The sequence below is a fragment of the Pedobacter cryoconitis genome, assembly GCF_003259615.1.
Classification (GTDB): domain Bacteria; phylum Bacteroidota; class Bacteroidia; order Sphingobacteriales; family Sphingobacteriaceae; genus Pedobacter; species Pedobacter cryoconitis.
The window spans coordinates 1-45,647 of record NZ_QLLR01000040.1 but is presented as its reverse complement, the minus strand read 5'-3'; the positions used below and the strand labels follow the sequence as shown (position 1 = coordinate 45,647).

Sequence of the window (45,647 nt, the reverse complement as noted above, 5' to 3'; positions counted from 1 at the left end):
CTGGATGACTTTGGATTGAAGGCTTTGAATAATGATGCCAGGATTGCCGTGCTGGATATCCTGGAGGATAGATACGGGAATGGGGCTACAATCATTACTTCACAGCTTCCGGTGGATACATGGTATGCTTTTATTGATGAACCAACATTGGCCGACGCAATTATGGACAGGCTGTCAGCTTCTGCGCACAGAATAGCCCTTACGGGAAAATCTTTACGAAATAAAAAAAATCATTAAGTTTGAAAAATACCACTCTTGTTTAGTGGGTATAATGCATAGTTAGTGTATTTTATGCCGCTCAAAGAAGTGGTGTACTTTGCCGTGGAACACTGGTGTACTTTGTTCGGAATATCCACTTCTAAATTAATAGGATACCACCTGTTAAATTAATAAGAGCGTACCTGTTAAGTTTAGTAGGAAACCACCTGTTTCAAATGATGCTCTAAATGTTGCACGTAATCATCAAATAAGAAAGCTAGGGTTACGCTTTGTTCGCCCCCGGTAAGACATTCTCTGTGTAACGCTGCTTCTGGTATCAATTTAATCAATGCTAAAATCTGTTTATTGTAGGCTGTCCAGAAGGAAATGACCTGCTCGCGATCAATCTGCTGGTAATAACTAAAGATATTGCAGTTATTCTGATCATAGGTGATTTTAGGAATGTCTTCAAACTGAGCCCTTACAAAACGCTGATGATTTGCCGCAGCACTATCAATAAGATGACCAATGATTTCTTTTTTACTCCATTGAGCAGCAGCAGGCTTTAAGGAAAATATATGATCGTCAATCTCATTCAAAAGCGGAGGTATTGTATTACATAGATATTGGAGCCTTTGAATGGATTGTACGATCATATATATTTTCTTGTTTTAATTTCCAGGGGTATCTTTCTGTGCCCCTTTTATTTTTATTCTTTTTGCGCTTTTAAGGCTATTATTCAGCATCCACTCAATCTGACCATTAACGCTACGAAATTCATCAGCAGCCCATTTCTCTATAGCCTTCATCGTTTCTGAATCTATCCTTAACGCAAATGATTTTTTTTCTGACATATTTATTGATTTAATGTCCCGGTATTGATAACGGGTTTTGTCTCGCTATCACCACAAAGGACAACCATTAAATTACTGACCATAGTTGCTTTTCTGTCATTATCAAACTCAATTATTTTCTTGTCAGCCAAGAGTTTAAGTGCACTTTCAACCATCCCAACAGCGCCTTCCACGATTTTATGGCGTGCTGCAACTACAGCAGAAGCCTGTTGTCTTCTCAGCATAGAATGTGCAATTTCAGGAGCATAAGCAAGGTAGCCGATCCTTGATTCTATAACTTCTATCCCTGCAATGTCCAGTCTTTCTGCTAATTCTTTTTCCAGCGCAATATTTACATCATCAAAATTTGTACTTAAAGTAATAGTAGCTGTTTCGTCTTCGAAATGATCATAAGGAAAAGAGCCTGCAAGTTTCCTGACTGCTGAATCTGTTTGTATTTTGATAAACGTAGTATAATTGTCTACTTCAAAAGCTACTTTAAAAGTATCTTTTACTCTCCAGACCAGGATTACACTGATCAGGATCGGGTTTCCCATTTTATCATTTACTTTGATTTTTTCACTTTCAAAGTTTCTGGCACGCAGCGAATAAGAAAACCTGGTATACAATGGATTAATCCAGAACATTCCATTATGTTTAATGCTTCCTTTATACTTTCCAAACAGCAGCAGTACTTTCGAACTATTTGGGCTGACAATGATTAAACCTTTAGCCAGAATAATAAATATAGGGATACAGGCGATAATCAGAACAATTTGCTGGTCACTTACCGCATAAGCCAGTAAGCCCGCAGTAAGCGCTAAAAGGAAGATAACAAGGTAACCATTAAAGGGCGTAACAATCTTTTCTGCTTTCATATGTATAGTATTTAAATGATATTAAAATGATATTATAAATCTAAGTATTAACTTCCCATAATTCCAAATATTCTGATGGCTATTTATATCAAAATCAGTTTGTTGTTTATGCTAATTATTCCAATCCTGTTTTTTGATTACTTTTAAATCGTCCAGTGCATTGATTGCAATATTAACCCCGGCCTTCTTGAAATCTTCCTTTTTATCTTCGGTCTGTATACAGTTAGCAAAATAATAAACATTATCATTTGTGGTGATGTAACCTACATACCAGGAAACATAGAGATTTCCCTGCTTACCATTTCCGGTTTTAGCTCTGATCGTAAAGTCTTTTGTGGTTTTGACGATCATAATGTTTTTCACTATATCCATTGAACGTGCGGAGAAGGAAAGTTTACTTTGCTGTAAATCTTTAATAAAATCTATCTGCTGAGCAGGAGTGATGCGCAAACCTCCCCATAACCAGAATCCATCTATCCCGCCGGCAATATCACCATTGCCATAATTTGCTTTTTTCAGCCAGAACTTCATTTTCTCTTCACCTACGCGTTTAGCCAGTTCCTGGTAGAACCAGACTGTTGAGTTCTTAAACGCATTTCTCATATCTGTATCTGCATTCCAGGCGGCTACAGGCCGTTCCTTTTGGTCCCATTTGGATACTGTATTTTCATCTTTAACCGCACCTGTTTCCAGGGCAATCAGCGAATTGCAAATTTTAAATGTTGATGCAGGGGTAAAGGGGGTATTTTTCTGTTCTTGATTGTAATAAGTGTATTTATCATTTTTCTGATCATACAGGATAAAAGAACCTTGTACATGGTATTCTTCGTAGAATTTCTTAAGGTCATCCCCGGAATTTTTTTTAGGATCAGATTGAAAGGAAACCAGTCCAAATGTTGCCAATAGCAGCAGCAATATGTGTTTGTGCATTTTAATAAAGAAAAATTAAGCGTTAAAGTCCATTACATTATCCAAACCTCTTTTTAAACCGGTAAAAGTACCGACTTTACGGATGGCTAATAAAGCACCCTGAACGTATGGTTTTGCACTGGCCCCGGCTTCATGTTTGATAGTTAGTTTTTCATCTTCCATTCCAAAAATAGTTTCCAGCGCAATCACAAATCCAGGCAGCCTGACCGAATGTACCTGCATTCCGTTAATATTTGCCCCTCTTGTTTCTTTAATCCCTTTGGTATCAGCAATTGGAATGGTTTTATGCGCTTCTCTGACCTTTGATAACTTGTTTGCGAGCTCTAATGTACTTCCACTTGGCGAATCAATTTTGCGATCACTTGCATAATCAATAATTTCCCAGTTCGGCATATACTTCGCGGCCATTTCAGCGAACTTGTTTAACAGTACAACACTGATTGCGAAATTTCCAACTGCAAGTACAGCTCGTTTATTTTGATCGGCAATACTACTGATCTCCTCATAATCTGAATCTGAAAGTCCTGAGGTACCGACCACAACGTTCACTCCCTGAGCAAGAGCAGTAATTACCTGGTGTTTCGCAATAGCTGGCTTTGTATAATCTACTAAAACATCGCAGGGAATAGCTAAAGCCTCTTCTATAGTTCCGAAAACCGGAATGTCTGGCGTATGGGATAGGCTTAGTAAATCATTCAGCGCCTTACCTGCATTTTTACGGGAAACCGCTGAAACCAATTCCAGATCTTCCGTTAAAACAATTCCTTTGCAAAGCTCCGATCCGGCCCAGCCAGTAGCTCCTGCAACACATACACGTATTTTTTTCTTTGTCGTCATATGTTTTTATTTTAAATGATAAATGGACGTAATAAAATCAATTAATAGGGAAAATTAACTTACGCTAAGCTACTTGATTTTTTCACGAAGAGCGTGATATTTAAGTCAAAAATATGTTAGCTTTGATTTTAAAGCCATATCAATTACATGAAGAAAATTACGCTGCTAATCTTTGCATTGCTGTTCTCAACCTTGTCATTTTCACAAGATATTATTAAACTGTTTAACCGCTCAACAGATTTTTTTGAGCTGATGAACCAGAAGAAATTCACTGAAGCACAGGCGTATTTCGATCCGGGTGTCTCGGCAAATATTTCTGCTGCAGATCTGCAGAAACTTTGGGATGTTTTTAATGAGAAACTAGGGAAGTTTGAATCGGCAAGCGGTGTTGAAAGTAAAGTTAATGGCGATTTTTTTATTGTTATTGTGGATGGGAAGTTTGCCAATACCACACAAAGTTTCAGACTTATTTATAATAAAGCCGGGAATATGATCGGTTTTACTCCTGCACCCATTAAATCGGAAGCAAAATACCTGAATCCTGCGTATGCAGATACCACCTTATATACAGAAAAAGAAATTTATGTGAAGACTCCCGGGCATAGCCTGGTTGGGGTATTAACTACACCAAAAAATACAAAAAACTTTCCAATTGTAGTCCTTGTGCATGGTTCGGGGCCTGGGGATATGGACGAAACAGTAGGTCCAAACAAGCCTTTCAAAGATCTTGCTGCTGGTTTTGCCGCTAAAGGAATAGCCAGTATACGGTATGTAAAAAGAACAAGGATTTATAGTGGTGAATTTGGAGGTGCCTTTACTGTGAAAGAAGAAGTTACTGATGATGCGGTTGCAGCTGTAGCTTTGGCTGCGACTGTCCCTGATATTGATAAAAAACAAATTTACCTGATGGGACATAGCCTTGGAGGGATGTTAGCTCCAAAAATAGCTGCCCTGACACCTGAATTGAGCGGATTAATATTAGCTGCTGCCCCGGCAAGAAGTTTTACTGATGTAATCGTTGAACAGGAGAAAGATGTATTTGCTGCAGCAAAAGATACTACAAAGGCTACACAATTGAAGTTTGCTGAGCTCAATAAAGAACTGGAAAGAACCAGGCTGGTTGCTTTAGGCAACATGAAAGCAGACTCTGCAATTTTAGGTTTGCCAGTGTCTTACTGGATTGATCTGAATAAATATAATCAGGTAGAGACTGCAAAAAAAATAAACAAACAGCGTATACTAATTGTACAAGGAGGGAACGATTTCCAGGTTTCAACCCGTGATTATGAATTGTGGGATGCTGCATTAAATAAAAAGAAGAATGTAACCTTGAAGTTATATCCTGATTTGAACCATTTATTGAGTTCTCAGGTAGAAAAAGGGGACACGCGTCAATATGCTGTGGCATCAAGCGTATCTGAAACATTAATAAATGACCTTGTGGCCTGGATAAAATTGAATAGTAAAAAATAACCACATTGATGACGAAATTTAAAGCACTGCTTTTTGATTTAGACGGTACACTTGTAGATTCAGAACATTTTCATTACCAGGTATGGAACGAAATACTGGCAGAATCTGATGTTCAGCTTGAATATTCTGATTTCCTTAAAAACTTTGCAGGCATCCCTTTACCGGGAAATGCTAAAAGGTTAAAAGAATTATATGAGATAGCATCTCCTTTAGAGATATTGATTACAAAAAAAGAGAAGTTAACTAATGAACGCTTAATCACGAGTACGATTGAACTGATGCCTTATGTAGAGGAGACTATGGAATTCTTTTTAACAAAAGGTGTCGCTATGGCGCTTGTTACAGCGAGTAAGCGGCCTGATGTAGACGAATTGTTCAGGAAAAATGGACTTGGAAAATATTTTAAACTGTTAGTGACCAGGAGTGATGTAATGAAAAGTAAACCTGATCCTGAGTCGTATAATCTTGCTGTTCAGAGAATTGGTTTTCCTAAAAATGAATGCCTGGTATTTGAAGATACTGTAAACGGTTTGCTGGCTGCTAAAAATGCTGATTTAACTTGTTTTGCTATTCAGGGCGATGAAGAAAGTCATGAGAAGCTTGCGGGTGCTGACCGGATATTTAAAGATTTCAGAGAAGCCAGAGCTTATATTACAGCAAATGAACTGATCTGATCCTGGATTAAGGAGCCAGATAATGCGCTGTAATTAAATCAAGGAGATCTTCATTGATTCCAGTGCCATTATCAGCCTTCCACTTGTTTTCTTTAGTCATTTTGATTTCGAAATTTTCATGGTCATCGATAGAAACAATATGATTTGTTTCTTCACCATCGGTTACTGAATGTACCGATACGGGAACGGGTTTACCTTCAAAACTAACTTCAAACTTGGTTACTTTATAACTCATTAAGCAAAGATATAAAAATGTGCGCACGCTATACCCTTACTAAAGCCCAAAAGGAATTATTAGTCCGTTATCAGGTTAAATTTCCTGCTGATTACAAAGCCAATTATAACCTTGCGCCTACACAAAAAGGATTGGTGATTACTGCCGATGAACCTGATACTGCGCAGCTCATGCACTTCGGACTGGTTCCATACTGGGCTCAAAGTACGAAACTTGATTTTTCTACATTGAATGCCCGTAGTGAAGAAATCATGAGTAAGAAAACGTTCGCCCCGCTGATTACGCATCGTAAAACCTGTTTGGTGCTGGCAGATGGCTTTTATGAATGGGATAAAAAAACCGGAGAAACTCTGCCTTACCGTTTTGTGTTGAAAGACAGAGATTTATTTGCTTTTGCAGGGCTTTGGAGTCAATGGAAAGATCAGTTTTCTGGAGAGGTCTACCGCTCTTTTACTATTATGACTACTCAGGCTAATGAAACCGTTGGTAAAGTCCATGCCCCTAAATTCAGGATGCCGGTTATATTAAGCAGGGAAGAAGAGGCCCTGTGGCTGAGTAAAGATCTGGGAACTCCTGATTTGCTGAATTTATGTAAAGCCTATCCGGACGAGTTGATGGATTGCTACAGAGTCGATAAAGCTGTAAATGCAACCATGGTCAAAGGGGTTATTAATAACAGGCCGGAACTGATGCAGGCGATCAATTGATAGTTATAAAAGTCGGTTGATCATTATAAAAGTCAGTTGATAGAAGTATAAACGAAAACGTTTATACTTCTATACTATATTTTCTAACCTTTTTTTGCGTTGTTTTCCAGGTAAACTGTTAAAACACTTTTCAAGTATAATTCTGGCTTAGGCATCGTAATAATTGTTCCAGGTTCTTTATCCTGTGACTGTTTGATGTAATTTGCTTTGATCTTTCCCCAGTCTTTTGAATAAAGCTGGATGAAAGTTTCTACAAACTGCTCATCCGTGTAGTCTTTTGGAAGCTTACTTAGCACAACTTCTATTTTCTCTTCTTTTCTATGTAATACTGCCATAATGAATTTTAAATCTCTGCAAAGCTATGGAACTAAAAGTGATTTACGTAAACTTTTCTGAGTTCTGATTGTTTTAATCTTGTTAATCCTTATAGGATCATTCCTAAAAGAAATTAAATCATTGCCTTATGGTAGATCAACTCAGAGCGCAAGGCTTGCAGGATTTCTTTATTCAGTGTTTGCAAGACCTGTATATAGCGGAAAAGAAACTGATTAATTGTGCTGCTGCACTATCTATAGCTGCATTTACTGAAGAACTGCAACGCGCATTACTCGCACAATCGGAAGAGGCCGGCCTGCATACTCAGCGGCTGGACATGGTATTTGATATGATGAATCAGCAACCAGGTGAAGGTAAATGCAATATTATTGAAATTCTAAGTGATAAGGCAGCTTCTATAGTGAAAACAGTAGAAACCGGAACAGCATTGAGAGACGCAGCAATAATTTATGCTGTTCAGCTGATTGCGCATTATAAAATAGCAAGTTATGGAAGCTTAATCTCCTTGCTCGCGGAACTGGATTATCCTAAAGCTAAAATGATCCTGAAAGAATGTCTGGATGAGGAGAAGGCCGCTGATGCTTACCTGACGAAAATTGCAGTGGATTTTATCAATCCTGCAGCGCAAAGTGAATCTGCATAATCGATTTACTATAAATCACCAAAGTTTTCTTTCGTAAGCTTATCAAGTACTCTATCTGCTAAAGCATGATACTTATCACGCCAGTAGTCTCTTTCCTTTTCCATGTCTTCGAATGAGATAATTTCTTTAGCATCGCTTGCTTTAGCTGCTTTCTCCTCAGGGTATTCCTCAGAGAAATCATGTTTAAGTGCTTTTCCGTATCTTAAAATTATTTTATAGGGTAATTTATCTTCTTTAATATGATTATAAAAGGTGCTTCTGTCATATCCGGCAGCTTTAGCTACTGCCGTTATAGTCATTCCGGAATTACGGACAGTGCTATCTAATAGTTGACCTTTATGGTTCTTAATATGCTCCTTTTTCACTAAAAACAAGGTAAACCAATAATGTTTAAGAATATTCTACATTTTATTAGTATAATTCTACAATTATGTAGATATTAGTGTATATAATGTAGAATTGTACTTTAATCTGTATAATTAATCTACATATTTGTTTACTTATTTAAAATTAGACTATGCGATAGAATATAGATTGATACAATTTTATAATTTTGCAGTTCTTCACATTGATATGAAGGACTGCTTGACGAGCCTCGTAACAGAAATCTGGTAAATTTCATACAATACCCTACGAGATAAGTCAAGCAGCCTGAGCCTATAAATATAGGGTCGGTTGCTTGCTTAAGTTTATTGTAGGGTATATTTTGCAAAAAATATATAGGTTTACCAGAACCTCTGTTACATTAAACGGGCAAGTAGCCGACCCTGTTCTTTTTTCAGATTTTGTCTATTTGCAACCGTAGCTCCGTATAAACACGAATACCTTGATTAAGAAAATGGTATGTGCGGCTGGTAAATTTCTCCTGGTTCAACGCGTAAAGCTGGCCGCCATACCTTTTCTATTCTTTTTTATTTCTTAATTAAAACGCGCTTATGAATAATTATTCAGGATCTAAAACAGTGAAATGGGACATCCATCTTCCAGAAAAGGTTTTCCATATTAAAGGAACAGTAACAGTTTCCAATGAACTTACCTTACCCCTTAAAACTACCAGGAGGTTATGGGTAAATCATTTAGAAGTATTTCCGGAAACGGCAACTGCACTTCGTTCATTCTATGATTGCAGCTTTGAATGGGGAGAGCTCGGACAAAATGCCTCTTATACCGCAGCATTGTCAATTTGTATAGCTATTTTTAACAGTGAACGGTTAGCTGAAAACCTGTTTATCTGTTTCAAAGAAGAGTTTGTTGATAATTTCCCTGATGGCAACTTTGAACTGGTCCTCGAAGTGACCAGGTTTTTAAATAAATATAACTTTAGGCTGCATCCTCATTTATACAGCCGCTTTTGTTTTTCTGCAATCACCAATTCCAGGGAAATTCTGTTGTATAAAGACCCTGAAACCGGATTAATCACAACCGATCTTGCGGAGAACTATGCCTTGCACAGAGAATATATGCCTGATGTAAAAGTCAAAGCACTGAATGAACGAAAACAAAGACTTTTATTCAGGCTATTTGCGAAGGAAAATTACATTATCAGTGGTTATGAGTTTCCCGAAGTGATGCGCAGGGTAGAAGATATGATGGCCAGATTTTACTGGAGATCTGTAGAAAAGATTATTACCAGGAAGATAACAGAGCACTATGAGGATTAAATTATGATTTATCCCTCATCCAGTTCAAGGTATACTCCAAACCTTTTTGTACATCATATAAAGGAGCGTAACCCAGGTCTTCTTTGATCCTGTTTATATTGGCCAGTGAATCATGAATATCTCCTGCCCTGGATGGACCGTAAGTCTGTCCGGGGTCAGTGCCATGGAGCCGCTTTATACTCGTCCACAGCTGATTTAAGGAAATACGCTCGCTGTAGGCAACATTGTAAATGGCATGTGGGATGTCACCAGTAAACAGCATCGCTTTGATGTTCGCCTGTACTACATTTTCAATAAAAGTAAAATCCCTGGTCTGGCTGCCATCCCCGTTAATCACAGGTGCAGTACCAGTTAAAACGGCTTTCATCAACAGTGGAATCACTGCGGCATAAGCACCTTCGGGATCTTGATTTGGCCCGAAAACATTAAAATATCTTAAACCAACACTATCTGTTTCATAAGTTTTTCTAAAAACGTCCGCATACAGTTCGTTGACTAATTTAGTGACTGCATAAGGAGAAAGGGGGGCCCCGATACGGTCTTCTGTTTTAGGTAATTCCTTGCTGTCCCCATAAGTAGAAGAAGAAGCGGCATAAATCATTCTGCCCACCTTTTGCTCTTTAACTGCCATCAGCATGTTTAAAAAGCCTTCTATATTCACCTGGCTGGTCGTTATAGGGTCTTGAATAGAGCGCGGTACAGAACCCAGTGCCGCTTGGTGGGAAACATAATCAATTCCTTCGCAGGCCGATAAACAGGTCGCAGGATCACGAATATCACCCTTTATAAATTCAAAAGCGGGATTCGATTCAAACTCCTGCAGGTTCTTCAAGAATCCGGTTGATAAATTATCCAGCACACGGACTTTTCCGGCACCGTATTTCAATAGATATTTCACCAGATTTGAGCCAATAAAACCAGCACCGCCAGTAATCAGGAAAGCTGACTGACTGAGATCCTGTTGATGGTACGGGGTAGTATAGAGTTGATTGTTAAAGTCTTCCATGAGTAAGTTCTGCAGGTAACATGCCTTTTATATCATATACAACAGTATTTTCTTTACAAAGTTGTCTGACATCAAGTTCTTCAAATTCAGTATGGGCAACCGCAGCAATTACCGCATCAAACTGGCGATCCGTAATCGCTTCATTCTGACAAGTAATGCCGTACTCCTGGTAAACATGTACAGGATCTGCCCAGGGATCAAGAATACACACATTCACATGGTATTCCTTTAAGCGGGTAACAATATCTATTACTCTTGTATTGCGTACATCCGGGCAATTCTCTTTGAAAGTGAAACCCAGGATCAGCACTTCGCTGCCGGTAACCTGTATTTGTTTGCGGACCATTAATTTAATGACTTCATCGGCAATATATTGTCCCATGCCATCATTCAAACGTCTGCCGGCCAGGATGATTTCCGGATGATAACCAGCTTCCTGCGCCTTTTGGGCCAGGTAATAAGGGTCTACACCAATACAATGCCCGCCTACAAGACCCGGTTTGAAATTCAGAAAATTCCATTTAGTACCCGCGGCTTCCAATATGTCGAGCGTATTCAGGCCGATCAGGTTAAATATCTTCGCCAGTTCATTGACAAAGGCAATATTAATATCGCGCTGTGCATTTTCGATTACTTTGGCTGCTTCCGCAACTTTAATGCTCGGGGCCCTGTAAGTACCCGCTGTAATAATTTTACGGTACAATTCATCTACCCGGTCAGCTGCTTCCGGCGAGGAACCAGAAGTAATTTTTAAAATCTGGGTCAGTGTATGTTCTTTATCTCCGGGATTAATCCTTTCGGGAGAATAACCACAATAGAAATCAACATTGAACTTAAGCCCCGAAATCCGTTCCAGTACAGGCGCGCATTCATCTTCGGTAACCCCGGGATAAACGGTCGACTCATAAATTACTATATCTCCCTTTTTTAAAAAGCGGCCAACCGTCTCACTTGCTTTATATAAAGCAGATAAATCAGGATGATTAAACTTATCAATAGGAGTAGGTACGGTAATGATATAAATACGGGCATCCTTCAAATCATTGCTATCACTGCTGAAGGCTAAATTTGGCTTGATGGCAAGCAGTTGGTCCTCAGTAATTTCCAGCGTGCTGTCGTGTCCTGTATGGAGTTCTTCTATGCGTTTTTGTTTAGTATCGAAGCCTGTCACTTTGAAATACCGGGCAAAAGCTACTGCCAGCGGTAAACCAACGTAACCCAGGCCAATAACAGCTATAGGTGTGTCTTTGTCAATCCTTGTCATCTATAATCTTCTATTTTGCTTGTTTTTCAACAAACAGGGCGCAATTTATTGAAATAAAACTGAATCTTAAGCATTAATAAAGCGGTCAAAGCTCAGATCATAAAGAATTATAATTAGATGCAAATTAAGAAATGGTTTCTTAGTAGATTTGATTAAACTAACTGATAACAGATGAATAATTTAAAACTCTCTTTGGGTGTACCCCTCATCGCTGGCTCCCTGCTGGCTTTGGCGGCATTTCACTCCTTTCATTCCACTGGTGATCCTAAGTCGGGAATTGTCCTTGAAAATATGGATAAACAAGTTCGTCCGGGAAATAACTTCATGGAATATGTGAATGGGACCTGGATTAAAAAAACTGAAATTCCTGCAGATAAACCAGCTGCAAGTGTAAGTTCCCTGATCAACGATAAAGCTCAGGAAGATGTCAAAGAAATTATAGAAAAGGCAGCATCCGGAAAATTTGCCGATGGTTCTGAAGAACAGAAAATAGGTGACCTTTATGGCTCCTATATGAATATGACTGCAAGAGACGCAGTTGGGGTAAAACCTTTGGCTGCTGATTTCAAAAAGATTGATGGCATTAAAAACCAAAAAGAACTGGCAGCTTATTTTGCTTATGCAAATAAAATAGGAAACATGGCACCATTCAGTGTCGCTGTTACAGAAGATTTTAAAAATCCTAAAAACTATATGCTGCTAACCTGGCAAGGTGGATTGGGCCTTCCGGACAGAGAATATTACTTCACGGATAACGCTAAATCTAAAGAGATCAGAACTAAGTATGTGGCGCATATTGAGAAAATGCTGACACTTGCAGGAGTTACTGAAGCTAAACCAAAAGCGTCAGAGATTATGGCTTTGGAAACTTTGATGGCTTCTAAACAAATGAAGAAAGAAGAAACCAGGAATATGGCTGGTTTATATAACAAATACGCAGTGAGTCAGCTGAATACCTTAATGCCTGATTTTGACTGGAAGGGTATGCTCACTGAAGCAGGCGTGAAAAATCCTGACAGTATTGTCGTTGCACAGGTCGCTTATACCAAAGACCTGAATGCGATTATTAAGGATACACCTCTTTCTATCTGGAAAACTTACCTGAAATGGAGCCTGGTTAAAGGTGGTGCTACTGCTTTAAACTCCGCGCTTGATGAAGAGAATTTCAGCTTCAACGGAACGATCTTGAATGGGGTGCCAAAACAACGTCCGCAATGGCGCAGAGGTGTTGGTATTGTCAATAGCTCATTAGGAGAAATGGTAGGTAAATTATATGTAGAGAAACATTTCTCTCCTGAAGCTAAAGCGCGTATGCTGGTTTTGGTTGGTAACCTGCTTAAAGCTTATGAAACCAGTATCAAGGAATTAGACTGGATGAGTCCTGAAACTAAAGTTGAGGCACTTAAAAAGATCAGTAAGTTTACCCCTAAAATCGGTTACCCTGATAAATGGAGAGATTATTCAAGCCTGAAAATCGTTAAAAATGACCTTTATGGAAACCTTACCCGTTCTACAGCCTTTGAATACAACAGGATGATGAAAAAACTGGGAACTCCGGTTGACCGTACAGAGTGGGGGATGACTCCTCAGACAGTAAATGCGTATTATAACCCGCCGCTGAATGAAATCGTATTCCCGGCAGCTATTCTGCAGCCACCATTTTTTGATATGAACGCTGAGGATGCTGTAAACTATGGCGGTATCGGCGCGGTTATCGGTCATGAAATTGGTCATGGATTTGATGATCAGGGCAGTACTTTTGACGGAGACGGCGTGATGCGTGATTGGTGGACCAAGAACGATTTAAGTGAATTTAAGAAAAGAACGAATGCTTTGGTAGCACAATACAGTGGCTTTAAAGTATTGAGTGATCTGAATGTAAATGGTGAATTTACTTTAGGAGAGAATATCGGAGATCTTGGCGGATTAACGATTGCCCTTAAAGCTTACCATGCTAGTTTGAACGGCAAAACTGCTCCGGTTCTGGATGGCTTTAATGGCGATCAGCGTGTTTTTATTGGATGGGGACAGGTTTGGTTAAACAAATCAAGAGAACAAGCTTTAAGAAAACAAGTAGGTACAGACCCGCATTCTCCTGCCAGGTTCCGTGTAAATGGAATTGTAAGGAACATTCCTGAGTTTTATACTGCATTTAATGTAAAACCTGGAGACTCCTTATACCTTGCACCAGATAAAAGAGTTAAAATATGGTAAACAGGTTTATTGCTTAGAAACCAAAAAGCCGCTGCTCCATCAGGAAACAGCGGCTTTTTCTAGTTAGATCCGGCCTGTTGGCTAAACCCGGTTGAAATTAGTTTTTAACGAATTCAGTATTTGCGTTCAGTGTAATTTCATCGCTTAACATTGCATTTGGATATTTTGAACCTAAAGCGAAATCAGCTCTTTTGATTGTTCCTGTTACTTTGAAACCAGCAGTAGCTTTTTTAGACATTGGGTTAGTAGTTACACCTCTTAAAGTTGCATCTAAAGTAACTGGTTTAGTTACACCATGTAATGATAATAAACCGCTTACTTTGAATTTGTTACCAGCTAATTTTTTAACTGAAGTACTTTTGAAAGTTAATTTAGGGAATTTCTCAGCATCAAAGAAATCAGCAGTTTTCAAGTGTCCGTCTCTTTTTTCATCTTCTGTATTTACTGAATTAATATCAGCACTTAAAGTCACAACTGCATCAGAGAAATCGTCTTTTGAAGCTGTAATTGTTGATTCAAAGTTCTTAAATGAACCTTCAACATCAGTGATCATTAAGTGAGTAACAACGAATCCTAATTTTGAATGCGCTTTATCTGCAGTCCAGGTATTAGGCCCGACAGGTTTAAAAGCAAATAGTGCAGCTGATGCCGCTAATAATAATACAACTAATTTTTTCATGTCTGTAATTTTTTATACGACAAATATGGTATTATTAAATTGTTGTTGTATTGATGTATGGTAAGAAAAATGTCAGGAGTAAAAAATATTAAACGATTAAAGGTCTTACAGTCTTAAAATAGGTAGTTGACTACATGTTTTCGGGTGTTTATACTGGTGTTTAATTGAATAATCCTGTTAGATTTGAGGTTATTAATCTCTCTCTAAATAATACGAAATTATTTGTAGATATGGCTCCGAAAAATTTACTTTGCTTTTCACACCTTCGATGGGATTTTCTATTACAGCGGCCTCAACAATTGTTATTGCGATTTGCTGAGGATACCAATATTTACTACGTTGAAAACCCCGTTTTTGATGCAAATGAGGAGCCTTACTTTTCTTTTGGAACCAGATCAGAAACTTTATGGAAGATGGTTCCGCATCTAAGACCAGGGCTCACTTCCAGCCAGATCATCAGGTGTATGAGGCAATTAATAGATGCGTTTCTGGAAAAAGCTAATCTTGAAGATTGGACATTCTGGTATTATACTGCTGCTGCATTATCCTTTACCAAAAAATATAAACCAGGATTAACCGTATACGATTGCATGGATGAAGTCTCTATGTTCAGACGTTGTCCTGAAGATATGGGGATGCTGGAGAAGAAATTAGTAGAAAAGGCCGATCTTATCTTTACACAAGGTTATACGCTCACGACCAGCAAAAAGGTGTTTCATCCCCATGTTCATCCATTCCCTTTTACATGTTCGTTAAAGGCTACTGTTCAAAACTTATCGTGGAATGACACCTTTACCGGCATGTCCCGTTTGATCAGAGAGGCATCGGCAGGGAAAAAGAGCAGGCTCAAATCCTTCAAAACTAAAACATACACAGGTCAGGCATTCAACATCTTTTAGCAGGACTTTCTTAGGTTATCAGTCCCTTTATTCCTTAATTGTTCTATATGTCAATATTCATAATAATAACGATTTAGCTCTTAATTTAGTTGGGATTGTTTAATTATTTATCTTTTAAAATATTTTTGTAACCAGAAACTACCAACTTAATTTTAACTTTATAAGCTCTATGAATTGAAATAATGACCCTACAAGCATCCAGATCCAAAAAAACAGAACACACTAATACCTCTTTCCCTATTATAGGTATAGGAGGATCAGCGGGATCTTTTCATGCCTTTGAAAAGTTCTTTTTACACGTGCCAGTCAAAAGCGGGATGGCATTTGTAATCATTATGCACCTTGATAATTCGCATCATATTAACGTGGCCGCTATGCTGCAGCCAGTGTCTGCTATGCCTATTGCTGAGGCAACAGATGGTATGTTGATTGAGCCTGACTGTATTTACGTGATCCCGCCAGGAAAAGATATGGGTATACACAACGGACGGCTTTTATTAATGGAAGCTTCCCGTTATAAAGGGGCCCATATGTCTATTGATTATTTTCTGCAAAGCCTGGCCCAGGACCAATGGGGGAATGCAGTTTCCATTATCTTTTCTGGTATGGGCGCTGATGGAGAAACCGGGGTCAGAATGATCAAGGAAAAACTGGGAATGGCGATGGTACAGGATCCTGCTACAGCAGAATATCCGAGTATGCCTAATGCAGCTATCAAATCGAATATGGCAGATTTTATACTTTCTCCGGAAGATATGCCGAAAAAATTGATTCAATATCTTAATCATCCAGTATTGGCTGAACCTGGTGCTATTGAAGATGCTTACCTGAATAATACGAACCAAACACATCTGCAAAAGATATTAATGCTTTTGAGATCACATACCGGTCATGACTTTACCCTCTATAAAAAGAATACTATTGTCAGAAGAATTGAAAGGCGCATCGCGATCAATCAATTACATGATTATATTGAATATATCAATTACCTTCGGGAAAATACAAACGAAATAGTGTTGTTGTTCAATGAGTTATTGATTGGAGTGACTAAGTTTTTCAGAGATCAGCAGGCATTTGATATTCTGAAGGAAAAACTATATCCCTATTTAATCACTAAAGATGAAAATGATCCTATCCGTATCTGGGTAGCGGGCTGTTCTACAGGGGAGGAAGCTTATTCCATTGCCATATTACTCATCGAATTTTTGGAACAGGTTAAATCAGAACGAAGACCAAGATTGCAAATCTTTGCGACTGACCTTGATCCCAATGCCATTGACCACGCCCGCTCAGGAAATTATTTCTCTAATATCTCTTCAGAAGTGTCTCCGGAAAGACTGGAACGCTTTTTTATTAAAGTGAACGACGGTTATATTGTTAAAAAAGAGGTGCGTGAAATGATTGTATTTGCACAACATAACCTGATTAAAGACGCTCCATTTACCCGTCTAGACCTGTTATGCTGTCGTAACGTCATGATTTACCTGACTACAGAATTACAGAAAAAGATTATTCCTGTTTTTCATTACTCTTTGAATCCTAAGGGATTGTTATTTCTGGGGCCAGCAGAATCTGTAGGAACCTTTCAGGACAGCTTTACCAATCTGGATACAAAATGGAAGCTTTTTCAGCGTAAAGAAGGAGCATCATTAGGCAATATGCTTGATTTCCCTTTTCATGTGGCCAGTCAGCACAATAAAAATGTAAAAATGCATCTTCCTACAAAAAACTTAAAGAACCCTTTGGTAGAGACTTTTCATAAAATATTATTGGAAAGTTTTACCCCTACTTCTCTATTGTTAAACGAGCGTGGTGATATTCTGTACATCAATGGAAAAACAGCAAAATTTATGCAGATTAATTCTGGAGAAGCTGTATTTAATATCCATAGACTGGCCAGAGAAGAACTTAAATACGCCTTAGGTAATGCACTTCATCAGGCATGGGAGCAAAAGAGTAAAGTAGAAGTTTCTGATCTGAAAATCAAAGACGGTGACCAGGTTTACCTGGTAGCCTTTAAGATTGATTATATGACAGAAATACCTATACAGGATTTACTGCTGGTTACTTTTTATGACCTGGGCTTAATTAAAAAGAGGAAAACTTCAAAAGGAATAAATATAGGTTCTGCCAAAGCAGGAGAGGTCGAAGAGCTGGAAAAAGAGCTGATTTATACCAAGCAGCAATTGCATAGTACCATTGAGCAAATGGAAACCTCTATGGAAGAACTGAAGTCTGCAAACGAAGAATTGCAAAGTACGAATGAAGAACTTCAAAGTACCAATGAGGAGGCATTAACTACAAAAGAGGAAATGCAGTCCTTAAACGAAGAACTGATGACTATTAACCTTCAGTATCAGAATAAAGCAGAGGAACTGACCCAGCTGAATAATGATATGAAAAACCTGCTGGACAATACTGAAATCGGGACTATATTTCTAGACAATCAGCTGAATATTGTTCGTTTTACGCCACAGGTCACTAAATTGTTTAATGTTATACCGAGTGATGTTGGCAGATCTATTACGCATATTGTTTCTAATTTTGACTATCCTTCTTTAGAAGATTCTATTAAAGAGGTCATTGAAAAACTTGCGGGTAAAGAACTGGAAGTAACCACCAAGAAAGATGAATGGTATAATCTGCGGATTATGCCTTACCGTACTATGGACAATTTTATTAGCGGTGCAGTCGTTACTTTTACTAAAATTACACCTGTTAAAGCAATGGAAAGCAGGCTGTTGTCGTTAATGGCCTATGTAAAAGGAACTGTTAACCTGGTACCTGATGCAGCAGTTATTCTGGACAAAGACAGAAAAGTACTGACTGCTAATGATTTGTTTTTACAACAATTTAACTTCAAAGAAGAAGAAATTACAGAACAATCCTTCATGGAGATTGTTCACAACAAATGGAAAACTGAAAAGCTTGACACTTTGCTATTGCAAACAGGTCCTGCTGATGTGTTTATACAGCATACCTTTCAGGGAGCAGGGCTTAAAGATGTTTTTGTAAAAACTCAGCCTGTAAATAAGGTTGAAGAGGGGATAGGTTTAGTATCATTAATAACTTTTAGAAATCAAAACAGTGGATAGAAGTCAAAGTTCAGCGAGAGAAAATAATACATTATTAATTGGCCGTTTATCAGAAAAACTGAAGTATAAAAATGAGAATTTTTCTTCAAAGATAAGTCTGACCCTTGACGATGTTAATGTTTTGCTCAATGAACTTCAGGTATACCAGCTGGAGCTGGAAATGCAAAATGATGAACTGAAAACTTCTTATCTGACGCTCGACAGGGAGCGGGCTAAATTTGTAGGCTTATTTGACCTGGCACCCGTAGGTTATTTTATCCTGGATTATCTGGGTATTGTTGAAGAAGCAAACCAGAACGGTGTAGACCTGCTTAGTATAGCCAGGCAAACCATTCTTCATCAAAGATTTCAGAGTTTTATTTCGCCTCAGTCCTGGGAGGATTTTTATAATTTCCTTCACAGGATGCAATACAATGACACCAAACAAACCGCAGAAATTAAACTGAAATTACCCGGTGATCAGGTGATATATACCCGCATGGAAGGACGGGCAATTTCAAGCATCATTATTACAGATATTAAATATTATATTACTGTGATTGATGTTACAGAAAGCCGTAATGCTCAACACGTTTTAAAAGAGACTAAAGAACGGCTGGAAATGACACTCAGGGCTTCTGCAACCGGAACCTGGACTATATGCGGTGAAACCAGTTCTGTGTTTCTGGACCCGCACAGCTTTAATATTATGGGCATTAAAAGCTGGGCCTTTAACGGGACGATTCCGGGGTTGATTGCATTAGTTCATCCCGATGATCAGCAACAGGTGAGTGATCAGCTTCTGGGCACTATAAATGGCGTGAAAGATATAGACCTGGAATTCAGGATCATCACAGATGATGACGACTTCAAATATATTGCTGCCAAGGGGCATGAAATTAAAATGCAGGAAGAATCCAGCTATTTTGCTGGTATATTAACAGACATTACAGAAAGGAAGAGATTAGAGCGCGAAGCGGAATTGTTGAAAAATGATCAGCAAAAGCTGATTCTTTCCGCAACACTCACTGCACAGGAAAAAGAGCGGAATATCATCAGCAGTGCGCTGCATGACAGCGTTTGTCAGCTGCTTTATGGAATTAAGTTAAATCTGGAAAGTGTAGAAAGGAAAAATTACCTGAAAGGCGAATTTAAGAATGTAAATGCCTTACTGGATCAGGTAATTAAAGAGACGAGACAAATTTCTTACGAACTCACACCCACTGTACTTAAAGATTTTGGCTTTGTTGCAGGAATTAAAGAAATGGCGCAGCGTACCAGTACAGACCATTTTCAAATTGATACTTATATTGATAGTGCAGCAGATTTTCTTTCCAAAGATGTGCAGCTTTATATTTTCAGGATGATACAGGAACTGATCAATAACTGTATCAAACATGCAAAAGCAACTAAAGCAGAGATTAAGGTCCGTTTACATTTTAACCGGGTTTCTATTAGTGTTGCAGACAATGGTATAGGTTTTAACCACTGTGCAGAACAGGCTGGTCATATCGGGTCAGGTTTAAGCGGAATTAAAAACAGAGTATATCTGTTAAACGGGCAGGTTAAATTTCATAATTCCAAACAAGGTATGGTAGTTACGATTACATTTGATAACACAGCTGAGCTTTCAGTGTAATATGCAATTCAATGAATATGAAAGCAGAAGCAATAAAAAATATCATTACGATCGGTACTTCGGCAGGCGGCTTTTCTGCCATTGCAAAATTGGTAGCAAGCTTTAAACAGGATCTTGATGCAGCGGTATTTATCGTGATTCATTTGTCGGGTAATTCAAATTCAGAAATAGTTTTAAAGGGGATTCAGAAACATACCCAGTTAAAATGCAGGGTGGCCGAAGATCAGCAGGAAATACAAAACAGAACAATTTATCTGGCCAAAGCAGATCATCACCTGTTGTTAACCAAAGGCAGAATTCTTGTGACCAAAGGTGCCTTTGAAAATCACTGGCGACCAGCTATAGATGTACTTTTCAGGTCTGCAGCTGCTGCCTATGGAAGTTGTGTAACAGGAATTATTTTAACAGGACTATTGGATGATGGCGTATCGGGAATGTTTGCGATAAAAAGGAGCGGAGGGTTGTGTATTGTTCAGGACCCTGCAGAAGCTGAATTTCCAGATATGCCAAACAGTGTATTAAATGCGATGGAAGTCGATTACAAAGTAGCTGTAAATGAGATCGGACATATTTTAACAGATAGATTTTCTCATACAGTCTGTGTGAAAAAAGAAGTCCCTGCAGACGTGAAACTCGAAGCAGAGATTACCAGGAGAATGACCACAAGTATGAAAGATTTGACTAAATTGGGTGAATTCAGCCACCTGACTTGTCCGGAATGTGGTGGTACAATGGTTAAAATAGCTAATGATGCGGTACCACGTTACCGCTGTTATACAGGACATTCATTTACAGAGCGAATTTTTGAAGATCAACAATTAAAGGGCATAGAAGATTCAGTCTGGGTAGCGATAAGAATGATGGAAGAGCGAAAAAACCTGTTGATGAATATGAGCAGGCCTGATCCGGCTGACCGGAATTCACGTGCCCATGCCATCTGAAATGAAAGAGCTGAAGGGATTCAGCTGCATATTGACAGGCTCAGGAAGATGTTGGTGGATTTGGGAAAATTGCCAGAAACAGAGGAATAGGGCAATTGGAACATAAGAAGCAATTGGAGAATAAGAGATTGTTTGGACTATAAAGAAAACTAAAGAACATTTATGTTAAGCTTAATATTAGCAGAAGATCATAACATTGTACGCAACGGGATTCGTATGCTGCTGGAAGCTGACAAGGAAATCAGTATTGCCGGAGAGGCTACGAATGGTCTGGAAGTACTGGAGATCATCAGCAGCGGTGTTAAAGTGGACATCGTACTTGCGGATATTAACATGCCTGAAATGGACGGGATAGCCTTAATTAAAGAGCTGAAAATAAAGAGCCCGGCTACGCAGATCGTTATGCTTTCTATGCTGGATAATGAGAAATATGTTTCTCAGGCCTTTTCTGAAGGTGCATCAGGCTATCTGCTTAAAAGTGTGAGTGCTGATGAGCTTATATTTTCCCTGAAGCATGTGCATGCCGGAGGTCGGTATTTATGTGCTGAATTAGCTATGCGTTTATTGAATAAATCAATTTATACCTTACCATTAAACCGGATCAATGATAATGTAGAATATTCTATGCGGGAAATTGAGATTCTGGATCTGATTGCCGAAGGGTTGACAAATAATGAAATGTCTGCCAAACTGTTTATCAGTAAACGTACTATAGAAGGGCACAGGCAAAGCCTGATAGAGAAAACCGGGGCAAAAAATACTGCCGCTCTGATTAGATATGCTGTACTAAGCGGGATTATTCAATAGGTTTTATGGGATTAATCAAGAGATTTTGATTAATCAATAGCTTATATAAAAAGCCCAGCAATTTATACGCTAGTTTCTGGGTTTCAAAATTAACCTGTGCTTTTCCCTGCTGGTCAAAATAAAACATGCCCTTTTCTGAAAGATTCTGAACTTCTTTATTTTCAAGACTGATCTGGAAAGGGTATTTTCCTGACTGATCCTGAATTGCTGATATAAATGAAATGGTTCCGGAAATACTAAAAACTTCCTCATTTCTTGCTACACTGATCACTACTTTGTTTCCAATTGCTAACCTGGAAATATTACGTTTATCGGCCGATGCTGTGCAATATACCTCACCTTTACTCTTAATATCCGGCATGATATAAAAAAGTGTATCGTTTTTGCTCACATAGGTTTTGCTTCTGAATTCAATCTTATTGGGCAGATAATAACCAGATTCCTTAGCATATACAGCTGTTTCTTTTTGTTCCGATAAATCATAGATGCTAAACAGAAAAGTATTTGCGGAAATCACATCATTAGTATCAAACACATCTTTTTTGATAATACCATTGTAAGGGCTGATTACAGGGACAATTTTGTGTTGTGTATGAAACTGAGCGTTAAAAGACAGGCTATCCTGGTAAGGGATCATAAGTGCAGCCAGGGCAATCAACAGTAAGGAGCCGCATGTTACCACCACATCCCAGTTTAAAAACCATTTCCATGGTTTGCCGGCTGTACTATTGTCTGTCTTTTTCGGATTCATCAATTTGCCATTTCAGTTAAGCCAGCCAGCATAGAAAACAAGCCAGAGAGCTAGACCTCCCTGACTTGTTCTTTTCATAGGTAGAAAAGTTATATTTTAATCAAATTATTGATATAGTCCGGTATCCTGAAATAATTTGGGTTAAAACAAGTATTTAGAAGGTGAAAGTAATTTTTAAGAGGGTTAAAAAAATCTTAAATCAATTATTTAATCAGCACTTTATATAGTACATTCATTTTCTGAATACCGACCTGTGACTAATTTAAATTAACCGATGAATATAACCTGCTATATTGTTGACGATGAGTATCATGTAATTAGTACTTTGAGAGAGTATATTAGTGAAGTCCCTTATCTTGAACTGGTTGGATTTAACAGTAATCCTGAAAAAGGACTGGTTGAAGTGAACAGGCTTGCACCAGATCTGGTTTTTCTGGACATTAATATGCCGATGCTTGACGGGATGGACTTTTGCCAGCTGATTACTACATCAACTAAAGTCGTATTTGTAAGCGGTTACCGGGATTATGCTTTTGACGCATTCAGCCATAATGCAGTGGATTATTTATTAAAGCCTGTATCCCACAAACGGTTTATGCAGGCTATTCATAAAGTGATCAGTTTTGTACCTATGCTGAGCGGGAAACCATCAGTTCAGCATATACCATCAGAAGTCTCTTACATTTACATTAAGCATGGCGTTAAAGGGAGGCTGATCAAGATAGAATTTGATGATATTTATTATGTAGAATCAAATGATAACCAGGTAGTTTTTAACCTGGAAAAAGAAAACTACATTGCCTATGTCCCTTTAAAAAATGTCCTTCCGCAACTACCAGAAACCAGTTTTCTGCGTATCCATAAATCTTTTGTAGTGAACCATAAAAAGATTAGCCATATCGAAGGAAATATGGTCATCCTAAAAAATAAAACTATACTGCAACTGGGCAATACCTATAAAGATTCCTTCTTTAAATACGTGGGTTTAAGTGTCTTAAAGACGAATAAATAAATCTTATTTTTTATATCCCTGCTGTATTTCTACTGAATTCATTATCAGTCGATTGCATACTATTTTCATTTTAATTTGTAATTAGTCTAAATAACTACTTATACTTGCAGAGTTATTTAAAATAATTCTAAATAGGTTTTTGAATGAGAATTGGTTACCTCCTTGTTATAATATTTATATATACTGCAACTTCTTATGCGCAGAACAAAACTGCTGTTAGTCAGCAGAAAAAAGAAACTGTCGGTCATAACCTGAAAGAAGTAGTGGTTACTGGTGAGTATCAGCCTCAATCCTTAAAAAATTCTGTTTACAGAACGCGTATAATTAACGCAGAGCGGATACGTCTTAAAGCGGCAACCAGTATTCAGCAGGTTTTAAATACTGAACTCGGATTCAGGTTTACCAGTGATCCTGCTTTGGGTGTCAGTGACGTGCAAATGATGGGAATGAGTGGACGCAATATCAAAATCCTGCTGGATGGTGTGCCTGTGATCGATAGAAATGACGAACGTGAAAGCTTAAACCAAATTGATATTAATACAGTAGAACGGATTGAAATTGTTGAAGGCCCGCTTTCAGTTTCCTACGGTTCTGATGCGCTGGTAGGGGTCATCAATATAATTACTAAAAAACCAGGTAAAGAAACGCTGCACATTAATGCAAGAATACAAGAAGAAACTGCCGGAAACGAATATTCCCCATTTGGTAAATCAGGATCTCACATGCAGCATGTTGGGGGAGAATGGCAAAATAAAGGATGGAGTGTCCTTGCGGGGCTTACACGTGATGATTTCAACGGATTTAATGTGCCGGGATCGCTAACCACCACTACCGAGGTTGCTTTAGACCGAAACCGCTGGAAGCCAAAATTAAAATGGATGGCCAATGGAAGACTGGGTTATCAGCATGCTAATTTTAATATCTGGTACAGGCTGAACTATCTGGACGAAAGTATTGATAGCAGAGGCGGTTATATTGTGAATGCGAATAAAGCAATCAACCAGGTATTTACGGTTAAACGTTATATCCATCAATTACAAAGTGATTACCGTTTCAACGAAAAGTTATCATTGAGTGGTTCTGTAGCCTATAATATTTTGAATCGTGCCACAAAAACCACTGAACATGATTATGCTACAGGTACGGATCAGCTGACCACGGGTCAGGGGCAACAGGATTTAGCGAAATTAAGTTCTGGTGCTTTCAGGACTACATTAGTTTATAAAATGTCAGCTCAGGTTTCTTTTCAACCGGGTATAGAAATCAACACCGATCATGCAGAAGGAGCAAGAATTAAAGGTGAACCGACTATTAACGATTACGCATTTTTCGTCTCTTCAGAACTTCGTGTAATCAATGGAGTAACGATTCGTCCGGGGCTAAGATTTATTAAAAACTCTGTTTATGATGCGCCGCCGGTTATTCCATCGCTGAATACTAAAATAGTTTTAACCGATAAACTTGATTTACGTTTAGGTTACGCTACAGGTTTCCGTGCCCCGGCACTTCGTGAGCTCTATTTTGACTTCATAGATGCGAATCATACTATTCTGGGGAATTTGAACTTAAAAGCTGAGCAATCAAACAGCCTGAATGCTTCTCTTTCTTTAGCTACAGTTGAACAAGAGGGGGTTAACGTGAAAACGGTGCTGAGTGGATATTATAACTACATTAAAAACAGAATTGATTACCTGACCTCAGAAACTGATCCTACGCTTTCTGAGCTGGTGAATCTTGCAAAATATAAGACCACAGGTGGTACTTTGGAAAATACTTTAGCGTGGAAACACTTACAGGTATCACTAGGGTTAGGTATGATTGGTACTTATAACCAATACAGTGCAGATTCAAAAACATACGGAGAATCACCAGCATTTGTCTGGTCACCAGAAATTAATACCAGTCTTACTTACAGCCTGCCTCAATATGGTGCAACGGTTAACTTATCAGCCAAATTTAATGGGACAAGGAGACAATATGAAACTTTTACCGGGGACAATGGGCAGGGTATCAGATTGACAAAAATCGGCTCTTCAACTATTGCAGACCTCATGATTACAAAAAAACTGTTTAAATCATTCGCGCTGAATGCAGGTGTAAATAACCTGTTCAATATCACTACACTCAGTAATTCTTCTTTAGGTACCGCAGGTGCGCATGGTACAGGAGGGCAGTCTATCCCTACTAGCTATGGCCGCTCTTATGTAGTCGGGCTAAGCTTTAACTGGACAAAAAATTAAATAATTTATTAACAAACCAGAACATACACAACATGAAAAAAATTACTCCATTCATCACTTTACTTTGCCTGGCAACTGCCTTCACAGCCTGCAAAAAAGATAGTGACCCAATTATTGTAACTCCTGCCTCTTCAGGAAGCACATTGACTTTAAATGGGCTGATTGGCTCTGAAGCAGGTTCAGCAGCCGGAAACAGTGTTTTCGTTGACTTTAGTACCGATAAACAAACTGCTGTAGCCCGTACTTCATGGGACCTTGGATTTTATTCAGGTGATGATTTTAAAGTAATCCTGAACCATTCTGTAGGTGCAACTGCCATTGCATTAGCTAAAACTGATTTAAACCTGGTTACTGAAGCGGATACTACAGCATTAGCAATCTCAGGTGATTTGAACCTGGGTCAGGGTGCAGGTGGTTTTGGTTATATCGATCCTGTTGATGGGGACGCTGCAACTTATTTAGCTGGTACAGTGATTAAAACAATTTCAGCGACCGATGCAGACAATAAAGTTTATATCGTAAATCGTGGTGGTACTACGGGATGGCAAAAAATCCGTGTAATCCGTGCAGGCGCTGGTTATACTTTGCAATATGCTAAAATCACTGATAAAACTTTCAAGACGCTGAATGTTGCTAAAGACGGGGCTTTCAACTTTAAATATGTATCCTTCAAAACAGGGGTAACAGAGGTAGAGCCGGCAAAAGCAAACTGGGATATTCAGTGGACATTGGCGACTTATAAAGCAAATGCAACTACACCCTATACTTTCTCTGATTTCGTACTGATCAATTTTGTGGGTGGGGTAACTGCGGCAGAAGTGATTGTAGCAGATAGCAAAGTAACTTTTGCAGATTTCGCAGAAGCTAACTTAACAGGAAAAGTATTTGTGGGTAAAAGAGAAGTTATCGCTGGTAACTGGAGAATTACTTCAGGTACGCCAGTAGGGGTGAAAACAGATCGTTTCTACCTGGTTAAAGATGGCGCAGGTAATATCTATAAATTGAAATTTGTGAGCTTCCATGAAAAGGATGCAGGAGTTCGCGGTAAATCAGTAATCGAATACAAACTGGTTAAAAAGGCATAAACTTGGTTAGTTTAGGTTGCGAAGGCGGGCTTTCATGGATATGAAAGCCGCCTTTAGTTAGTTAAACCTCAAATCATTATTCAAATAAAAATTATGAACCCGACATGATTAAAATAATCATTAAACCCACAGGGCAATAATTATTTTAATCATCAAAGGCTACATCTAACAAAAACTTAAAATAAATAAACAGATGAAACTTACTTTAATAGCAGCGGCGATGGCAGCCCTTAGTTTGGGAGCCTGCAATGCGAACAAACAAGAAGCTGCGGCAGGTTTTGCTGACAGTATTAAAATTGTATCCCTCAGCGGATCAATCAGCGAAGTATTAGCTGGTGCAGGTTTAGAAAAGAATATTGCGGGTACAGATATTACCAGTAACTATCCGGAAGGCCTGAAAGCAAAACCAAAGGTAGGACATAACAAGAATATCAATGCCGAAGGGATTTTGGCCTTACAGCCCGGCCTGGTTATCGGGATTAAAAAAGACTTTAGCCCGGCACTGGAAGCACAATTTAAAACAGCAGGTGTGAAACTTTTATTAGTAGATCAGGAGTTTTCTGTTAAAGGAACAAAAGACCTGATCCATACCCTGACAGATAGCCTGCATGTGAAAACCAAAGGCGATTCACTGATCAAAGTATTAGATCAGGATCTGGCAAAAGTTAAGCCTGCTGCCAGTAAACCAAAAGTGTTATTCATTTACGCACGTGGTACAGGAACAATGATGGTTGGCGGTACAGGTACGCAGGTGGAGAAAGCAATTGTTCTGGCAGGCGGTCAGAATGCAGTGACCGAATTTGCGGATTACAAGCCTTTAACAGCTGAGGCTTTAGTGAAAGCTAATCCAGATGTGATCTTGCTTTTTGATTCAGGTTTGAAAAGTTTAGGCGGAGCAGAAGGGGTGTCAAAAATTCAGGGGATTAAAGAAACGAATGCGGGTAAAAACAAGAAAATTATCAGTATGGACGGTGAACTGTTAGGCAGCTTTGGGCCGCGTTTAGGCGTTGCAATTCAAGAACTAGCTACTAAAATCAATTGAGTAAAAAGATAAAATTAATTCTGTTATTGCTGCTGATCTTATTATTGGTGGTCGTAGTTATCTCCTCCTGTGTAGGGGCGGTAGCAATTACGGTACCTGAGTTTTTATCTATCATAGCCAATAAAACCGGGATTTCCCAGACTATGGGTTTTAAACCACAGCAGGCAGCGGTACTAATGAATATAAGATTACCAAGGGTGGTTTTAGGAGTGTTAATTGGCGCGGGGCTTGGTATATCGGGAGCAGCAATACAAGGCCTGTTCAGGAACCCACTTGCAGAACCCGGATTAATAGGTATTTCAGCTGGTGCTACCTTATGCGCTGTATTAGTTATTGTATTAGAAGTCGGTTTTTTTACTAAACTGGGTGGTGTAATCGGTTTTTATGCCATTTCTCTGGCTGCTTTTACCGGTGCTTGTGTAACCACATTTATCGTTTACCGGATGTCTACCAGGCATGGTAAAACGGAGATTACGACCCTGTTATTATCTGGTATTGCCATTAATTCCCTGGCACTCGGATTTGTTGGATTGTTGACTTATATGGCGACAAATGAGCAGTTACCAGTCATTACTTTCTGGAGTTTGGGAAGTCTGGGCGGAGCAAGCTGGGAAACAGTAAGCGGACTTTTACCATTTATCATGATACCCGTAGTGATTCTTCCATTTTTAGCGAAGTCACTCAATGCGTTAACCCTGGGGGATGCGCAAGCATTCCATATGGGAATTAACGTAGTCAATATGAAAAGAATCATTATTGTATTGGCGACGATGGCGGTGGGTGCGTCTGTTGCAGTTGCAGGAGTTATCGGGTTTATCGGGCTAATTATCCCACATATTCTGAGGATGACTTTTACTGCCGATAACCGGCTGGTTGTTCCGGGATCGGCGATTCTGGGTGCAGCTTTGTTAACCGCTGCCGATATGGTTGCCAGAACGATTGTTGCGCCTGCAGAACTGCCTATTGGTATTTTAACTGCATTGATCGGAACCCCTGTATTTATGTATATCATCGTTACCGAACGCAATAAAAATAAATTATAAGCTATGATCCAGGTAAAAAATATCACTTATCAGATTGGGAAGAAGGAATTAATAAAAGAACTGAGTTTTGACGTGAAATCCGGGGAGTTATTAGCTGTTCTTGGTGCTAATGGCGCAGGAAAAAGTACTTTAATGAAGCTGTTGTGCAGAGAGATTTCACCAAATTATGGAGATATTATGCTTGGCGGGCAGTACTTGAAGAAATATAGTTTACCTGAACTGGCCAGACGACGCGCTGTACTTTCTCAACAAAATACGATCTCCATTTCTTTTATTGTAAATGAACTGGTCATGATGGGCAGGTACCCTCATTTTGAACATCAGCCGGGCCCGAAAGACTACGAAATCGTCAGACAGGTGATGGAGGAAACAGGTATTACGCATCTTTCAGCGAGGGATTACAATACCCTCTCAGGAGGTGAACAGCAAAGAGTTCAGCTTTCGCGTGTATTGGCACAAATCTACGATTGTCCGGATGCCTGTTTGTTTTTAGATGAACCCACGAATGGTCTGGATCTGCTTTATCAGCAGCAAGTTATGGAGCTTGCCCGCCGGCTTGCAGACCGTGGCTATTGTGTGATCTGTATTCTGCATGATATTAATTTTGCCTCTCGTTTCGCTGATAAAATATTGATGCTGAAGAACGGGCGGAGCGTAGCGCTTGGAACACCGCTGGAAGTAATTAATTGCGAAAATATACATGAAACCTTTAATATTAACGTTAAGTTAATGGCTTGTGAGGGATATAATTGTCCGCTGGTTATTCCGGCAACTATACAAACATAAAATTTATAACAATGGAAAAAGTAATAGAATTAAAGAGTCAATGGGAGACTTTCAAAGCAGAAAACCCTAAAGTACGTATAAGAGATGCCGCTAAAAAATTAGCCACTACAGAAGCTGAATTATTAGCGACTTCCATCGGTGGAGCGGTTACCCGTTTAACCAATGCTTTCCAGGACATTCTGAAAGCAGTAGAGTCACTGGGTAAAGTAATGGCTTTGACCCGTAACGACTATTGCGTTCATGAACGTAAAGGGATTTATAAAAATGTCTCATTTTCTGGCCCTATGGGGCTTTTGGTAAACCCTGATATTGATTTAAGGTTATTTATGATGCAATGGTCTTCTGCTTTCGCAGTGGATGAGAATGGCAGAAAAAGCTTGCAGTTTTTTGGTAAAGACGGCGCAGCGATTCATAAAATCTACCTGGTAGAAACAAGTGATGTACAGGCCTATGATGCTTTAGTGGCCGCATTTACTGCGCCCGATCAGCAGGAAGCTCTTTTGATCAATACAGATAAAAAGGTTGTGGTGGAAAAACCAGACTCAGAAATTGAGGTGGCAGCTTTTCAAGAAACCTGGCTTGGCTTACAAGATACACATGATTTCCATGGTATGTTAAGGAAATTCGGTGTCACCAGAACACAAGGATTGCGTTTGGCTCCAGAAGGCCATGCAGTGCTTATTACTAAAGAATCTTTGAAAGCGGTGATAGAAAAAGCTTCAGAGACCGATTTGGAAATCATGGTATTTACCGGAAGTGCAGGTTGTATCCAGATCCATACAGGTCTGGTGAAAAATCTATTGCAGACCGGCCCGTGGTTTAATGTTTTAGATCCTGATTTTAATATGCACTTGCGTGAAGACGCAATTGATAAAGTATGGTTAGTTAAAAAACCTACTTCAGATGGTATTGTAACCAGCATTGAAGTCTTTGATGAGGCTGGTGAGATTATCGTTCAGTTTTTCGGTAAACGTAAGCCAGGTATTCCTGAGAACGAGCATTGGAGGCTGATGGTGAATGAAGTAGCCGTTATTTCTTAGTTTTTGTTGCTATTAATTAAGTTTATACCAGTAAGCCCGGCCGTTATGGCCGGGCTTTTCTGATTTGCGGCCTTCTGTTTTTTTTCCTAGTTTTAGCAGCAGCTAACGCCACTCCATTAGCAGATGAAACCTTAAAAATTATTATTTAATCCTTATATTTTGGACAAGCAATCAATTGATAAAAAAGATCTTGAAAAACAGCTCGCAGCCAAAGCAGCCGTTAAATTTATTCAGCAAAATGATATTGTTGGATTAGGTACTGGTTCTACCGCTTTTTTTGCGATTCAGGAAATAGCCCTGTTATTGAAAAACGGGCTGAAAATCAAAGGTGTACCCACTTCTGAGCATACCGCGGCAATGGCATTATCCTTAGGAATTGAATTACTGCCGATGGAAGAAGTTAAATCAATTGATATTACTATAGATGGAGCAGATGAATTTGATACGCAGTTAAATTTAGTCAAAGGGGGCGGAGGTGCGTTATTCAGAGAGAAAATCGTAGCATCACTCACTAAAAATGAAATTATTATTGCCGATTCAGGTAAACTGGTCACTCAGCTGGGAAAATTCAAAGTTCCTATTGAAGTGGTACCACTGGCACTTAATTATGTGGTACAGCAGCTTGGCAAATTAAATGGTAAAGGAGAGGTCCGGATGAAAGATAACTCACCGTTTATTACAGATAATCATAATATCATTGTAGATGCAGACTTCGGACTGATCAGTGATCCTGCTGCTTTATCAGAAAGCTTAAACAGGATAGAAGGAATTCTGGCACATGGCTTATTTGTGCAGCTCACGTCAAAGATTATCATGGGAAAAGGAACAGAAACTATTATATATGCTGGAAATTAATTTTAATCCCTTTCCAGTGTTGGAATCGGAGCGTTTAGTACTCAGAAAAATTACTGATGCGGATGTTGATGAAGTATTTGCCATCAGATCGGATGCGCAGACGATGAAATATATTCCCCGCCCGCTGGCAAAAACGAAAGAAGATGCACTGGAGCATATCAATGTAGTTAATAAAGCTGTTGAAGATAATGTAGCTATCAACTGGGGAATTTCATTTAAGGATGATCCTAAGCTGTTAGGCATGATTTGCCTGATCAGAATGCAGCCAGAAAACTACCGGACAGAAACCGGGTATATTCTTCATCCTGATTATCACCGGAAAGGAATTATCAGTGAAGCATTTGCTACAGTGATTGACTATGCCTTTAATGTGCTTAAATTTCACTCACTTGAAGCTGTAATTGACCCTGATAACCTGGCTTCTGAACAGCTATTGATTAAACATAATTTTGTGAAAGAAGGGCATTTTAAGGAAAATTGTTTTTATGAAGGCAAGTTTCTGGACTCGGTTATTTATTCGCGGATTAATCGGTAGAAGATTTCTTCGCCAAACTGATTTTACGGCCTTGTTATGGAGCAGATCTGGTATATTACTGCAACACAACCTCTGCAAAACCCAGTCACAAACTCCATACTGCTCCTTCTATTATTATGATATAAATCGTATATTTGTATCATATTCATGATACTATGGTAAATCTCGAATGGTACCGCACCTTTAAAGCTATTTATGAAACCGGCACTTTGACCGGGGCGGCAGAAGCGCTTTTTGTTTCTCAGCCGGGGGTAAGTCTGCACCTGAGTTCTTTAGAGTCTTATGTAGGCTATAAACTTTTTGACAGAACCTCCAGAAAGATGGTTCCTACAGAAAGGGGTAAAGTGATGTATAACTTTGTACTGGAAGCCTTATTGAAATTAGAAGAAGCTGAAAAACACTTTCACCGGAGTACTGAAAAGGAAAAACCGACGCTAAGCTTGGGGATGTGTTTTGAAACCTTTCAACTGATGCTTGAACCTTATTTATCAAGTTTATCCTTTAATGTGATTGTTAAATTCGGGGATTATCCGCAAATGCTGAACGATCTGGACAACGGAATTCTCGACATGGTCATTACTCCCCATATGGATAATACCATGAAAAACATCGCCTATAAGGCATTCTCAAAAGAACGGATTGTATTGGTAGGGGGATCGAAAAATGACCTGACAGATTTTGAGCTGATGCGTCAGGACGGAAACCTGAAAGGTATGCAGGAGTGGCTGAAACATCAAACCTGGTATGGCACTTCTGGTGATATGGAACATCTGATGAGGTTCTGGCATTTCAATTTTAATAAAAGGCTGGATTTTAAACCTAATTATATTGTCCCGAATATGAGCTCTATTGTGCGCTGTATTAAAGGAATGAAAGGATTTGCAGTAGTACCAGACTTTTTATGCCGTCATGAAATACTGGATGGCAGCGTTAAGTTAGTGTGGGAAGGCAATAAAGTCATGGAAAACACCCTTCATTTCGCTATGCGGAAAAAAACAATCTATGCTGCGGAAATTAAAACGATCCAGGATATTTTTGAAAAGGAGATGGTTCCGCTGGAATATGAAATATGAACAGGGACATTTGCCCCATTTTTGAATTTATTTCCGGAATTGCAGCATAAAAACCTACCTTTGTCTCCAAGAAATCACCTTGTAAGTGATTCGGCACCATTAATTCATTAAATTCACATATAAATCATAGTTGTAGATGATTAACATTACACTTCCGGATGGCTCAGTACGTCCATATGAAAAGGGGACAAGTGCCCACCAGATTGCTTTATCAATATCTGAAGGTCTTGCCCGTAACGTTTTAGCAGCCGAAGTTAACGGCGAAGTCTGGGATTCTTCCAGACCTATTGAAAAAGATTCAGCAGTTAAATTATTAACCTGGAATGATACCGCTGGTAAAGCTACCTTCTGGCACTCTTCTGCCCACATTATGGCTGAAGCACTGGAAGCGTTATATCCGGGTACTAAATTCGGTATCGGCCCTGCTATTGAAACAGGTTTCTATTATGATGTTGATTTTGGAGATCAGGAATTTTCTTCAGATCACTTTAAAGCAATAGAAACCAAATTCATGGAACTGGCCAAACAAAAAGAAGTTTTTGTAAGGGAAAATGTTTCCAAAGCAGATGCAGTTGCCTATTTCACTGAAAAAGGTGATGAGTATAAATTAGACCTTATACAGGGACTGGAAGATGGTAAGATCACTTTTTATAAACAAGGTGAATTTACTGATTTATGCCGTGGCCCGCATCTTCCGAATACAGGATTTATCAAAGCAGTAAAGTTAACAAACGTTGCTGGTGCGTACTGGAGAGGTGATGAGACTAAAAAACAGTTAACCCGTATTTATGGTGTTACTTTCCCTAAAGCAAGTGAATTAACAGAATACCTGTTGATGATCGAGGAAGCTAAAAGACGCGACCACAGGAAATTAGGAAAAGAACTTGAACTATTTGCTTTCTCTGAGAAAGTAGGGATGGGCTTACCGTTATGGTTACCTAAAGGAGCAGCTTTGCGCGAACGTTTAGTGAACTTCTTAACCAAAGCACAGGGAAAAGCAGGATACGAACAAGTAATTACGCCGCATATCGGTCATAAAAATCTGTATGTAACTTCAGGTCACTGGGATAAATATGGTGCCGATTCTTTTCAGGGGATTAAAACACCTCAGGAAGGGGAGGAGTTCATGTTAAAACCAATGAACTGCCCGCATCACTGTGAAATATATAAAGTTAAACCACGGTCTTATAAAGACCTTCCACTGCGTTTAGCAGAATTCGGAACAGTTTACCGTTACGAGCAAAGCGGTGAGTTACATGGCTTAACAAGGGTTCGCGGGTTTACTCAGGATGATGCACACTTATTCTGTCGTCCGGACCAGGTGAAAGACGAGTTCATGAAGGTGATTGACCTGGTATTGTATGTATTTAAATCTTTAGGATTTGAAAGTTACACTGCACAGATTTCCTTAAGGGATCCGGAAAATAAGTCAAAGTATATCGGTACTGATGAAAACTGGAAACTTGCTGAAGATGCAATTATCGAAGCTTCGGCAGAGAAAGGTTTGAATACAGTAATTGAATATGGTGAAGCTGCATTTTACGGACCGAAACTGGATTTCATGGTGAAAGATGCGCTAGGTAGAAAATGGCAGTTAGGAACTATCCAGGTAGATTATAATTTACCGGAAAGATTTGAACTGGAATATACTGGCAGCGACAACCTGAAACACAGACCGGTAATGATCCATCGTGCCCCATTCGGTTCCCTGGAACGTTTTATAGCAGTTTTGATTGAACATTGTGCAGGAAATTTCCCATTATGGCTTTCTCCTGAGCAATTTATAATCCTTCCTATTTCAGAAAAGTATGAAGAATATGCCAAAAAAGTTTCAGATGAACTAAATAATTCCGATATTCGCGGTTTGATTGACTTTCGCGATGAGAAAATCGGAAGGAAAATCAGGGACGCTGAGGTGAAAAAAACTCCTTATATGCTGATTATCGGGGAAAAGGAAATGGCAGAAGGAAAATTATCAGTAAGGAAGCACGGAGAAGGAGATTTAGGAGAAATGACTATCCAGGCGTTCAGCGAATTATTAATTAAAGAAATAACAGTTTAAACAGTATATAAATTTGGCATTAGGCAGACCAGGATTTAATAGGGGACCACGTCCTCCTTTTAAGAAAAAAGAAGCAGAACATAATATTAATCAGTTTATCAGAGCCCAGGAGGTTAGATTAGCTGGCGATAATGTTGAACCGGGGATTTATCCTTTGGCAAAAGCTTTAGCCCTTGCCGATGAACTGGAGTTGGACCTGGTAGAAATATCACCAAACGCAGTTCCACCGGTTTGTAGAATAATCGATTACAGCAAGTTTGTTTACGAACAAAAGAAAAAGCAGAAAGAGATTAAGGCGAATGCTAAACAAACCATCATTAAGGAGATCCGTTTCGGACCTAACACTAATGATCATGATTTTCAGTTCAAACTGAAACATGCAGTTAGTTTCCTTGAGAATGGGGAGAAAGTTAGAGCATATGTGCATTTCAAAGGTAGGGCGATCGTTTACAAAGAGCAGGGAGAGATCTTATTGCTTAAGTTCGCACAAGCTTTGGAAGATATAGGAAAGGTTGAACTTTTACCTAAGTTAGAAGGTAAACGTATGTTCCTTACCCTTGCTCCAAAAGTTGCAAAAAAATAAATAAATTACATAAATAAGAACAGGTTATGCCAAAAATGAAAACCAATTCCAGTGCTAAAAAGCGTTTTTCGCTTACTGGAACCGGTAAAATCGCAAGAAAAAACGCATACAAAAGTCACATTTTAACAAAAATGTCTACTAAACGTAAGCGTAATTTGGGTCACACCTCAATGGTGTCAGCTGCTGATATGGGCAACGTTAAGCGTATGCTTGCTATCGGTAAATAATTAGAATTTTAAACCAGGTACCCGGTAGTAAGTTTGCTGAAATACGCAACACCGTTTATCAAAAAACAACAACACTATGCCACGTTCGGTAAACGCAGTAGCTTCGAGAAGAAGACGGAAAAAAGTCCTTAATATGGCCAAAGGCTATTGGGGATCAAGAAGTAAAGTATTCACTGTAGCAAAAAATACGGTTGAGAAAGGTTTGCAATACGCATACCGTGACCGTAAAGTTAAGAAAAGAGAATTCCGCGGTTTGTGGATTCAACGTATTAACGCTGGTGCGCGTCAATATGGAATTTCTTACTCTCAATTCATTGGTAAATTAGCGGCTAAAAACATTGGTTTAAACCGTAAGGTTTTAGCTGATTTAGCTATGAATCATCCAGAAGCTTTCAAAGCAGTAATTGATACAGTTAAATAGAAATATATAACATCAACGAAAAAGGGGGTAGCAATTTGCTACCCCTTTTTTTTGTCTTAAATTTTATATGCCGCTCCCTATTGTACAAGGATCTACGGTTTGGTTAACTGGTTGTGAACTCTCTTTTGTGACTGTCTGCCACGCAATCATTTGCAATTGGGTCGCTATTGAACCTGGTATGCCTAAACTGTTAGCAGCTTTTTCCTGTGCACCAAGGGTACGTACATCAACTCCTGTAATCTGCTGAAACAGCACAAGGCCGCTCAGGTAAGCACCATAAGTATTAGGGTGATGGTAATCAGGTTTACTGATCTGAGGATCATTCACCTTGTTCAGGCCATACCATAAAATTGGGAGATTTGAATTACCCAGATAAGGATCTGCATTGGCTATCTTTGCTGCCCACGCATTCACCCATGCCTCACCAACAGGAGCAACACCTGCAATGTTTCCATCGTGACTGGCGGCGCTGTAATAAGCGTTGTGATTCGCATTAGCCAGTGTAGTAAGGTTGGCGGTATAGTTTGCGCTGAAGCCTGAAGCATTAGGGTTTCCCCCGCTCATGGTTTCAGCAAGATCTGCCGATGGCCATGGCTCATAGAGATATACTTTGGCTGCCGATGATGCGCCGTGAACAGCTTTTTCGATGGTTTGTACACTTGAACAGAAATTAGCAGGATTACTAATATCACTATTGGTTAACGAGTAGGGAATAGGTTTTACACTGATTTCCTGCAATACTACAGCATTCCATTTTGCTTGTGCGATTACATCAGGGGCAGCCGCATAATTTTTCGCCAGACTGGTTGCGGAAATAGCCTCGATATGGACATCGTAGTTTAAGCCTGACTCATAAGCAAACTCAGCAAAAATTCCGGGAATACCTCCCCATGGCCCATTTTCCAGTTCTTGTCTTGCTCCGGTCTGGCCAAAGTTTTCATCCACAACAAGCATTGAGCCGCTGGCCGCATTTGCAAGGCCTCCAGAATTATATTGACGTACCGGCGCATATCTTCCGTGAGTAAAGCTATCTCCTACAAACAGGATTCTTTGTAGATTGGTGTTGTTAGGTGCGGCATTGGACACCGTGTTGGGCTGCATAACAGCATTGCTGTCTTTGGTACAACTGTAAGTTAATGCGGAAATACCAACCAGCATCCCTGCTATTAAAATCTGGCGCTTTTTGTTTTGTGTTTTCATGATCATGTTTCTGAATTGATCAGCTGTTTAGCTATATATTTCACAAATGAACAATACATTATCGTCAGTATTGCAACAACTCCAGACAATTGAAACAGCGATGACAAGTGGATTAAATTGACATTAATTCAGTAGCTATATCGTATTATATATTATGGAATCCACAAAAAAAGCCCCCGGATCTTATGAGTTCCGGAGGCTTGTAGAATAGGTGTGATCCTATATCTTAATCTTGTAATCTATTCTTGTACTTTATCCGCAGGTCTAGATCCTTTGTGATGGTCTTTTTTGTCTTGCATCCTGGCTTTCTTTGCTGTGCGCAGATCATCCAGTTTTTTCTTCTGATCAGCAGTTAAAACCTGGTCGATTTTAGCATCTGTTTCTTTTTTAGAAGTCATGTGCTGATCTCTCTTCGCTTTTCTGTCTGCACTGGTTTGTTTATGCCATGCTTCAGTTTGTTTGTACTTGTCAAGCTCTACTGCATAAATCTTTTGTTTCTGATCGGCAGTCAATGTGAGTTCTTTCTCCAGTTTAGCAGTACTTTTTTCTGCTCTTTGTTCCGCAGTCATTTTCTGCTTACCTGTACTTTGCGCAAACGTGGCAGTTAATCCAGCGAATACTATGGCTAATGTTAAAACGATTGTTTTCATTTGTATGTGGTTTTAAAGCATAGAGTGAAAAACAGCGAAAGGGTTTAAAAGCGATTTAGTTTTTATTCATCTGGGAGATTGACTTCTGCATCTGGGACATCATATTGGTCAGGGTTTCCATCGTTGGTTCAGGGGTTGCATCAGGCAGTGTAGAGCTGATGTAAGCCTTTGCTTTCCAGATCTCCAGTATATCTTCAGCAGGAACATTATAAGGGTCGTACAGCTTGTTATCAGAAACCAGTTTCAATTCCTTGTTCTCTTTGAAGCGGTTTCCTGCACGTTTATAAACTACTCCTTCATTTTTGCTGACGATTACATAGGTTTCACCTGTTTTTACGTCATTCCAGTTATCCATGTACTCGCCAATGATAATACTGCCTGGCTGAATGGGCAGCATAGAGTCTCCGACAATTTCAAAAGCTCTGAAAGTGCCTTGCTTTAATGACGGCAGGGGCAGCTGGAATTTAGGCAGGTCTTTGATGTATTCAGGGTCGGAAAAGCCGTTCAGGTAACCCGCACTTGCTTTTACAGGGACCATTTCTATGTTTTCATTATCACTCTGATCCACAGAGATACTCAGTATCCTTAAATTTGAACCCTGACTTTTTAATTTAGGCTTCCAGTTATCGTTGATGATTTCGTTGATAAACTCGTCCATCGTCAATTCATAATGTTCTGCTATTTTTTTTAGCAAATCATATTTGGGTTCTGCACGGTCTTCTTCGTAAGCTCCAACCAACGATCTTTTAATTCCCATCAAATCAGCAAATTGCTGTTGTGTGTGGCCTTTTTTCTTTCTTAAGTATTTGAGGTTTATGGAAATATTCGACATAAAATAAAAGATTAAAAATAATTTGTTTTTACTAAAATTGTTAGTATTATTGTACCAATAAAGTTAGTAATATTTATTCGCACTGCAAATATATATACTAATTTAATTAGTGGTAATAATTTAAACTACAAGCAATGAGAAAATTTGTCTACATCGTGACCGATAGAAACCGTACCAGTTTACATGTTGGAATGAGCGCTGATTTAATTAAGACGCTTGATTTTTATAAAAAAATGCCAAGTCTGTTCTTCGACAGCGGCCAGCAGCTTACGCGCCTGGTTTACTTTGAAGAACTTAAAACTGAATCACAGGCGCTGAACCGTTTCAAGCTGATCAGCAGATTTACCAGGATGCAGAAGGAACGTCTGGTCCGTGCCTGTAATCCGGATTGGATTGATCTGACTATCGGCCTTGACTTTGAACATATCACCATGAGCAGGCCGTTATCCACGCAGGTGAAAATACCATTGACTATTATGTCTTAATTCAAATCCTGTATGGACTGAACCGAAAGATGTTTGTGAAATAAATCCGGTAACCAATATGCAGCATAAAGATAGAAAAGAGGATGGGGTCACTGATGAAATGATCATGAACCATATCTACGTACTCAGAGGGCAGAAGGTAATGATTGATCTTGATTTAGTGAAGCTTTATCAATTAGAAAACAGCGGGGTCAGAACAATAGTTAACCGGAATACCTCCCGTTTCCCGGCAGATTTTATGTTTAAACTGAATGAGGAAGATGAACTTTCTTTAGTCAGGCAGGATAGTGAAATCAGCGCAGGCCACAGGATCATGGTTACTCCGATTGCTTTTACAGAGCAGGGGCTTGCCATGCTGGCCGGTTTAATGAAAAGTAAACGTGCTATAGCTGTAAGCATCAGGATCATTCGTATTTTCACGCTGATCAGACAAATAGTCCCTGATTTTCCTGAATTATACAGAGAAATGGAGCAATTTAAAAATAACCTGCTCCGCTCTGATACTTAAAAAGGTCAGCCAGGAAATATCCTGCTGACCTTTTTAAGTGAATTGCCGCAAATTTAAGCAGACATTCTTTGTTGATTATTTGGCTTTACCCTCATTCTTTTTCTTCTCTTCGTCCTTTTTCTTATCCTCTTCTTTTTTCTTGTCTTTCTCTTCCTGACGTTTCTTTCTTTTCAGTTCGCGTTCTTCTTTTCTCGTCAACGGTACAGTTGCTGGTGTTAACTGTTTTACAGGAGCTTCCGGAGTTTCGCTTTTAACTTCATCCGGCTTCTCTGCAGGTTTATCACCCTCTGCAGGTACAGCTACATGTAATGAATCTGTAACTACGCTATCAGTTTTAGCCGTATCTACAGCGTAAACAGGAGTGGGGCAGTTGTAATTTCTTGTAATCGGTACTGTTGCTTTCGGAAATGGCCCATAAGTGTAGCCTGTACTCTTATCATGGTAAACCTTTTCCATAAACTTAGCGAAAATAGGTAAAGCGGTACGTGACCCCTCACCAGTTTCACCATTCTTGAAGTGAGCTGAACGTTCATCACAACCCACCCAGACACCTGTTACCAGGTCTTTGGTAATTCCCATATACCAGGCATCTACATAATCTGAAGAAGTTCCTGTTTTACCACCAATCTGGTTATTCTCTTTCCAAAGATCCCATTCCCATAACGCTCTTGAAGTTCCTCCTGGTTCTTCCATACCACCTCTGAACATATAAAGCATTAACCAGGCAATCTCCTCAGAAATTACTCTTTTGGTTTTAGCCACGAAATCTTCCAGTGAATTACCATCCTGATCTGTGATTCTTTCTACTAAAATAGGGTCCGTTCTCACCCCTTTATTCAGGAATGTTCCATAAGCTCTCACCATTTCAAATACAGAAACATCATTGGGGCCTAAACTTACTGAAGGCACAGATTCCAGGTGACTGTCAATACCGCACTCATGCGCCCATTTAACTACGTTTTCCCAGCCTACTTTTTCTGTAACCTGAGCCGTAATTGTATTGATTGAACGGCCCATTGCAGCACGCAGGGAAGTTTCACGGTAACTATTCTGCCAGTTGGCATTTCTAGGCTCCCAATATTCTGTTTTACCTTTTTCTTCGTATTTGATTTTAACCGGTTTGTCAATGAAAGTATCGCAAGGGCTCATGCCGCTTTCAAAAGCAGCCAGGTAAGCAAATGGTTTAAAAGTTGAACCCGCCTGACGTTTAGATTGGTTCACATGGTCATATTTAAAGAACTTATGATCTAAACCGCCTACCCATACTTTAATTTTACCATTAAAAGGATCTAAAGTCATCATCCCGGTATTCATGATCTTTCCATAGTAACGGATAGAATCCAGCGTAGAGAAGAGCGTATCACGGTCACCTTTATAGGTGAAGATTTTCATCTTTTTCTTCTTATTGAAATAAGCAGTTACCGAATCAGGATTGTTTGGATATTTTTTCTCCAGCATCGCATAAATAGGAAGATTCTTCATCGCACGGCCAGGGTAATCCACTTTTTTCTTTTCTGAATCCTGCCATGGATCTTCTTTTCCCCAAACACTGTAAAATCTGCGCTGAACCACTTTCATTTGTTCTGCTACAGCTTCCTCCGCATATTTTTGAAGTTTAGAGTCGATGGTAGTATATATCTTAAGTCCATCTTCATAAAGATCATATCCGTTTTTATCACACCAGGCTTCCAGATATTTCGCTACTGCAGCTCTCAGGTAAGAATCACCATCACTGCCTTCGTCTTCTCTGCCTTCTTTAAGTTTAACTGGTGTATTTTTATATTGTGTAAGTTCAGCAGCGGTGATATAGCCATACTTATTCATTTGCGATAAAGAAACATTTCTTCTTTCCAATGCCCTTTCAGGATTTCTGATCGGGTTATAAGTAGTCGTTCCTTTGAGCATGCCCACTAACATAGCAGATTCAGGGATACTGAGTGAATCAGTTTGTTTATCAAAATAAACCCTCGCTGCTGTTTTTATACCGTAAGTATTGTTCCCGAATGAAACGGTGTTCAGGTACATGGTAATGATCTCGTTCTTAGAATAATTGCCTTCCAGTTTTACGGCTGTCATCCATTCTTTTAACTTAGAAACTATAGTTCTGATGACCGGGATGTGCTTGATTAAGCCTTGCGACTTGTTATACCTGGTCCGGTACATGTTTTTTGCCAGCTGCTGGGTAATGGTACTTGCACCTCTTTTATCACCAGTTGCTGTAGAAAGTCCGCTGGACAGTAAAGACCTGAAGTCAATCCCCATATGTTTGTAGAAACGAACATCCTCTGTTGCAACCAGGGCATTAATCACGCTTGGTGAGATCTGTTTAAAAATAACAGGAGTACGGTTTTCTTTGTAATATCTTCCTATTAACTTCCCGTCTGATGTGTAAAGCTCTGAACCCACACTTTGAGTAGGTAGTTTAATGTCCTTATAGGAAGGAGAGTAGCCAAACAGCCACAGAAAATTCAGTTGAAGTGCACAGAAGAAAATGATGATACAGAAAATAAATACGGAGAAATAACGCAGGTATTTATTATGGATCTCTTTAAACATATAGTATGGTCAAAAAATTAGTAAAACTTGTAAGATTGCCGGGCCTATATCCAAATCAAACCCTTTAAACGAAATGGTTGGATTCTTAAGTATATTATACTGGAAATATAGCTCAATTATGAAGGCAAAGAAAGACAATTTAAACCAAATTCAGAACTTTATAAACAAGAAATAGGTGCAGGGAGTATTTGATATGGCTTGATTTTTGGTAAATTCAAATCCCGTCTGTTCAGGCGTGATTTAAATAATACGATTCATGAGTAAAGAAACCAACCGCTTTTTAGCGCCAGCAGGTCAAAAGATAAAGTTAAAAGACTATAGTACGCATTACAATGGAGAGCTGGGGAAGAAAGTGGGTAAGGCGACACTCGCATCTATCAAGGAGAAGTTAAGCAATCATCAGGAAACATTATATGCTGAAAATTCGCATTCAGTACTGATCATTTTTCAGGCGATGGATGCCGCAGGTAAAGATAGTGCAATTTCACATGTGATGTCTGGTTTAAACCCCCAGGGCTGCCAGGTATTTAGTTTTAAAACCCCCAACTCTAATGAATATGCGCATGACTTTTTATGGAGGCATTATCTTGCGCTGCCCCAAAGAGGAAGGATTGGTATTCATAACCGGTCACATTACGAAAATGTACTGGTTTGTAAGGTCCACCCTGAGTATATATTAAATGAAAGAATTCCGGGTTATGATAACGTTAAAAAAGTTGACCAGAAGTTCTGGAAGGCGAGATATGAAAGTATCCGTAATTTCGAAAAGCAACTCACTGAAAATGGGACGGTCATTCTTAAGTTCTTTCTGTATGTTTCGCAGGAGGAACAAAAAGTGCGTTTTCTGGACAGAATTAATGATCCTTCTAAAAACTGGAAATTCTCTTCAGCGGATATTGCAGAAAGAGCGCGCTGGAAAGATTATATGGTAGCTTACGAAGATGCGATTACAGAAACATCGACTAAAAATGCGCCATGGTATATCATTCCGGCCGATAAAAAGTGGTTTGCCCGTTTGACCATCAGCCAGATCCTGGAAGAAACTTTCAAAGGAATGAAACTTAAATATCCTGTATTACCAGCTGAGGAAATGGAGAAATTAGAAGGATACAAGAAAAATTTAATGGGAGAAGATTAAAAGTTTATAAAGTTATCGCAAGTCCCATTAGTTATTAAGGGATGGGCTTACGATAACTCTGGTTATAAATCAGATTATAATCCGATAATTGTATATTGCGTTAAAGTCCTCGGATCGATATTTTCAATAGGGATACTATTAAACCATACCCTTATGCCATAGGTGTCAAGGACATAATCATCATGAATAGCATAAGCCAATTTCTTATTATCGCCAGATTGAAATAAATAAGTAATTTTGCTATTAGGATCTGTGAATTTTTTCATTTCACCCTCCTTCAAACCAAGAAATTGTACATTAACAGTTTTGCTTGATCCTAAATAAAATTCAGCTGGATTAGCAGTAATTTTCATTTTATAATAATCTCCTTTATTTCCTTTAAATCTATTTGCGATCTCCATAAATCTCTGATTATCACCTATTTGGATATATCCGTCATTAGGAGTAGTCGATTCAAACATGATCAGGTCACCAAAACGGGTTACTAAGTACATACATACAGAAGCAAGTTGGTTATTTATTCGTATTTTTCTTATTTCGATCTTTGGTTCTTGAAACATCCTAACATCCATTTGTCCTAAATGATGTTTTTGAAGGCCTTGCTTGAAATTTTCTTCTAAAATATAATCTGTTATTGGAGATAATCCGTTATCATTTATACCAATTAATTTATGAGTTGATAAGTCATTCAAAGAAGCCATCCAACTTGACAGGTTAATGTCTACATCCTCAACTTTTTTTGGCACTGTAAAATTTCCGAAAGTTTTTGAGCCTCCAACTGTTTTTACTGACATGGCAAAATCACTTATTTCCTTCGATATCGATGTAGAACCATTACTCTTTTTTCCAAAGCCGAAATCTCCGGATATTTTACCTTCAGCATCTTTGCCAGCTTTAAATCCGTAAGATGCATTGATAGAATTATCCATATCAGTTTCTTTAGTTGCATCGGAAGTTGACTTTTCATACACACCACTATAGACTGCATCAGTTTTTCCTCCGGTTAAAAAATCTGTTAATATAAAATATCCATAGGTGTCTGCAAATTCTCCCATTGGATTATTATAAATTTGATTTAAAAATGTTTTGTCCAAATATTTTGTTGCGATCTGACCCTTTACATTTGTTGTATTTAAGAAAGAATATGATACCCCTTTTATTTTTACTGACAACTCACCAAAAATTCTTTTATTTTCATTCACAACTATTGATGAAAAAACTTCATCCATGCTACGTGTTTATACCAGTTGAATTATGTACCAGGATTCCGGTTGAAAAGTGTACCAGTTAGCGAGGCTCAAATGTAAGATATTAAGTTCAATACTGGCAGCACATTGCTGCTCAGCTTAGTAGTTTTTTCTTTTAGGTATTGGCCGATATCTCAACTGCTTTGTTAACGTTTTTGGATCCCATCATGCTCTTAGTTTCTTTCATCCGATAGGATTTTCCATTCATATTTACCAGGAAAGATTTGTGGGTAAGCCTATCCAGTAGTGCTGCTGTTAACACTGTGTCCATACCGAAGATCTCATGCCATTTATCGAAGGATTTATTAGAAGTAATGATCGTGGATTTGATGCCGGTTCTTAAGGAGA

At 39.0% G+C, this 45,647-nt stretch carries 47 protein-coding genes; 29 read left to right on the top strand and 18 right to left on the bottom strand.

The window, feature by feature from the left end; translation table 11 throughout:
* A partial coding sequence (locus LY11_RS24360; RefSeq protein WP_170132768.1) for an ATP-binding protein occupies positions 1-237 on the top strand: 237 nt, incomplete at its 5' end.
* Positions 238-410: 173 nt separating this feature from the next.
* Here the strand turns inward: LY11_RS24360 and LY11_RS24355 are convergent.
* From LY11_RS24355 to dapB, 5 genes are all read right to left on the bottom strand, one after another.
* The gene (locus LY11_RS24355; protein WP_111636210.1) at positions 411-854 is read right to left on the bottom strand and encodes a DinB family protein; all 444 of its coding nucleotides are present in this window, start codon (positions 852-854) and stop codon (positions 411-413) included.
* A 15-nt stretch (positions 855-869) separates the two neighbouring features.
* The gene (locus LY11_RS24350) at positions 870-1,052 is read right to left on the bottom strand and encodes an Arc family DNA binding domain-containing protein (RefSeq protein WP_111636209.1); all 183 of its coding nucleotides are present in this window, start codon (positions 1,050-1,052) and stop codon (positions 870-872) included.
* Between the two features lie 2 nt (positions 1,053-1,054).
* The gene (locus tag LY11_RS24345) at positions 1,055-1,909 is read right to left on the bottom strand and encodes an SPFH domain-containing protein (RefSeq protein WP_111636208.1); all 855 of its coding nucleotides are present in this window, start codon (positions 1,907-1,909) and stop codon (positions 1,055-1,057) included.
* A 111-nt stretch (positions 1,910-2,020) separates the two neighbouring features.
* Positions 2,021-2,839, bottom strand: coding sequence for a class D beta-lactamase (gene blaOXA / locus LY11_RS24340; protein WP_111636207.1), 819 nt, complete (start codon positions 2,837-2,839; stop codon positions 2,021-2,023).
* A gap of 15 nt (positions 2,840-2,854) precedes the next feature.
* Complete coding sequence (gene dapB, locus LY11_RS24335; RefSeq protein WP_111636206.1) at positions 2,855-3,676, bottom strand: 4-hydroxy-tetrahydrodipicolinate reductase; 822 nt, start codon at positions 3,674-3,676, stop codon at positions 2,855-2,857.
* 147 nt (positions 3,677-3,823) lie between these two features.
* Here dapB and LY11_RS24330 point away from each other — a divergent pair, with 147 nt between their 5' ends.
* Both LY11_RS24330 and LY11_RS24325 read left to right on the top strand, forming a co-directional pair.
* Complete coding sequence (locus tag LY11_RS24330; protein ID WP_111636205.1) at positions 3,824-5,149, top strand: alpha/beta fold hydrolase; 1,326 nt, start codon at positions 3,824-3,826, stop codon at positions 5,147-5,149.
* An 8-nt stretch (positions 5,150-5,157) separates the two neighbouring features.
* Positions 5,158-5,823: an HAD family hydrolase gene (locus LY11_RS24325; protein WP_111636204.1), complete on the top strand. Its 666-nt coding sequence runs from the start codon at positions 5,158-5,160 to the stop codon at positions 5,821-5,823.
* A gap of 7 nt (positions 5,824-5,830) precedes the next feature.
* Here the strand turns inward: LY11_RS24325 and LY11_RS24320 are convergent, their stop codons facing one another.
* The gene (locus tag LY11_RS24320; protein ID WP_111636203.1) at positions 5,831-6,058 is read right to left on the bottom strand and encodes a hypothetical protein; all 228 of its coding nucleotides are present in this window, start codon (positions 6,056-6,058) and stop codon (positions 5,831-5,833) included.
* Positions 6,059-6,075: 17 nt separating this feature from the next.
* Here LY11_RS24320 and LY11_RS24315 point away from each other — a divergent pair, with 17 nt between their 5' ends.
* Positions 6,076-6,765 (top strand): SOS response-associated peptidase, encoded by a 690-nt coding sequence (locus LY11_RS24315; RefSeq protein WP_111636202.1) that lies wholly within the window; start codon positions 6,076-6,078, stop codon positions 6,763-6,765.
* A gap of 83 nt (positions 6,766-6,848) precedes the next feature.
* On the opposite strand, the gene LY11_RS24310 is transcribed toward LY11_RS24315, so the two are convergent.
* Positions 6,849-7,100: a hypothetical protein gene (locus tag LY11_RS24310; protein ID WP_111636201.1), complete on the bottom strand. Its 252-nt coding sequence runs from the start codon at positions 7,098-7,100 to the stop codon at positions 6,849-6,851.
* A gap of 128 nt (positions 7,101-7,228) precedes the next feature.
* Between LY11_RS24310 and LY11_RS24305 the strand changes: the two genes are divergently transcribed.
* Positions 7,229-7,744, top strand: a complete 516-nt coding sequence (locus tag LY11_RS24305; RefSeq protein WP_111636200.1) for a DUF892 family protein — start codon at positions 7,229-7,231, stop codon at positions 7,742-7,744.
* An 8-nt stretch (positions 7,745-7,752) separates the two neighbouring features.
* Here the strand turns inward: LY11_RS24305 and LY11_RS24300 are convergent, their stop codons facing one another.
* Positions 7,753-8,109: a hypothetical protein gene (locus tag LY11_RS24300; protein WP_111636199.1), complete on the bottom strand. Its 357-nt coding sequence runs from the start codon at positions 8,107-8,109 to the stop codon at positions 7,753-7,755.
* 570 nt (positions 8,110-8,679) lie between these two features.
* Between LY11_RS24300 and LY11_RS24295 the strand changes: the two genes are divergently transcribed.
* Entirely contained in the window at positions 8,680-9,405 is a 726-nt protein-coding gene (locus tag LY11_RS24295) for a hypothetical protein (RefSeq protein WP_111636198.1), read from the top strand.
* A 1-nt stretch (position 9,406) separates the two neighbouring features.
* Here the strand turns inward: LY11_RS24295 and LY11_RS24290 are convergent, their stop codons facing one another.
* Entirely contained in the window at positions 9,407-10,411 is a 1,005-nt protein-coding gene (locus tag LY11_RS24290) for an SDR family oxidoreductase (RefSeq protein ID WP_111636197.1), read from the bottom strand.
* The gene (locus tag LY11_RS24285) at positions 10,398-11,675 is read right to left on the bottom strand and encodes a nucleotide sugar dehydrogenase (protein WP_111636196.1); all 1,278 of its coding nucleotides are present in this window, start codon (positions 11,673-11,675) and stop codon (positions 10,398-10,400) included. The genes LY11_RS24290 and LY11_RS24285 overlap by 14 nt, the downstream gene beginning before the upstream one ends.
* A 171-nt stretch (positions 11,676-11,846) precedes the next feature.
* Here LY11_RS24285 and LY11_RS24280 point away from each other — a divergent pair, with 171 nt between their 5' ends.
* The gene (locus tag LY11_RS24280; protein WP_211321649.1) at positions 11,847-13,889 is read left to right on the top strand and encodes a M13 family metallopeptidase; all 2,043 of its coding nucleotides are present in this window, start codon (positions 11,847-11,849) and stop codon (positions 13,887-13,889) included.
* A 97-nt stretch (positions 13,890-13,986) separates the two neighbouring features.
* On the opposite strand, the gene LY11_RS24275 is transcribed toward LY11_RS24280, so the two are convergent.
* The gene (locus LY11_RS24275) at positions 13,987-14,568 is read right to left on the bottom strand and encodes a YceI family protein (RefSeq protein ID WP_111636195.1); all 582 of its coding nucleotides are present in this window, start codon (positions 14,566-14,568) and stop codon (positions 13,987-13,989) included.
* 230 nt (positions 14,569-14,798) lie between these two features.
* On the opposite strand from LY11_RS24275, the gene LY11_RS24270 reads away from it, so the two are divergent.
* The 5 genes from LY11_RS24270 to LY11_RS24250 all read left to right on the top strand — a co-directional run bounded on the left by LY11_RS24270 (position 14,799) and on the right by LY11_RS24250 (position 21,928).
* Positions 14,799-15,467, top strand: coding sequence for a glycosyltransferase family protein (locus LY11_RS24270; protein ID WP_111636194.1), 669 nt, complete (start codon positions 14,799-14,801; stop codon positions 15,465-15,467).
* A gap of 182 nt (positions 15,468-15,649) precedes the next feature.
* Positions 15,650-18,562 carry a CheR family methyltransferase gene (locus LY11_RS24265; protein WP_111636193.1) on the top strand — a complete coding sequence of 971 codons (2,913 nt, stop codon included), beginning with the start codon at positions 15,650-15,652 and terminating at the stop codon, positions 18,560-18,562.
* Complete coding sequence (locus tag LY11_RS24260) at positions 18,555-20,180, top strand: PAS domain-containing sensor histidine kinase (RefSeq protein ID WP_111636192.1); 1,626 nt, start codon at positions 18,555-18,557, stop codon at positions 20,178-20,180. Before LY11_RS24265 ends, LY11_RS24260 begins: the two co-directional genes overlap by 8 nt.
* 17 nt (positions 20,181-20,197) lie before the next feature.
* Positions 20,198-21,121: a chemotaxis protein CheB gene (locus tag LY11_RS24255; protein ID WP_170132767.1), complete on the top strand. Its 924-nt coding sequence runs from the start codon at positions 20,198-20,200 to the stop codon at positions 21,119-21,121.
* A 162-nt stretch (positions 21,122-21,283) separates the two neighbouring features.
* On the top strand, positions 21,284-21,928 hold the full coding sequence (locus tag LY11_RS24250; protein ID WP_111636190.1) for a response regulator transcription factor: 645 nt from the start codon (positions 21,284-21,286) through the stop codon (positions 21,926-21,928).
* Here LY11_RS24250 and LY11_RS24245 read toward each other — a convergent pair.
* Entirely contained in the window at positions 21,918-22,679 is a 762-nt protein-coding gene (locus tag LY11_RS24245; RefSeq protein ID WP_111636189.1) for an HlyD family efflux transporter periplasmic adaptor subunit, read from the bottom strand. The genes LY11_RS24250 and LY11_RS24245 overlap by 11 nt on opposite strands.
* Positions 22,680-22,953: 274 nt before the next feature.
* Between LY11_RS24245 and LY11_RS24240 the strand changes: the two genes are divergently transcribed.
* From LY11_RS24240 to rplT, 14 genes are all read left to right on the top strand, one after another.
* Positions 22,954-23,691: a LytR/AlgR family response regulator transcription factor gene (locus LY11_RS24240; RefSeq protein WP_111636188.1), complete on the top strand. Its 738-nt coding sequence runs from the start codon at positions 22,954-22,956 to the stop codon at positions 23,689-23,691.
* A 143-nt stretch (positions 23,692-23,834) separates the two neighbouring features.
* Entirely contained in the window at positions 23,835-25,931 is a 2,097-nt protein-coding gene (locus tag LY11_RS24235) for a TonB-dependent receptor plug domain-containing protein (RefSeq protein WP_111636187.1), read from the top strand.
* Positions 25,932-25,963: 32 nt separating this feature from the next.
* Positions 25,964-27,016 carry an HmuY family protein gene (locus tag LY11_RS24230; RefSeq protein ID WP_111636186.1) on the top strand — a complete coding sequence of 351 codons (1,053 nt, stop codon included), beginning with the start codon at positions 25,964-25,966 and terminating at the stop codon, positions 27,014-27,016.
* A gap of 193 nt (positions 27,017-27,209) precedes the next feature.
* Positions 27,210-28,058 carry a heme/hemin ABC transporter substrate-binding protein gene (locus tag LY11_RS24225; protein WP_111636185.1) on the top strand — a complete coding sequence of 283 codons (849 nt, stop codon included), beginning with the start codon at positions 27,210-27,212 and terminating at the stop codon, positions 28,056-28,058.
* On the top strand, positions 28,055-29,101 hold the full coding sequence (locus LY11_RS24220; RefSeq protein WP_111636184.1) for a FecCD family ABC transporter permease: 1,047 nt from the start codon (positions 28,055-28,057) through the stop codon (positions 29,099-29,101). The genes LY11_RS24225 and LY11_RS24220 overlap by 4 nt, the downstream gene beginning before the upstream one ends.
* 3 nt (positions 29,102-29,104) lie before the next feature.
* Positions 29,105-29,887: a heme ABC transporter ATP-binding protein gene (locus LY11_RS24215; protein ID WP_111636183.1), complete on the top strand. Its 783-nt coding sequence runs from the start codon at positions 29,105-29,107 to the stop codon at positions 29,885-29,887.
* An 11-nt stretch (positions 29,888-29,898) separates the two neighbouring features.
* A complete protein-coding gene (locus LY11_RS24210; protein ID WP_111636182.1) occupies positions 29,899-30,927 on the top strand; it encodes a hemin-degrading factor in 1,029 nt (342 codons plus the stop codon).
* A gap of 159 nt (positions 30,928-31,086) precedes the next feature.
* The gene (rpiA, locus tag LY11_RS24205) at positions 31,087-31,782 is read left to right on the top strand and encodes a ribose-5-phosphate isomerase RpiA (RefSeq protein ID WP_245952880.1); all 696 of its coding nucleotides are present in this window, start codon (positions 31,087-31,089) and stop codon (positions 31,780-31,782) included.
* Positions 31,783-31,798: 16 nt separating this feature from the next.
* Positions 31,799-32,317 (top strand): GNAT family N-acetyltransferase, encoded by a 519-nt coding sequence (locus LY11_RS24200; RefSeq protein ID WP_245952879.1) that lies wholly within the window; start codon positions 31,799-31,801, stop codon positions 32,315-32,317.
* A 155-nt stretch (positions 32,318-32,472) separates the two neighbouring features.
* Positions 32,473-33,390: a LysR family transcriptional regulator gene (locus LY11_RS24195; RefSeq protein WP_111636180.1), complete on the top strand. Its 918-nt coding sequence runs from the start codon at positions 32,473-32,475 to the stop codon at positions 33,388-33,390.
* Positions 33,391-33,526: 136 nt separating this feature from the next.
* Entirely contained in the window at positions 33,527-35,452 is a 1,926-nt protein-coding gene (gene thrS, locus LY11_RS24190) for a threonine--tRNA ligase (protein WP_111636179.1), read from the top strand.
* A 13-nt stretch (positions 35,453-35,465) separates the two neighbouring features.
* Entirely contained in the window at positions 35,466-36,035 is a 570-nt protein-coding gene (gene infC, locus LY11_RS24185; RefSeq protein WP_051759761.1) for a translation initiation factor IF-3, read from the top strand.
* A gap of 26 nt (positions 36,036-36,061) precedes the next feature.
* Positions 36,062-36,262 carry a 50S ribosomal protein L35 gene (gene rpmI, locus LY11_RS24180; RefSeq protein ID WP_041887185.1) on the top strand — a complete coding sequence of 67 codons (201 nt, stop codon included), beginning with the start codon at positions 36,062-36,064 and terminating at the stop codon, positions 36,260-36,262.
* Positions 36,263-36,338: 76 nt separating this feature from the next.
* Positions 36,339-36,683 (top strand): 50S ribosomal protein L20, encoded by a 345-nt coding sequence (gene rplT / locus LY11_RS24175; RefSeq protein ID WP_068400926.1) that lies wholly within the window; start codon positions 36,339-36,341, stop codon positions 36,681-36,683.
* Positions 36,684-36,746: 63 nt separating this feature from the next.
* On the opposite strand, the gene LY11_RS24170 is transcribed toward rplT, so the two are convergent.
* From LY11_RS24170 to LY11_RS24160, 3 genes are all read right to left on the bottom strand, one after another.
* Positions 36,747-37,883, bottom strand: a complete 1,137-nt coding sequence (locus LY11_RS24170; RefSeq protein ID WP_146610912.1) for a hypothetical protein — start codon at positions 37,881-37,883, stop codon at positions 36,747-36,749.
* A gap of 239 nt (positions 37,884-38,122) precedes the next feature.
* Positions 38,123-38,533: a hypothetical protein gene (locus tag LY11_RS24165; RefSeq protein WP_111636177.1), complete on the bottom strand. Its 411-nt coding sequence runs from the start codon at positions 38,531-38,533 to the stop codon at positions 38,123-38,125.
* A 55-nt stretch (positions 38,534-38,588) separates the two neighbouring features.
* A complete protein-coding gene (locus LY11_RS24160) occupies positions 38,589-39,365 on the bottom strand; it encodes an XRE family transcriptional regulator (RefSeq protein WP_111636176.1) in 777 nt (258 codons plus the stop codon).
* A 134-nt stretch (positions 39,366-39,499) separates the two neighbouring features.
* On the opposite strand from LY11_RS24160, the gene LY11_RS24155 reads away from it, so the two are divergent.
* Positions 39,500-39,850: a GIY-YIG nuclease family protein gene (locus LY11_RS24155; protein WP_111636175.1), complete on the top strand. Its 351-nt coding sequence runs from the start codon at positions 39,500-39,502 to the stop codon at positions 39,848-39,850.
* Between the two features lie 58 nt (positions 39,851-39,908).
* Entirely contained in the window at positions 39,909-40,358 is a 450-nt protein-coding gene (locus LY11_RS24150) for an ORF6N domain-containing protein (protein ID WP_111636174.1), read from the top strand.
* A gap of 75 nt (positions 40,359-40,433) precedes the next feature.
* On the opposite strand, the gene LY11_RS24145 is transcribed toward LY11_RS24150, so the two are convergent.
* Positions 40,434-42,914, bottom strand: coding sequence for a transglycosylase domain-containing protein (locus LY11_RS24145; protein WP_111636173.1), 2,481 nt, complete (start codon positions 42,912-42,914; stop codon positions 40,434-40,436).
* 256 nt (positions 42,915-43,170) lie between these two features.
* Between LY11_RS24145 and LY11_RS24140 the strand changes: the two genes are divergently transcribed.
* On the top strand, positions 43,171-44,052 hold the full coding sequence (locus tag LY11_RS24140; RefSeq protein WP_111636172.1) for a polyphosphate kinase 2 family protein: 882 nt from the start codon (positions 43,171-43,173) through the stop codon (positions 44,050-44,052).
* Between the two features lie 74 nt (positions 44,053-44,126).
* Here LY11_RS24140 and LY11_RS24135 read toward each other — a convergent pair whose 3' ends face one another.
* Together LY11_RS24135 and LY11_RS24130 are read right to left on the bottom strand one after the other, a co-directional pair.
* Positions 44,127-45,281: a hypothetical protein gene (locus LY11_RS24135; protein ID WP_111636171.1), complete on the bottom strand. Its 1,155-nt coding sequence runs from the start codon at positions 45,279-45,281 to the stop codon at positions 44,127-44,129.
* 133 nt (positions 45,282-45,414) lie between these two features.
* On the bottom strand, positions 45,415-45,647 hold a 233-nt coding region (locus LY11_RS24130; protein ID WP_170132766.1), incomplete at its 5' end, for an ATP-binding protein.

Excerpts from the sequence above, each read along its gene's own strand:
- LY11_RS24330 (WP_111636205.1), top strand. The coding sequence starts at position 3,824 with ATGAAGAAAATTACGCTGCTAATCTTTGCATTGCTGTTCTCAACCTTG.
- LY11_RS24250 (WP_111636190.1), top strand. The coding sequence starts at position 21,284 with ATGTTAAGCTTAATATTAGCAGAAGATCATAACATTGTACGCAACGGG.
- LY11_RS24285 (WP_111636196.1), bottom strand. The coding sequence starts at position 11,675 with ATGACAAGGATTGACAAAGACACACCTATAGCTGTTATTGGCCTGGGT.
- LY11_RS24155 (WP_111636175.1), top strand. The coding sequence starts at position 39,500 with ATGAGAAAATTTGTCTACATCGTGACCGATAGAAACCGTACCAGTTTA.
- LY11_RS24235 (WP_111636187.1), top strand. The coding sequence starts at position 23,835 with ATGAGAATTGGTTACCTCCTTGTTATAATATTTATATATACTGCAACT.
- LY11_RS24170 (WP_146610912.1), bottom strand. The coding sequence starts at position 37,883 with ATGAAAACACAAAACAAAAAGCGCCAGATTTTAATAGCAGGGATGCTG.
- LY11_RS24295 (WP_111636198.1), top strand. The coding sequence starts at position 8,680 with ATGAATAATTATTCAGGATCTAAAACAGTGAAATGGGACATCCATCTT.
- LY11_RS24305 (WP_111636200.1), top strand. The coding sequence starts at position 7,229 with ATGGTAGATCAACTCAGAGCGCAAGGCTTGCAGGATTTCTTTATTCAG.
- LY11_RS24270 (WP_111636194.1), top strand. The coding sequence starts at position 14,799 with ATGGCTCCGAAAAATTTACTTTGCTTTTCACACCTTCGATGGGATTTT.
- LY11_RS24255 (WP_170132767.1), top strand. The coding sequence starts at position 20,198 with ATGAAAGCAGAAGCAATAAAAAATATCATTACGATCGGTACTTCGGCA.
- dapB (WP_111636206.1), bottom strand. The coding sequence starts at position 3,676 with ATGACGACAAAGAAAAAAATACGTGTATGTGTTGCAGGAGCTACTGGC.
- LY11_RS24345 (WP_111636208.1), bottom strand. The coding sequence starts at position 1,909 with ATGAAAGCAGAAAAGATTGTTACGCCCTTTAATGGTTACCTTGTTATC.
- LY11_RS24195 (WP_111636180.1), top strand. The coding sequence starts at position 32,473 with ATGGTAAATCTCGAATGGTACCGCACCTTTAAAGCTATTTATGAAACC.
- blaOXA (WP_111636207.1), bottom strand. The coding sequence starts at position 2,839 with ATGCACAAACACATATTGCTGCTGCTATTGGCAACATTTGGACTGGTT.
- LY11_RS24225 (WP_111636185.1), top strand. The coding sequence starts at position 27,210 with ATGAAACTTACTTTAATAGCAGCGGCGATGGCAGCCCTTAGTTTGGGA.
- LY11_RS24315 (WP_111636202.1), top strand. The coding sequence starts at position 6,076 with ATGTGCGCACGCTATACCCTTACTAAAGCCCAAAAGGAATTATTAGTC.
- LY11_RS24310 (WP_111636201.1), bottom strand. The coding sequence starts at position 7,100 with ATGGCAGTATTACATAGAAAAGAAGAGAAAATAGAAGTTGTGCTAAGT.
- thrS (WP_111636179.1), top strand. The coding sequence starts at position 33,527 with ATGATTAACATTACACTTCCGGATGGCTCAGTACGTCCATATGAAAAG.
- LY11_RS24135 (WP_111636171.1), bottom strand. The coding sequence starts at position 45,281 with ATGGATGAAGTTTTTTCATCAATAGTTGTGAATGAAAATAAAAGAATT.
- LY11_RS24140 (WP_111636172.1), top strand. The coding sequence starts at position 43,171 with ATGAGTAAAGAAACCAACCGCTTTTTAGCGCCAGCAGGTCAAAAGATA.
- LY11_RS24320 (WP_111636203.1), bottom strand. The coding sequence starts at position 6,058 with ATGAGTTATAAAGTAACCAAGTTTGAAGTTAGTTTTGAAGGTAAACCC.
- LY11_RS24245 (WP_111636189.1), bottom strand. The coding sequence starts at position 22,679 with ATGAATCCGAAAAAGACAGACAATAGTACAGCCGGCAAACCATGGAAA.
- LY11_RS24355 (WP_111636210.1), bottom strand. The coding sequence starts at position 854 with ATGATCGTACAATCCATTCAAAGGCTCCAATATCTATGTAATACAATA.
- LY11_RS24280 (WP_211321649.1), top strand. The coding sequence starts at position 11,847 with ATGAATAATTTAAAACTCTCTTTGGGTGTACCCCTCATCGCTGGCTCC.
- LY11_RS24145 (WP_111636173.1), bottom strand. The coding sequence starts at position 42,914 with ATGTTTAAAGAGATCCATAATAAATACCTGCGTTATTTCTCCGTATTT.
- LY11_RS24210 (WP_111636182.1), top strand. The coding sequence starts at position 29,899 with ATGGAAAAAGTAATAGAATTAAAGAGTCAATGGGAGACTTTCAAAGCA.
- LY11_RS24230 (WP_111636186.1), top strand. The coding sequence starts at position 25,964 with ATGAAAAAAATTACTCCATTCATCACTTTACTTTGCCTGGCAACTGCC.
- LY11_RS24240 (WP_111636188.1), top strand. The coding sequence starts at position 22,954 with ATGAATATAACCTGCTATATTGTTGACGATGAGTATCATGTAATTAGT.
- LY11_RS24275 (WP_111636195.1), bottom strand. The coding sequence starts at position 14,568 with ATGAAAAAATTAGTTGTATTATTATTAGCGGCATCAGCTGCACTATTT.
- LY11_RS24265 (WP_111636193.1), top strand. The coding sequence starts at position 15,650 with ATGACCCTACAAGCATCCAGATCCAAAAAAACAGAACACACTAATACC.
- LY11_RS24325 (WP_111636204.1), top strand. The coding sequence starts at position 5,158 with ATGACGAAATTTAAAGCACTGCTTTTTGATTTAGACGGTACACTTGTA.
- LY11_RS24165 (WP_111636177.1), bottom strand. The coding sequence starts at position 38,533 with ATGAAAACAATCGTTTTAACATTAGCCATAGTATTCGCTGGATTAACT.
- LY11_RS24350 (WP_111636209.1), bottom strand. The coding sequence starts at position 1,052 with ATGTCAGAAAAAAAATCATTTGCGTTAAGGATAGATTCAGAAACGATG.
- LY11_RS24215 (WP_111636183.1), top strand. The coding sequence starts at position 29,105 with ATGATCCAGGTAAAAAATATCACTTATCAGATTGGGAAGAAGGAATTA.
- rplT (WP_068400926.1), top strand. The coding sequence starts at position 36,339 with ATGCCACGTTCGGTAAACGCAGTAGCTTCGAGAAGAAGACGGAAAAAA.
- LY11_RS24290 (WP_111636197.1), bottom strand. The coding sequence starts at position 10,411 with ATGGAAGACTTTAACAATCAACTCTATACTACCCCGTACCATCAACAG.
- LY11_RS24160 (WP_111636176.1), bottom strand. The coding sequence starts at position 39,365 with ATGTCGAATATTTCCATAAACCTCAAATACTTAAGAAAGAAAAAAGGC.
- rpmI (WP_041887185.1), top strand. The coding sequence starts at position 36,062 with ATGCCAAAAATGAAAACCAATTCCAGTGCTAAAAAGCGTTTTTCGCTT.
- LY11_RS24150 (WP_111636174.1), top strand. The coding sequence starts at position 39,909 with ATGCAGCATAAAGATAGAAAAGAGGATGGGGTCACTGATGAAATGATC.